Below are 57,535 nucleotides of genomic sequence, written 5' to 3'. Positions count from 1 at the left end.
TCTTTTTTCTTATCTGCGTGAAAAATAGACAGTAGAGATACAATTGTGTACAATCTAATTGTTCGATTGTTTTCGAAATGACAGGTAAATAAAGGAGAATGAATGATGGAAGTGCTCGATACGTATTTTCGTCGATATGATGAAGCGGGAAAAGGGCAAGAGCAAATGAACGAATTGCTGGAATTGTTTTCCGATGATGTCATGATTGTCTTAAATGGTGCTGAAAAGCCTGGCATCCAAGCATTCACACAGTTTTTGAACACATTTTTCCACGTGCATGAAGACATTAAGCATATGTGGGATGGCTGGGTGAAACGTGAAGATGGAAAGTATGAAACAAACTGGGCTGTTTGCGGAAAGTTAACAGACGGTCGTGTATATACAGCAGAAGGCATTGATATTGCGGAGCTGGATGATCAAGGAAAGATCGTTTATTTAGAAAACGTCCCGAAAAACCCAGAGTTATTCCAGCGATATTAAAAAGCCGGCAGAGCAGCCGGCTTTTTTTATTTGCCTAACGAATAAGCGTCAATCGCTTCTTTAGCAGATGTTTCTTGATCAAAAAGAAGATATCGGCTGTACACTTCGCTTAAATGCAGGGGACCTTCGTCTAAGTTTTCAACTAGCTCAAAGATATCTAGTACGGCTACTAGTTTTGTGGTTGTTTGTCCATGATCTCCATTTTCAAATGTCTCATCTGGAAAATGGTCTTTGACGATTTGTTTCACTTTTCGATTGTTTTTTGCTCTCACTAAAATGATTCGTTCCTCAAAGATTTTATCCGGTCTCACCTTTGGTGAGGAGCTAGATTCAAATAATAATTTTGCTGAGTACAATTTATGCATATGTTTCACTTCTTCCTTGTGGGGTGACTTTCCCAGTATGTGTTTAAAATGATAACATAGGAATAACAAGAGAATTGAAGTCTATGGGGGTAATAGGGTTGAAAAGAATCATTGATAACAGGGGAGAGGTTCATGAAATTCTGCTGATCATCATCACATGCTGTTCGTTGATCACGTTGAGGAAATGTGACAAGTTAGAAAGATATAAAGAGAGATTAAAAGGCCAATTTATCCCATATTGAGTGCAGTTTTGAAATAGCAAGAACACTGAAAAAGCCGGCAGAGCAGCCGGCTTTTTCTCATCAATCTGTATCCATATGCATACCTGTGTGTGCTTTTACTTGAATTTCTGTAAAGGTGTCTTCATCTGCTTTTTCAGAGGAGAAAATGGTGCCTAAGTAAGCCGCAAGGAATCCAAGCGGGATCGAGATAATCCCAGGGTTCGATAGTGGGATAAACGGCTCTCCTGTGAAAATGGCTGCCCCTGATGGGTCCCAGACGCTTGGGCTGAGTGACACGATCAGGAGTGCGCTCAGAAGACCTGTTAAGCTTCCTGCGATAGCCCCTGTTGAGTTAAATCGTTTCCAAAAGACAGTGAAGATAATCAACGGTAAATTCGCACTTGCTGCCACTGCGAAGGCAAGAGATACAAGAAAAGCAACGTTTAGGGATTGGGCAAATAATGCAAGAATGATGGAAAGGATGGCCACGCCGATAGAAGCAAAGCGTGCCGCCTTCACCTGTTCCCGTTCACTCGCTTTCCCTTTGCGGATAATCTGGCTATAAAAGTCATGAGCAAAGGCAGACGCGGCCGATAAAACAAGACCGGTCACCACTGCCAAAATGGTCGCAAAGGCAATAGCGGAAACAAAGGCAAATAATAAATCTCCCCCTAGGGCCTGTGCAAGCAGTGGTGCTGCCATGTTTCCTGCTGCATCGGCTGCCGTAATTGCATCTGTTCCGACAAAAGCAGCGGCACCGAAGCCGAGGAAAACCGTCATTAAATAAAAAATCCCGATGATCCACGTAGCGGATAGAACAGATTTACGCGCAGAAATGGCATCCTTTACCGTATAAAAACGGATCAAAATATGCGGCAAACCTGCTGTTCCAAGTACAAGTGCAAGGTTCAGAGACAGGGTCTCTAAAGGCACATCATATTTATTTCCCGGGTGAAGAAAAGCTTCACCAAGCGGGGTCGCTGTTTTCATCTGCTCAAACATCTTCAGCAGACTAAAATCAAACTTGGCAAACACAAGCAGCGAAATAATCAGCGTGCCCAGCATGAGAAGCACAGCTTTCGTGATCTGTACCCAGCTTGTTGCGATCATGCCGCCAAACACGACATAAATGGTCATCAAGACACCTACGATCAGCACCGCAATCCAGTAATCAATGCCAAGAAGCAGTTTGATTAATGCACCTGCCCCAACAAGCTGCGCAATCATATAAAAAGTGGAAACCGTGATGGTGTTAAAAGCAGCCACGCCTCGAATAGCAGGGCGTTTGAATCGTGCAGCAATCATATCAGCCATCGTATATTTTCCTAGATTTCGAAGCGGTTCAGCCACGACATAAAGGACGACAAGATACGCTACAAGAAAACCAATACTATAGAAAAAGCCGTCAAATCCATTTAAGGCGATCATGCCGGCGATCCCTAAAAATGAAGCAGCAGACATATAGTCCCCGGCAATGGCAAGGCCGTTCTGAAACCCAGTCAGACCGCCGCCTGCGGTGTAAAAATCACTCGCATTGCTTGTTTTTTTCGCAGCAAAATACGTGATGACCAATGTGAGCCCTACGATCGCTATGAATAAAATAAAAGCGGTCATGCTCATTCGTCATCACCTCTTGATTCAACTTTTAAAGCGCTTACATATTTGTCGAACTGAGCTGCTTTTTTTGCATAAAGTCCACATAAAACCCATGTCATCACAAATTGCGTGAGGGCAAATAACCAAGCCCACGTGATCGCTCCAATTGCTGGCGTGTTCAAAAAGGTGAAGTAGGATGTAGCAACCGGAAGTGAAAAGTAAAAGAGAAAAAAGAAAATCGTCATCGGTACGATAAATCTGCGTTTTTCCTCAAGAAGTTTTCGAAAATCCTTTGAAGCGGCAACCTTCTTATAATGAACGTTTTTGTCTGCCATTGTTTCCTCCTTTGTACGAATTAGGGACAAGGTACTCCAATGCATATGAGCCGATCTGGTTGTTTATGACAGTATATCATAAAAAAGGCACCCGAAAAGGGTGATTAGCCTGATCAATTGTGGATATAAATATTGGGAAAATGAAAATAAACGAAATCAAATATAAGATCAAAGAAAAAAACTCTGTGATATCCATTGTCACATAGTCTGTAGATTCGATTTAGCAAATGAAACATTTGAGGTCATAATGCGTTGGCATATTAACATCAAGAATTACATTACATAAACATGTAGAGAAGCAGGCTGATGGAACCTGCTTCTTTTTTAATATTTTTTCCCGAGACGTGTCGTATGTGTAACTGTTTTAACATGCTTTTTACGCTTTGAATCTTTGTAGACAGATAGGACAAATTTGTTGTTCCAGTAACCATTTTTCGGGCTGTAGTATGTTTTGAATGTGTAATGAAAGACTTTTTGACCTGTTGATCCTGAAGCTGTAGTTACTGTTGTAGCGAGTATGGCTATTGCTTTTAGTGTCAAGACTGCGCCAGCAACAGCACCGGTCCCTGTCGGTAATGCCAAAATTGTTGTTGTCACAAGAACGACAATAGCAAGAGTAACGTTGAATTTGTTTTTATAGGTTTTTACAAGTCTCCACTGATAATCTTTGTTTGATTTTGTGTTAAATTCGCCGTCTTCACTTAATAATTCTGATCCAGCTTCTTTAAATTCTTTAATGTCTACTAGTTCATTGTTAATACGGAGTTCTTCTTTTGCCCGGTCATAAGAGACGCTATCTATTTGTTCACCATTATCAATCGTTATTGTTTGAGTGCTGCCTTTCACTACAGAATTGAAAGTATGTAGTTTGCCTTCAATTTCAGTTTGATAAGATTCTTTAATTTCTTGAGGTTCTAGGGTTACTGCGGCTACGGTTTGTAATGGAACTGTTAAAAATAGCGTCAGGCCTAAAAGTCCGATTATGAACTTTTTCATTTTGGATATTTTCCCCTTGTTTTTTGTGCAATAATAAACATATGGATAAAAAATGCTTTTCTTTTAAAAAAATTTAATTGAGGAGTGATTGATGTGTTTTGGAATTGGGTAGTAGGCATGATCGGGATAATCATAGGGGCTTGTATCTTTGCAACGGAGTTCGAAGATGCTACTTTCTTCACTCGCTTTATTTTCAAGCTTATTGCGATTTTACTTCTTGTGTTTTCAGTGGCTTTTATTAAGTGGCGGCGTAAAAAAATACAACAGCATAATAATTCATAGTGCTCCCTCCTTTTTTGACATGTTTTCATCCTATCATTGATTGATTCGCATTTGGGAATTCGTTGGAAAATTTCTTTTTGTGTTGCGGTGACCGCAATTTAGGTTCTTTTATTTGGGAGGCGAATTTATGATGACGGTAATATCAGTATTGATGATGTTAAATGGTGCTTGTTATTTTGCTGTTTATATGAAAAAACGTAAGAATAATAAAGAAAAAGAGATGGGGTATAAAGTTATTTTTGCTGTTGTTTTCTTTTTACTAAGTGTCCCATTCATCAATATGGTCATCACTGGATAATAAAGAACAGGCTGAAGAGCCTGTTTTTTTGTTATTTAAAATACATGGCGCCTATTTCAAAAACACCAATGCGATTGCGTATAAAAACCGATATGTCTTGTGCCCTACTTGCTTAAAAAGTGCTTGCGCTATGCCGAAAATTTTTCATATAAATGGGTAAATAGGGTTTTATTAGGAGTTATTGTGCTAACATTTATTAAAAATTGGTTTTCTAGGGGGGATTGTAGATGGCGTCTATACCGTCTCCAGTTGTAGCGATCAAGATAAATGAATGGTATAAGCAAATAAAAAGATTCAATGTTAAAGAGGCTCAGAAGCTAAGAGAAGAGGTTAGAAAAAAATCGATGTCATGGAAGAAGATGAACAGGCGGTTCTTTATTTTCAGTTGATGGAGTTCCGTCATCAATTGATGACAGACTATGTGCAGCCTTCTAAAGAACCACTTGAAAAATCGGATTACTTGAAAGCTGTAGAAGGACAAGGCAAGAAGATGTCAGCCATTCTTGAATACTATTTTAATTTTTTTCAAGGAATGTATGAATTTAAAAAAGGTGAGTTTATTAGAGCTATTGTGTTCTATAAGCGCGCGGAAAAGCGCCTGGAGCAAGTAGGGGATGAGTTAGAAAGAGCTGAATTTTATTACAAATTATCAGAAGTGTTTTATCACATGAAACAGACACACGTATCTATGTATTACGTTGGTCTTTCTTATGATACTTATAAGGCACATAAGAGCAATTCCCTTTATATGATTCGAGAAATTAATTGTCTAACAGTTATGGCAGGTAATTTCATTGATTTTGAATGCAGAGAAAAGGCGCTTCCTCATTTATTGTCAGCTTTAGAAAAATCTAAGGCAATGTCTAATAAGCCAATGATTGTGAAGTCATTATTTAATATTGGGTGTTGTTTTAAAGGAGTAGGTGATTTTAATAGGGCACTAGCTTATTTTAATCAGGTTATTCTAGAAGGAGAGCCTATTAATGCTACAGAGTTGCTTTTGGTTTATTATGAATTATCGTTATTTCATTTGAGTCAAAAGGAATTTATTGAGGGTGAAAGATTTTTCAAAAGAGGCTGGGAAGAAGCGAAGAATAGAAAAAATGATCTATTTTTATCGTTACTGATGGTATTGGAAATTTTATTTTTAAAAACAGCAAACTTAAGTGAAGTCATGAGCTCATTGGAAAAATTAGAGAATGAGAGGGGTTATCCATACATGGAAGACCTAGCGCTCGAAGCGGCTCGGTACTATAATGAGAATGGGCGTATGGATGAATCTGTAAAAATGTATGAAAAAGTGATGTACGCCCGAAAACAAATCCAAAGGGGCGACTGTTCATATGAATTTTAAAACGGTTCTTACTGGTTTTTTGAGTGCTTCAACATTGCTAGGTGTGATCTCATTATCATCTGTCGATTTTGATGTGAATTCAAGAAATGCTACTTCTCCAGAATCCACTGATCTGACTGTAAGAAATGCTACAGGCAGTAGCGTTACTACTGAGGATTTTCCTCTTATAACTTTATCTCAACAAGATAACGATTTTACTGTGAGGAATGGAACTCGTTCTAGTGAAAATCCTGATGTTCGTTTTGGAACCCGTGATTCTAGATTATCTACTTGATGAATCAAACAGACCTTTAGGGCTGTCAGGCTGTCGAGAAAATCTCGACAGCTTTATTGTCCCCATTAAAACTTACATCTCCCCATTTTATAATAGAGAAAAGCATATACAATAACGGATCGGAAAGGTTATTGGTTCTACAAATCAGATCCGAAAGCATGAGCTCCGTTTCCTTTTCTTGAAAGCTGCACAAGATCTCAAAAGCACCAAAAGGCCATTTCAAAACATGTGAGGGAGGCCTTTTCATTCATTCTCACCTAACATCATGACGTGGAAAATAAAAAAGAATGTAGCAAAACATGAGTTTCTCTACATTCTGGGCACCCGAAAAGGGTGCTTTCTACCGATAATGCGCAAGAAATGTTTGTCTTGCTTTTTCATATGCTTCTGCATCAAAATGATCTCCGCATTTGTGAATACACCAGGGCTCCACTTGCCTTGCAATCCCAACCTCATATCCCTGCTGTGTAAACTCAAAAGATTGTGACACATCATAAAAATGAAAGCCGTCTAAAAGATCCTCACGCCACTTGATATCATATTGTGTTGCCATAAAAAGACCGTCAATAGCAGAAGCTTTGATATAACCTTGGGGCTCTGTCTGTGGATGACCAGTTTCAAACGTCAGCAGCTGATACGTGTCATGCCGATATTCAATGACTTTCCCTCTGCAATCATGGCTCTCCCACCAGATTCCATTGTCTGGCACACTTTCTGCACCTATTACCCCAAGCATGCCAAGTGACGGATTCTGCAAGAAAAGTGGAATCAGCTCGAGAAGCATATGCTGTTTGACGATGAGTGTATCTTGATGAAGATAAATTTTAAACTGTGCAGGATGAGTGAGAGCTTCATTGTATGCAGAGGCCATACTTGATGCATGTCTAATGGGCAAAACCTCTACATGATACCCGTGCGGAGCAGGAAGTGAAGCGAGCTGCCGGAAGCAAGCTTGAAACATCGACTCATCATTTACACATAAAACAAATAAGATGGTGGGGCTACTCATTGAGTTGAACCGCCTCAACCACGTATTGATAGGCTGTCGCTGCCTCGTTAAAATCAAAACGGATGCCATGTTTTACGAGTAATTCATGTAGATCATTCATGACGCCCGTATAGGAAGGGTGTTGTACACGAATGGTTTCAAGCTCACGGACATGAAACCCGGCTGACTGAAAGAGGGCATGAATTTCGTGAAGGGTAAAGAAGCGTAAATGTGTTTGATCCATTAACCCTGCATCTGTATAAGTAAATCTCCCGGCTAGTAATTCTAAAACCGTTGAAATATGACCAATATTCGGAATGGAAGACAAGATGGCCCCTTCCCTTTTTAGAAAAGGTTTGACCTTTCTTAAAACGGCCCAAGGGTCCAATAAATGTTCAAGGACGTCTCCGAAAATGATGCAGTCAAATTGTTCATGCTGATAAGGCAGCGCCATCTGTTCAATATTGCCGCATAAAACATGATCCAGCGCTTTCTCAGCCTGCTTTGCCGCATCTTCAAAAGATTCAATTCCATATATGGTACGGTCTTGTTGTTTTAGGACTTTGCCAAGCTGGCCTGTGCCGCATCCGATATCCAAGATAGACGTCCATTCCTTGCGAATACGATGGACAATCACAGGGTTCACACCGTGATAATATTGATCCTTCTTTTGATGATAATAAGATAGGGAATCTGAACTCACGCGCCACCCACCTTTCTTCTTTCTTGTGTCTTATGCTTAATATATGGGTGGGGAGCTTGGTTTTATAACGAAAATGGGCAATTTTCATGAATGACAGCTAAAAAGGGGTCATATAAAGAACAGGGAACGGACTGTCCTCCTAAAAATAGAAAGACAGAACCCCATTGAGTGGAAGGGATTGGTATGATGAGGTGTTCAATTATTGTAGCGTATCGTCATGAAAGGATGTTTAAAAGGTCAATTGACAGGTTAGAACTTTAGCCAAAGCAATCTGAAAGACAAAGGATAACGGCGTTGATTACGGTTTGTTTATCATCTTCTGATCACCGTTGGATGTTAAAAAAGCTTGTATTTCCTCGATGCCTAGTCCAATTTTTTTCGCTTCTTGAATCAAATAAACCCACTCTTCGTCAACTCTTCTTTTCACTTGCGTATCCATAATATCCTCCAGTTCAATAAGACATATTCATCTGCAACCAATGACTTGAACAAACCGTCTAGTAACTGTACGTGTATGTGAATGGAGTACAAAAATAGATTTTTGTCGAAAAATGATGACATTCAACCTATTTTGTAAAATCTATCACCTACCACGTCCCTAAAAAAATGACTAAAAAACCCATAAATATTGAATTCTTACTTCTCATAATAAACAATTGTAAAGTCAGTTAAAAGATTATAAATTAAAATAATGATAAAGACCTAAATCATTTGACTCATATAAACCAATAAGGTTCACATATGCCATCAGCGTGAACAAATTTCATCTTTACAGGACGCACATATTGTTCGTTTGGGAAGTTCTTCTTAAGATGGTATTCTAAAAGAAACAGAATTCACCAAGAAGGAATGAAGAAAGACATGTATAGCCTTTTTCAAAAGTATCAAGAAGTTGTCATGTATCTGATCATGGGTGTGTGTACAACCATTGTCAACATAGTCAGCTTCTATTTATTCGTTGAGATGTTTTCTATGGATTACAAAACAGCAACGGTTGTTTCATGGGTATTTGCTGTGCTCTTTGCTTATATCACCAATAAGAAGTATGTCTTCAAGCAAAAGGCTCGTGACACAAAAAGCCTGATGCGTGAGCTTTCTTCATTTTTTAGTGTCCGTCTCATGTCTCTAGGTGTAGATCTGGGGCTGATGATTTTATTTGTGAGCCAAATGGCGCTCAACGAAACCGTCGCAAAAATTCTTGTTAACTTTGTGATTGTCGTGGTCAATTATGTCGCCAGTAAATGGTTCGTCTTCAAGAAAACAAAAGAAGATGCGATTTAACACATGAAAAAGATAGGTGATGTGAAATGAGCAGCAGGCCAGACGAATTATATGATGCCATATATCAACAAACAGAAAAGCAGCATGAACAAGTGTTGAGGCTAGTCAAGGAAATGACCGCACATCCAGAAGCATTTTCTGAACAAGAAAAGGAAAAGATCAACCGGATGGACATTGCGCTTCAAACAGCAACGGACATTTTAGAAAATTTAATGACCCCTGATACGCAAATGACCATTGTTTTAAGACAAGGGAGAATTCGTGTTGACCTAACGAAAGCGTAAAAGAAGCAGCCAATTGAAAAGCGGCTGCTTTTTATTATGCATCGCTTGTTTCCCGGAGTTGCTTTGGAGACATGCCGATTTTCTTTCGAAAGACTTTATTCAAGTAATTCGCATTTCGGTAGCCGCACTGTGTGGCGATTTCTTCAATCGAGTATTTCGTTGTTTTCAGTAACGTTTCCGCCTTTTCTAAACGAATATTGGTTAAATAATGAATCGGTGTGAAGCCAGTTGCCTTTTTGAATTCCCTCGTAAAATGACTTTTGGATAAACGTGCCGCAGCTGCCATATCGTCAGGCCCAATCTCCTCGTGAAAATGGTGGCTTGCAAATAAGGCCGCTTGGACGATGGGCTCAGGCCATTTCTCCATTTGTCCCTCAAGCTTTGGCAAATATGAATACAGTTCCATGACAAATTGATAAGCAAGGCTAGACCCCTCAAATGGATTGGTAATCCGTCTTTCACTGGCTTCATCATAAATCTTCTTTAGCAGGCGGATCGGTTTGGAATTCGGATGAAAACGCATGACCTGCTTTCCTTGATCGATAAATTGATCAAAGCAAAGGTCACAGGCTTCCCCATAAAGTGTTAAATAGAGAAATTCCCAATGTTCACTGTCTTCTGGAAAATAGTATTGATAAGCACTGGGGCTTTTCACCAGAAAGGCCTGTCCAGGCAATACTTTGAATCGTTTCTGTCCGATTTCAATCATGCCGTGTCCAGACAGTGTGAGCTGAAAGATGCACTTGCCCTGATCCTTCCGCTCTACGCCATTCCAGCTGTATAACGAAGATGATTGAACTTCCCAGCCAACAGACCAGATTTGGGCCGGTAATGTCACATCAGAATGGTGAAAACGAAATGCAAATGCTTCTTTCTTCAAATTGGAAACCCTCCTTCACAGCAAAAAACAACCTTTTTCTATTTTGAATCATGGTACACCTCATATCACATCGTACCATTCACAGCAAAAAAAGGGTATTTTTTAACGATTTTTTTACCATTGAACTTCAGCTGACGGGGCAACTAAAATAAGATTATCAGAAGAGAAAAGGGGAATGGATATGATCGACACATTACGAGCAGCATTTCACCAGCAATTTGGAGATCAGGAAGAACTCCGCTATTTTTTCGCCCCAGGCAGAGTCAATCTGATTGGTGAACACACAGATTATAATGGGGGCCATGTCTTTCCATGTGCACTCACCCTTGGTACATATGCTGCGGGAGCAAGACGATCAGATGGACGCGTCAGAATGTATTCCTTGAATTTTGAAGAAGAAGGTGTTAAAGAGTTCGACCTTTTTGAAATCGCTTTCTCAGAATCGGACGGCTGGGCGAACTATCCGAAGGGAGTATTCCAACAGTTTATCGAAGCAGGCATGGATGTGAAAGAAGGCTTTGATATTGTGTATGCCGGCAATATCCCAAATGGCGCAGGCCTGTCATCCTCTGCCTCTATTGAGCTCGTCACGGCTGTCTTGATCAATGAATGGTCGTCATTCGATGTAACGCAAATCGACCTAGCCCTTCTTGCGCAGCGTGCTGAAAATGAGTTTATTGGCGTGAACTGCGGCATTATGGATCAATTTTCAATTAGTCTTGGAAAAGAAGGTCACGCTATTTTGCTCAATTGTGACACGCTTTCCTTTGAATACAGCCCATTTCGGCAAGAGGGTCTGGCACTTGTCATTGCCAATACAAATAAAAAACGAACACTTGCAGATTCCAAATACAATGAACGCCGTTCAGAATGTCAATCTGCTTTAAACGATCTTAGAAAAGAACGAGATATTGCGCATTTATGTGAGCTCACGGTCGATGAATTCGCTAAGCATGAACATTTGATACAAGATGAAACGTGTAGAAGACGTGCAAGACATGCCATTACGGAAAACGAAAGGACCATGAAAGCAGTAAATTTTCTGAAAGATGATAAAATGGAAGAACTAGGTGCACTCATGAAGGCATCTCACCTTTCTTTAAAGAATGATTATGAAGTCACTGGGCTTGAGCTAGATGCACTGGCCGAAGCCGCATGGCAACATCCAGGGGCGATTGGTTCTCGTATGACAGGTGCTGGCTTTGGGGGCTGTACCGTCAGCATTGTGAAAGAAGAGCTGCTGGACTCATTTATAGAAGAAACAGGTGCGATTTATCAAGAAAAAACAGGCATTCAAGCCTCTTTTTACACAGCTGGAATTGGAGGCGGCGCTAGAGAATTAACGAAGGAGGACATTTGATGGCAATTTTAGTATGTGGAGGAGCAGGTTTTATTGGCAGTCATGCGGTAGCGGCTCTTTTGGCTAAAGGAGAACAAGTGGTGATTGTAGATAATTTGCAGACAGGTCATAAAGAGGCAGTCGTAAAGGGTGCCGTATTAGAAGAGGGAGATTTAAGGGATCACGCTTTTTTAAGACGTGTTTTTCAAACACATGACATTGAAGCGGTCATGCACTTTGCGGCAGATTCACTTGTTGGAGAAAGTGTAACAGACCCGCTGAAGTACTATGACAACAACGTCGGAGGGGCAACGGCTTTACTTCAGGTGATGAATGAATTTGATGTGAAACGCATTGTATTCTCTTCAACTGCTGCGACATATGGTGAACCAAAGCGTGTACCGATCGTTGAAACGGATGAGACGAACCCAACGAATCCTTATGGGGAAACAAAGCTCGCGATTGAAAAAATGCTGAAGTGGTCTGAGCAGGCATATGGTATCGAATACGTTGTGCTTCGCTATTTTAATGTAGCCGGTGCTCATACAGAAGGGATTGTCGGTGAAGATCATCAGCCGGAAACGCATTTAATCCCGATTATTCTGCAAGTGGCCTTAGGAAAACGTGATCAAATCATGATTTACGGTGAGGATTATGAAACAGAGGATGGCACATGCATTAGAGACTACATTCATGTCATGGATTTAGTAGAGGCGCACATTCTAGCGGTTGAGCGTCTGCGTGAAGGAAAAGGAAGCGCGACGTACAACTTAGGGAACGGCACAGGCTTCTCTGTGAAGCAGGTCGTAGAAGCCGCAAGAGAAGTGACGGGCCATGCCATTCCAGCACAGGTGGCAGAAAGACGTGCGGGTGATCCAGCTAAGCTGATTGCTTCATCAGAAAAAGCGCTGAAAGAACTAGGATGGAAGCCGCAATATGCAGATCTCCACACCATCATTCAAAGTGCATGGGATTGGTTTCAGAAACATCCAGATGGCTATCAAAGTGAGTAACGTGTAGCAGGCAAGGGAGGAGACAAAGGGAATGGCGATTGATATTTTTGAAAAGCTAGAACAGCTGATTCAATATGGGGTTAATAAAGAGCTGATCTCACCACTAGATATGGATTATACAAGGAACCGGCTGCTAGAGGTGCTTGGTCTCGATGATGCTGAGCCAAGAACAGTCTCAGGAGACAGCGACCTTGAAGACATCTTAATGCCAATGCTCGATTGGGCAGTTGAAACAGGTCTTATTCCTGACGGGACAGATACGTATCGTGATTTATTAGATGCCAAAATCATGGGCTGCTTGGTGGCGCCTCCGAGTGTCATCTATGCAAAGTTTGAAGAGAAACGCAAGCATTGCGGACCAAAGGCAGCGACAAGCTGGTTTTATGAAATGCAGCAGCATGCCCACTATATTCATACAGGCAGAATCGCCAAAAATGTGCAGTGGTTTACACCGACAGAAGATGGTGAGCTTGAGATCACGATTAATCTATCGAAACCGGAAAAGGACCCAAAAGCGATCGCTGAAGCCAAAAAGCTTAGTCAAAAGCAATATCCTCTTTGTCTCCTTTGTAAAGAAAACGTTGGGTTTGGGGGACGCATCAATCATCCAGCAAGACAGAATCACCGGATTATTCCGGTGACACTTACAAATGAGTCGTGGTTTATGCAATTCTCGCCGTATGTGTATTACAACGAACATTGTATTGTGTTCAAGGGCGAGCATGAACCAATGCAGATATCTAAAAAGACCTTCGAGCGTCTGCTTTCCTTCATATCTATATATCCGCACTATTTCATAGGATCAAATGCTGATCTTCCCATTGTTGGAGGCAGCATATTAATTCATGACCACTTTCAAGGTGGTGCTCATGAATTTCCGATGGCGAAAGCAAAGATGGAAGAAGTGTTTTCTCTCGAAAAGTTTCCGAGGGTAAAGGCGGGCATTGTGAAATGGCCGATGTCAGTGATCAGGCTTCAAAGTAGCGACCAGCAGACGCTTGCGGAGGCAGCGGATTTTATATTACATGAGTGGAAAATGTATTCAGATCCAGAAGCGGGGCTGTTCTCTCATACAGGAGAGACCCCGCACAATACCATTACACCAATTGCACGCCGTCAAGGGGATGAGTACGAATTAGATCTCGTGCTACGAAATAACCGTACAGACAAGCAGCACCCAGGCGGAATCTTCCACCCGCACAAAGAAGTTCATCATATTAAAAAAGAGAATATCGGATTAATTGAGGTTATGGGTCTCGCCGTCCTTCCTGGAAGATTAGCAGAGGAATTAAGCCTGCTAAAAGCGGCGTTGCTATCCAAACACCCTCTTGAAGAAATCAAAGCCTGCCCGTCTATCATGAAGCACGAGTCATGGGCAGAGCGTCTGATCGAAGAGAATACCTTTACGAAGGACAACGTAGAAGCCATTTTACAAAAAGAAATCGGCCTCATTTTTTCTCGTATACTCGCGCAGGCGGGTGTGTTTAAAAGAACAGAGCAAGGGAAAACAGCATTTAAACGTTTCATTCAAACACTCCATACAGGCAGGTGATGAGTTGATGATTGAACAGGTAAGAACTTTAATGGAAGAAAAGCAACTTGACGGTGTTCTGATTCAAAAGCGGAATAACTTTTCTTGGCTTACAGGAGGAAGAAGAAACCACATTGTGTTAAATACGCCAGAGGGCGTTTGTCAGCTACTTGTGTTGAAAGACGATATTGTCCTAGTTGTGAATCAAATGGAAGAAAAACGAATCATTGAAGAAGAAATGGCGTATTTTGACCATCCCTTTCAGGTCGTCACAATGGATTGGTTTGAGGATGAGACTCCTTACATTCAAACACTCATAAAAGACAAACGAATTGGTGCGGACATTCAAATGGAAGGAGTGGAATGGATCGAACCCGATTTGTCTCGTGTTCGATCGATCCTTTCAGCGCCACAGCTCAGCCAATACGAAACCCTTTGTCATGACACAGCGGTTATTGTAGAAAGTGTCTGTCAAGAAATCGTTCCAGGACAGACGGAGCATGAAATTGCTTCGCTTGTTGCTCAAAGAGCGATCGGGCAGGGAATGACGATAGAAGTGCTGCTTGTGGCGACAGATGACCGGATTCATCAATATCGCCACCCGATCCCAACAGAAAAAGCACTTCAAAAGCATGCACTGGTTGTCCTTTGTGCTGAACGGCATGGACTCGTGGCAAATGTCACAAGATCCGTTTACTTTGGACAGCTACCAAAGGAGCTTGAAGAAAACAAGGAAAGGCTTGCGCGAATTGACACGGTCATGAATGCGGCTACTCGTCCAGGGAACACCATTGGAGATGTATTGAAGGCCGGCATTGCTCAATATGAAAAAGAAGGATTTCCTGATAGCTGGAAAAAGCTTCACCAAGGAGGCAAGACTGGATTTGTGTCTAGAGAGATCATTGCAGTTCCTACATCGGTGGAAGAGATCCAGCTTCATCAAGTATTCACTTGGAATCCTTCCTTACCAGGATTGAAATCAGAAGATACGATGGTCGTCGAGAAAGAAGGAAATCGCTTTTTAACCTATACAGGCAAGTGGACGTATATAGACATAGAACATGAAGGAAGCATCTATAGACGACCAGACATTTTGGTGAGAGACGAATAATGAGAAGCCGGCGATGAGCCGGTTTTTTGCTGGAAGTCTTTAGTGAGTTTCCACTCATTTATCACCATTACCAATCATTACAGCGCATAGGTGGAGGATCGATACTTTCTTTTCTTGTCGACTTGCGTTAAAATGAGTAAGGTTTTTGTTAAATATGGGGATACCTATTTCAGAATTGTTTACCTAGATAAAATTTCATAAAGTTAAATTGAAATTTGACCAAACTTTTTTATTGTGGTAAACCTAAATTTGACAAAGTTCTTGATTGTATGTCCTTTGCCTTCAACTCTCAACTTTTCAAAATCCTAGAAATTTATTGTGTGTGCAATAATATAAATTTATGGCGAATTTATGACATTTCAATAGAAATCTGTTGAAAAATAAATGAACTTTTGAAAAAAGGGGAGCTAACTCCAACAGATTTTGATAGCATTACAAAGGGAAGAAAAGTTTTCGAAGGCAGATGGCTTTTCACAATTATTCAGCAATTTATACATTATTTAAGGAAGGATGGTGATCTTCTTGTTCAGAGCCATTAAACCTATGCTTTTATTAGCGATGCTCGTGAGTGTTTTTGTATTAGGAGGTTGCAGCAATATCGCTGTTTTAGATCCTAAAGGACCAGTCGCAGCACAACAAAAAGACTTAATCCTATTATCTATTGGATTCATGCTCTTTATCGTTGGTGCGGTATTTGTACTGTTTACCATCATTTTGGTTAAATACCGTGAGCGTAAGGACGTTGGAAACGCCTCTTATAACCCAGAACTACACGGGAATACGCTTCTAGAAGTTGTCTGGACAGTGATCCCAATATTAATCGTTGCTGCCCTTTCAGTTCCAACTGTAAAAACCATTTACTCTTTGGAAGAGGCGCCTCAAGCAACAAGTCATAAAGATCCACTTGTCGTTTATGCTACAGCAGTTGATTGGAAATGGATCTTCAGCTATCCAGAGGAAAATATTGAAACAGTGAACTACTTAAACATTCCAAAAGATCAGCCGGTTTTATTCAAAATCACTTCCGCTGATACAATGGCATCACTATGGATTCCTCAGCTAGGCGGGGAGAAGTATGCGATGGCTGGAATGGAAATGGAACAATATCTTCAAGCTGATGAAGTAGGCACATATGAAGGAAGAAACGCCAACTTCACAGGCGAAGGCTTTGCTCAGCAAAAATTCAAAGTCAATGCGATGACGCAGTCTGACTATGATAAATGGGTAAATAAAACGAAAAAAGAAGCACCGAAGTTAACGAAGAAAACGTATGACTACTTGATGCTTCCTGATGCTGCAGATGTGCAGACATTCTCATCAACACATTTATCTTTTGCGAAGCACGGAGAGGATTCTGAATATGCACTCCAAGCACGCAAACGTTTAGGTTACCAATCAGTTTCTCCGCATTCCAAGACAGATCCTTTCGAGAATGTGAAGAACTATAAAAGAAAACTAGAAAACGAATAAACTGACTAAGGAAAGGAGGAGGCCGTTATGCATTTAAAATGGGATGAGTTTTTTGTAACTGGAGACCCATTAATTCTTGGTGCGCAAATTTCTATCGCTCTTACTTCCATTGCTATTGTGTTTGTTTTAACCTACTTCAAAAAGTGGAAATGGCTCTGGAAAGAATGGCTGACATCAGTTGATCATAAAAAGCTTGGAATCATGTATATCCTTGCTGCTGTGATTATGTTCTTCCGCGGTGGGGTAGACGGACTGATGATGCGCGCGCAGCTGGCGCTTCCTAATAATACGTTTTTAGATTCAAACCACTATAATGAAATTTTCACAACGCATGGTACGATCATGATTTTATTCATGGCGATGCCATTCTTAATTGGTTTAATCAACGTCGTGGTTCCTCTTCAAATTGGTGCACGTGACGTTGCATTCCCGTATTTGAACAACTTGAGCTTCTGGACATTTATGGTCGGCGCAATGCTGTTCAACATTTCCTTCGTTATTGGAGGATCACCAAGTGCAGGCTGGACGAGTTACATGCCGCTCGCCGGAAATGATTTCTCACCAGGACCTGGACAGAACTACTACTTGCTCGGGCTCCAAATTGCAGGTATTGGTACACTAATGACAGGTATTAACTTCATGGTGACCATCTTAAAAATGCGTACAAAAGGTATGACGCTTATGCGTATGCCGATGTTTACATGGACAACATTGATCACGTCTGTCATTATCGTTTTCGCATTCCCTGTTTTAACAGTTGCTTTAGCACTTATGACATTCGATCGTTTATTCGGTTCAGCATTCTTTACACTCGAAGCGGGCGGTATGCCAATGCTTTGGGCGAACCTTTTCTGGATTTGGGGACATCCTGAGGTATATATCGTTATCCTGCCAGCTTTCGGTATTTTCTCAGAAATCTTTGCGACGTTCTCAAGAAAGCAGTTGTTTGGTTACAAAGCGATGGTTGTATCGATTGTGGCAATCTCTGTTCTTAGTTTCCTTGTGTGGGTTCACCACTTCTTTACAATGGGGAACAGTGCAGCGGTTAACTCATTCTTCTCGATCACAACAATGGCGATTTCTGTACCAACAGGTGTGAAAATCTTTAACTGGCTCTTTACAATGTATCGAGGCCGTATCAGTTTTACATCCCCAATGCTTTGGGCACTTGGTTTCATCCCGAACTTCGTAATCGGTGGTGTGACTGGGGTTATGCTTGCGATGGCAGCTGCGGATTACCAGTACCATAATACGTACTTCCTTGTATCCCACTTCCACTATGTATTAATCGCAGGTACTGTCTTTGCATGTTTTGCTGGTCTTGTTTTCTGGTATCCAAAAATGTTTGGTTACAAGTTAAACGAAAGAATCGGCAAATGGTTCTTCTGGGTATTCATGATCGGATTTAACATCTGTTTCTTCCCGCAGTACTTCTTAGGACTGCAAGGAATGCCAAGACGTATTTATACGTATGGACCAGAAGATGGCTGGACTGCACTAAACTTTATTTCAACAATTGGTGCATTCATGATGGGTATCGGATTCATCATCCTTTGCTATAACATTTACTACAGCTGGAGACACGCGAAACGTGAAGTGTCTGGAGACAGCTGGGGAGAAGGACGTACACTTGACTGGGCGACATCTTCTGCAATTCCGCCGCATTATAACTTTGCAGCACTTCCAGAAGTGACGACACCAGATGCATTCCATCATTGGAAGCAAAACAATGTAGACGTTCATCCTGAAAAAGAATTCAAGAAAATTCACATGCCGCACAATTCAGGCAGACCGCTGATCATGTCTGCATTCTTCGGACTTGGTGCATTCGGTCTTGTATTTGAATGGTACTGGATTGGCATTATCGGCTTAATCGGTGTATTCGCAACAATGATTTTACGTTCATTTGAATATGACGATGGCTACTATATTCCTGTTGAAGAAGTGATTGAAACAGAGAAAAAGAATAAGGAGGCGCAGAAGTAATGGGACATAATGATAGCAGCTATGCAAATGCACCGCTTGAATATCAGTCTGAAACAGGACGTTTAAACATCCTTGGTTTCTGGATATTCCTTGGCGCGGAAATCGTGTTATTCTCAACACTTTTTGCGACCTACTTTGTTCTTCATGGCAGAACAGCTGGCGGCGTTTTGCCAGCTGAGCTATTTGATATGAAGCTTGTATTGATCATGACATTCCTGCTATTGGTGAGTTCATTTACATGTGGGATTGCCGTTCATGAAATGCGCCGTGGAAGTACAAAAGGGGTTGTCATTTGGACGATTCTGACACTGCTTCTAGGTGCAGGTTTCGTTGGTTTTGAGATTTTCGAATTCTTCCATTATGTACATGAGGGTGCGAGCATCCATACAAGTGCATACTGGTCTGCATTCTTTGTTCTTTTAGGAACTCACGGATTACACGTATCCATCGGTATCTTCTGGATTACAGGTGTCTTGTTCCAAATTAAAAAACGTGGATTAACACCACAAACAGCAGCGAAGATCTTTATCTCAAGTCTATACTGGCATTTCCTTGATGTTGTATGGATTTTCATCTTCACAGCTGTGTACTTGATCGGATTAGGGGGGCTTTTGTGATATGGCTGGAAAAACACATTCCTCAGCAGAGCACGAACACTTCCCTTGGAAACACGTAGTTGGCTTCATCCTATCCATTGTGCTGACCATCTTAGCATTCTGGATTGCTATCGGAGCTGAAATTGGCAGTTCCGCAAAACTATGGATTATCTTTGGTTTTGCCTTCATTCAAGCATTCTTGCAGCTGTTCATGTTCATGCATATGACAGAGAGTGAGAACGGGACTGTTCAAGTCGGAAATACTTTGTTTGGTCTGTTCTGTGCGATCATTTTCGTCATCGGGTCTGTATGGATCTTCGCGGCTCACTACAGCCACGGAGAGAACAGCAAAGACGGTTATTCACCATCTGCGCCAAAGCAGTCTGAGCATTCAGAGAAATAATAAAAAACCACTCATCTTTCATAGGTGAGTGGTTTTTATGCTGATTGTGATAACGCTTCCAATTGATGATGCAATATCTACCTGCTGCTGAATCTTTTGCGAATGAATGGAAGTCCATAGATGAGGAATGCTGCAATGTGAGCCAGAATCACGTTAATGGCAAAGAATGCGATCATGAAGGTATGTCCTGCTGGAGATAAACTGCTTGTCATGTAAAGACCGAAGAAAATCCACATAATCATGATGGGTGGAATAGATGCTAATGCAATCTTTCTGTTTTCCAACCATAAAAACAGGGGTGTAGCTGTTGCAATACATAGGTACGCAAAGAACATATCCATCGTATCCAACTCCTTTGTAAGTTGATGTTCAATTCAAATGAGAGGTCAGGATGCAATTGTGTCTATTTTTAGGAGATATTGTGAACATTTTGTTACAAATATTATACCACAATTGACTTTGAAGTAAACTCAATAATTGGAAAATGGGCCTTATTCCGCAGAAATTGTTTTTTTCTTATACCTCAGTTAAGCTTATGCTGGCAAGATGTTAACCTTTCATATCGCCACATAAGTCATTGAATTTTCCCCTTAAAATCTGTAAAATAATCTTTTTAAAGGACTTATGATCGGTTGTCATGATAGAGTAGAAAGGGATTTTTTCCTATTATTAGGATGAAAAGTATTTCATTTTTTGAAATTAGAATGGAACCTTTCAGGTGTCACTTCCGTCATATTTAAGGTGAGTTGCTTTTGTGAAAATTTCAATCTAATATAAATAAGGGCTTTTATGTTTTGTAATAAGGGTGGTTAGTTCATGAACAAGCAGAATACATCTCCTTACTATCAAGGAGATTTGATTTTTATATTTTTAGCCTTCTTTGCCATCAGTGTCATCGCTATTTATGCTGCGGGACAGTTTGGGCAATATGGATCTAATGCATGGACCAGACAGATCATTTACTACATGGTCGGGGTCATCTGTATTGTGGCTATTAATTACTTCGATCTGGAACAATTAGAAAAGTTAAGCTTATATATTTTTATAGGCGGCATTATGCTCTTAATTCTTTTAAAAATTGCTCCTGCACAAATAGCAGGTCATGATTTTGCACCAATTAAAAATGGTGCAAAAAGTTGGTTTGTGTTACCGGGAATTGGAACATTTCAGCCTTCAGAGTTCATGAAAATTGGTTTGATTATGATGCTCGCCTCTGTCATTGGGAAGGCAACCCCAAGAGGAAAACGAACATTAGAAGATGATATTTTCCTACTATTAAAAATTGCTGGCGTGGCTGCTGTACCAGTCGGACTCATCTTTTTGCAAGATGCAGGTACGGCTGCGGTATGTATGTTTATTGTCGTTGTCATGGTCTTTTTATCAGGGGTCAACTGGAAATTGATCTCTCTCATCGGTTCAGTGGTTGTGCTTTTAGTTGCCGCTGTGTTAGCCGTGATTATTCTATTCCCTGATTTCGCACAAAAGATCGGGATTCAGCAGTATCAGATCAACCGGATTACCGCTTGGCTGCCTGATAGTTCTTCGACAGCCAACCAAGCCCAGACACAGGATGCATCTGGATCGGATAAATATCAAGTCGAGCAAGCCATTATGGCAATTGGGGCAGGACAAATTTTCGGGAACGGTGTTAAGAACTTAAAAGTATATGTTCCAGAAGCTCAGACAGATATGATTTTCTCTATCATAGGGGAAGCTTTTGGTTTTGTAGGCTGCGCATTTGTGGTCATCATGTTCTTCTTCCTGATTTATCGGCTTGTTGTGCTGATTGACCGTATCCATCCTTATAGCCGGTTTGCGTCATTTTTCTGTGTAGGATATACAGCATTGATTGTCATCCATACATTCCAGAACATTGGTATGAACATAGGCGTCATGCCTGTAACGGGGATACCGCTCTTATTCATCAGCTTCGGGGGAAGCTCTGTTTTATCTGTTCTTATTGGATTTGGTATCGCCTATAATGCAAGTGTTCAATTAACGAAATATCAAAGTTATTTATTTAAATAAAACGGGTAAAGGGCAGTCTAAGCGTAGGCTGCCTTTTTGGCGTGAGTTCTAACTTTTGAAAAGTAATATTCAATTGACTTATGATAGTAGGAGTGAAGGAGGTCTTCGAATTGAATAAAACGATAGAAACCATTTTAAATCATCGGTCCATCCGTTCGTTTACAGATGAGCGTCTGACAGAGGAAGAAGTGCTGACACTTATCAAAAGTGCACAGGCTGCTTCGACATCAAGCTATGTACAGGCGTATAGTATCATTGGTGTAACAGATCAGGAGAAGAAGGCGAAGCTTGCTGAACTGGCTGGAAATCAGCCATACGTTGAGAAGAATGGTCATTTTTTTGTTTTCTGTGCAGACTTGAAACGCCACGACTATATCGCAAAAAAAGCAGGAAAGAACCATCAAGAAGCGCTTGAGAATACTGAAGCCTTTCTTATTAGTGTGATTGATGCGGCGCTCGCTGCGCAAAATGTCAGTGTCGCCGCAGAATCTATGGGACTTGGCATCTGCTATATCGGCGGACTGCGTAATCAGCTGAAGGAAGTATCCGAACTACTTGAAACACCTTCCTATGTGCTGCCGCTATTCGGATTGGCTGTAGGACATCCTGCCAATCCATCATCTCACAAGGAACGGCTGCCCGTTGAGCTAATCTACCATGAAAACACATATCAGCAAGACGAAGCTCATGTGGATCGTTATTTAAAAGAATACGATGATCGTATTTCATCATATTATGAAGAACGAACAAACGGTGAGAGAAAAGATACATGGTCTGAGCAAATGCTTCGAGGCTTTAGCCAGCCAAAACGTGCTTTCCTCGGAGATTTTGTGAAAGAGAAGGGCTTTAATCGAAAATAAATCAGGAAATCCCCCTTTCGAGTGAGAGAGGGGGATTTGTGTAAGAGGTGCGACATCATGAAATTAAGTATACTGGATCAATCTCCTTTGATTGGAGATGCGACGCCTGCTGAGGCACTGAAGCAAACAGTCGAGCTGGCGAAGCAGGCAGAGAAATGGGGCTATCATCGTTTTTGGGTGTCAGAGCATCACTTTTCAAACCGGCTCGCAGGATCGAGTCCAGAGGTGCTTCTCGGTCATTTATCAGCTGTGACGTCACATATCCGTATTGGTTCAGGCGGCGTCATGCTGCCCCACTACAGTGCCTATAAAGTAGCAGAGAACTTCAGAGTGCTCGAAGCCTTGGCTCCGGGCAGAATTGATCTTGGCATTGGACGTGCTCCTGGAGGTATGCCGATCTCCTCCATTGCCCTTCATCATGGAGAACGGATGCGACTTGGTGATCAATACCCTGAGCAGGTAGAAGAATTAAGGGTGTATTTACATGATTTAGCCGATGAATTTTATCCGCTGCCTCACCTGACTGCTTCTCCGAAAGTAGATACTGCCCCAGAGGTATGGATGTTAGGTTCTTCTGGAGGAAGTGCACGGCTTGCCGCAAAAGCTGGAGCAGGCTATACGTTTGCTCTTTTCATTAATGGAGAAGGCGGAGAAGACTCTGTGTCGCAGTATATCAGCCGATTTGAACCTTCAGAATTTGGTGATGAGCCGCGTGTCAGTCTTGCGGTCTTCGTTTTATGTGCAGAAACAGAGGAACAGGCAGAAAAATTGGCTGTTAGCTTAGATTTATCATTATTAGCTAACGAACAAGGACAGGACCTTGGCGGCTTTCCTTCATTTGAACAGGCAAAGGCCTATTCCTACAGTCCATATGAACAAAAACGAATAGCAGCCAATCGACAGAGAATGGTTGTTGGCACGCCGTCCTCTGTGAAGCAGCAGCTGACAGCACTCGCAAAGGCGTATCGTACAGATGAAGTGATTGCTGTGACCATCACACATCACATACAAGACCGTCTCACATCGTATCGTTTATTAAAAGAAGCTTTTGATGCATAACGTATGTCATTTTACCATTTGCGCAGCCAATAAAAGGGATAGAGGAGCATCATGGTGAGAATAAAGGCAGCTGTCACCGCCAAGCTAAGCGGATAAATGCAGGTGGTATAGACAGTCAGTTCACATGCTTGATGAAAAGGACGAGGCTGTTTTGCATGTAAAAAGGTAAAAAAATAAACCAAGGTGATCGTGAGAAAAAAAGCCGTCATAAAAGAAACGATCCATAGCCATATCAACATGAATTTCTCTTTCCTCCATACATGATAGAAAAGCCTTGTTGAGCTGATGGGCTCATACAAGGCTTTTTATGTGATTCTTGTTTATTCAGGATAAATATCGAATGGTTCTTTCGTTTGAACCGTATCTGATTTACCTTTCAGGCTCGCATACGCAAGCATTGTATACTCACCTGCTTCTAACTTCTGTCCTTTATTGATCGTGCCATTCCATTTCACACGATGCTCTCCTTTATCAACATGTTGATAAACTCCTGCTTCACCTAAATACTCTCCATCTGTCGAGTAGACGAGGAATGCAAGGTTCTCAGCACCGCCTGGGAGATAGCTGCTAATAACATAGCTTCCAGCACGGTTATCCGGCTCTACAGAAACCGAAGTGACGCGCGGGTAATCAGGCTCTTTTACAATCAATAAAGTAGGGATTTCAGTGACCTTTCTGCCATTTTCGCGAATGGTGATACTGCCTTGGTACGTTCCTTTTTTCGTTTTCCCATAATTCACTTGTACTGCGGAAGTAAAGGACCCTGTGGAATTCCCTTTCACTGTGATTTTTTTCGTGCCGTTTGTGCTAATGCCGTTGCCATCGAACTTGTAATCAATGGTATAGGTTTTCGGTGCTTTTGACAGGTTTTCTACCTTGAACTTCTTCGTTTTGATTTGAACGCCCTTTTCTTTTAAGAAAGTGCCGTACGAATAGCTTGCATCAGACACAATAGAAGACGCTTGAAGTGATTCGATGATTCGAACGCTGCCTGTGCCCTGCGTATTGTGAGGGAACGGGTTACCATTTGGGTCATACAATGTTTCTGCTGTATTCATCATTAACGCTTTAATTTGTTCTGTAGAATAGGATGGTTTTGCTTGTTTAATAATCGCTGCTACTCCGGCTACATGAGGAGATGCCATGCTTGTTCCTTGCTTCGATCCATAGCCGTATGGCTGAGAAGGATCGTGTGTCGGAATGGTGCTGACAATACTCACGCCAGGTGCTGAAAGATCTGGTTTGATCATCCACGTATCGACAACAGGTCCACGAGATGAGAAGTCAGCGACTTGTTCACTTAACTCTTTCACAAATTGAATCGAGAAAGTCGTTGTATTGTTACCAGCCTCAATGGCTTTAACAAGTGCTGTTCCTTCCGCTTTTGACAGCTTAATCGTCGGAAGGGCTAGACCTGGTACATCCACAGGGATTTCTCCATCGGTATTGTTGTACATGACAACGCCGATCGCACCAGCAGCTTTCGCATTGTCCACTTTATCAACAAAGGCAATGGCTCCACGTTCAATCACTGCCACCTTTCCTTTGACATCGATGTTTTCAAAAGCTTTTTCGTCACCGATGCCTGCTTGGACGAGTGTGACTTGTTTTTGGTCAAGTGCTTTTAAATCATTTTCTTGATAGTAGCCCATCGCTTTTGCTGTTGAATAGTTCGGGAATTTCACGTTGTATAGACTGTACGGAAGCTGAGTGGCTCCGACAGAAATAGCATCTCTTGATGTCCCAGGAGATCCAACGGTCCAGCTGTTTGGCCCGCTGTTTCCATTTGATGTCACAGCGACAACCCCTTCAGACATGGCCCAATCCAGTGCGATGCTTGTTGCATAATCAGGGTTATTCACACTGTTTCCAAGAGAGAGGTTCATGACATCGGCTCCGTCAGTGACAGCCCGATCGATGCCTGCAAGGACATTTTCAGTTGTTCCTGATCCACCTGGTCCAAGGACACGATAGGCGAGAAGGGTAGCATCTTTTGCGACACCTTTAATTTGTCCATTTGCCGCAATTGTTCCTGCGACGTGTGTACCATGATCTGTCGATTCGCCTCTAGGATCTCCTTTTGGTGTTTCTTGTGGAGAATAGTCATTATCAACAAAGTCATAGCCTTTGTATAATCCGAAGTTTCCTTTTAAATCAGGGTGGGTATAGTCTACGCCAGTATCAATGACAGCGACTTTTACTCCTTTTCCAGAGTAGCCGGCATCCCAAGCTTTTGGGGCACCGATAAATGGAGCACTTTTATCCATGAGTGGAGAGACATCCTCATGAGGAAGCTGGACGCTTTTCTTTTTCACTTCATCTGTTTGATATGTAACATCCGGATAAACGGCTTTTACTCCGTCAACTGCGAGCAGTTTCGGGATTTCGTTTGCAGGAAGTTTCATAGAGAAACCAGAGAAGACTTTTTCATATTCTTGACGAACACTCGCTTTATCTAACTTTTTGAGTGCTGCATTCTTTACTTTAGTTCGAGATTTTTTGAGGGAGGCCTTTGTTTGTGCTTCGCCTTCTTGTTTGGCTTCAACTAAGGATTTTTCCTTTAATTCAACAATGACAGTGGTGTGTTTTCTAGACTTAACATTGATTTCGCCGAAGATTTCTGCTTTTTCCAGTTCCACCTGTTTGTTCGATGGAGCGGCTGCAGCCTGACCTGAAAAGAATGTGGATAAGGTAAAAATAGTGGAGAACAATAGAACAGAAGAACGAGAGATTACTTTTTTCAATTAATTTTCCCCTTTCTAGCTGTGTATTTAGGGAGATAGCCTTTCTTTTTGTGGATAAATAGGAAAGATTCACTGCCCGTTATTAAGTATTCCATACGATGAAACCAATTCCTTTACTAAAATGGTCTTATTTTACATAGTCATAAAGAACTATTTTGTTTATAAAGTCACACTTATGCACAATAATCTGTTGATAACTCAATTATTCAGATATATATATGGAAAATAAAAAAATCCCATACACAAAATCTAGTAAGAGGGTGTTGATATGTGGATAAATCCTGTTGATAAGATGTGCTTATCTTTGGGATAGTGTGTGTATAAAATTTTCATAGAAACATTGTGGAACATGATCATCTTCTGCACTTTTCAACAAAACTTCTGAAAACTAGTTCGTTTTTTCACCCAGATTGTGACAAACCTCTCTTTTTTCTCGGGATATGATAGGAACAGTTAATTTGCTAGAACTGCTAGATTCTAAGGAAATCGGAGGGATGTTCAGTGAAGAAATGGAAGAACTGGTTGAGTGTATGGTTTGGTTTTGTGATGAATGTGCTTGTGAATCCTGGTGAGCTGCTGAAGAAGCAAGAGGTGAAAGTGGCAGCAGTGGATGGAGGATTCTTTCTTGCGGTGAATGAGAGAAAGCTAGAGAAACTGGCAGATGAAAAGAAGAAGAAGCGCAGGACAGAAAAGCCGTTTCAAGAAAGTCTGATGATGCTTTATGAAAAGACAACGAGAGAGGCGCGTGCCGGTCCGTTCTTATCTTTACAGAAAAGTTGAAACAGGGTAAAATCCCACATAAGACACGTTATCTGTGGGAGAGGATGCCCCTTGAAGATATATAAAATATTGAATAACAATGCAGTGGTTGTAAAGGAGGGTGATCAGGAGAAAATTGTGATGGGGCCCGGAATTGCTTTTCAGAAGGGGAAAAATGACGTCGTTCCCGTTCAAAAAATAGAGAAGATTTTTGTTGTGCGTGAAGAAAATGAGAAGTTTAAACAAATTCTTGCGACATTGCCAGAAGCGCATATTGAGGTGGCAGAGCATATTATTAGTTATGCAGAGGGTGAACTCATGATGCCGCTCAGTGATCATATCCACATTTCACTGACAGATCATTTATCCTTTGCCATTGAACGCGTTCAAAAAGGCATTGTGCTATATAATAAATTGCTTGGTGAGATCAAAGTCTTATATAAGCAGGAATATGATATTGGAAAGTATGCCATTCGTTATGTAAAGGAGCGGCTTGGGGTTGACCTGCCGGACGATGAGGCAGGGTATGTGGCACTTCATATTCATACGGCCAAAATGAATACGGAGTCCATGAAGAAGACGGTCAAATACACAACGATGATCAAAGAAATGATCGAGCATATCGAAAGCGTTTTTGAGCGCTCGATTGATGAGGATAGTATTTCATATCAGCGGCTTGTGACACATTTGAGGTATGCATTAGGCAGGTTGGAATCGAATGAAGCATTTCAAATCATGGACGATGACATGCTGACTTTTATCCAAACAAAGTATGATTCGGCTTACCGGTGTGCACTTGGACTGGCTGATTTGCTGAAAAAAGAATATGGACTTCATCTCCCTGAATCGGAGATCGGCTACATCACGCTGCATGTCCAGCGTCTGCAGGATGCCGAATTGGTGTAAAGGTTGTGCCTGTCCGCAGGCTTTTTTTTATGCACACTACTCTAATTAGTGTATATGGGTCATTTGATTCGAAAAAATAGGTTGACGCAGGTCGCGCTCTTATACTATGATGAAAGCGTAATCAAAAACCAATATCGTGGGATTGTGACTGTCAGGCAGGCAAGACCTAAAATTTGCGTAACGAGGGGACGTGTATGTCCTTTAATCGTTAGTGAATTTTAGGTCTTTTTTGTTTTAAAAAAAGGGGGAGACAACATGGATTATCAAAAAACAGCCAAAGAATTAACAACATTATTAGGCGGCAAAGAAAATGTCATCAGCGCAACGCATTGTGCCACACGACTCCGATTGGTGATGAAAGATGAGGCGTTGATTGACAAAGGTGCCATTGAAGAACTTGAGGGGGTGAAGGGTGCCTTCTCAAGCTCGGGTCAATTCCAGATCATATTTGGAACAGGTTCTGTCAACAAAGTATATGAGCCTTTTGCTCGTGAGACGGGTCTTGAGGCAGACGACGAGAATCAAAAACCTGCCAGCCATGATGAAGCCGTGAAGCAAAAAATGAATCCACTTGCACGTTTTGCTAAGACGCTATCGAATATTTTTGTACCAATCATTCCAGCGATTGTAGCAAGCGGTTTATTAATGGGCCTATTAGGTATGATGAAAGCCTTCAAATGGGCTGATCCAAGCTCTGCCATCTTCCAAATGCTAGATATGTTCTCAAGTGCTGCCTTTATCATTTTACCGATTTTAATTGGGGTTAGTGCAGCCAAAGAGTTTGGTGGAAATCCATATTTAGGAGCTGTCATTGGGGGCATTATGATTCACCCGAGCTTGCTGAATCCATGGGGACTGACAGACGCAAAACCAGAATATATGCATCTATTCAACTTTGATATTGCTCTTCTTGGTTACCAAGGAACGGTCATTCCCGTGTTATTGACTGTGTATATCATGTGCGTGATTGAAAAGAATTTAAGAAAAGTGGTGCCGAACAGTATTGATTTACTTGTGACGCCGTTTGTGACGGTGATTGTGACTGGATTTGTGACGTTTATTGCTGTAGGACCTCTAGGGAGAATGCTTGGTACAGGAATCTCAAATGCACTCACTTATGTTTATGACCATGCAGGATTCTTAGCTGGACTTATTTTTGGAGGCGCTTATTCTTTAATTGTACTGACAGGTGTTCATCACAGCTTCCATGCGATTGAGGCAGGACTTCTAAATGATATTGGACGGAATTATTTGCTGCCGATCTGGGCCATGTCTAACGTCGCTCAAGGCGGAGCAGGGCTAGCGGTCTTTTTCTTAGCAAAGCGTGCAAAAACGAAAGAAATTGCTTTACCAGCAGCATTTTCTGCTTTCTTAGGTATTACTGAGCCGGTCATATTCGGTGTGAATCTTCGTTATCGTAAGCCATTTATTGCTGCAATGATCGGAGGTGCATTAGGCGGGGCGTTTGTCGTCTTCATGAAGGTAGCCGCCAACGCTTATGGTTTAACAGGGATTCCGATGATTGCAATTGCAGCTCCATTTGGTTTACAAAATGTGGTAAATTATGTTATTGGTATGTTAATAGCTGTTGCTGTTTCATTTATTCTTACCATCATCTTTAAAATCAAAGAAGTCGAAAAATAATCAAGGAGTGGTCACAGTGATGACAACAACGGACGCAGCACTTCGTCAAAAGGTAACAGATCGTATTCGAAACTATGAGCATTTGGTGAAAAAAGATGTGTACCGTCAGAACTTCCATTTAATGCCGCCAGTCGGTCTTTTAAATGACCCGAATGGATTGATTCAGTGGAAGGGAGTCTACCATGTGTTTTATCAGTGGCAGCCATTTAAAACAGGACATGGGGCAAAATTTTGGGGTCACTACACATCAACCGATCTAGTGAATTGGCAGCATGAAGAGGCTGCCCTCACGCCAAGTGATTGGTTTGATCAAAATGGCTGTTATTCTGGCAGTGCAGTCATTGACGATGGTCGTATGTACGTGATGTATACCGGAAATGTCCGTGATGAGCAAGGGAACCGTGAGACATATCAATGTTTAGCTGTGTCAGAGGATGGGGTTCATTTTGAGAAAAAAGGTGTCGTGGCGACTTTGCCAGCGGGATTCACTGCACATTTTCGTGACCCGAAGGTGTGGAAGCGGAATGGAAAGTGGTACATGGTCCTTGGAGCACAAAGTGAAGATCTCAAAGGACATCTTGTCTTATTCACATCTGATACATTAGACAATTGGACGTTTCAAGGCATTATTGCAGGCAGTGGAAAGAATGGATTAGATCATTTCGGATACATGTGGGAATGTCCAGATCTGTTTGAGTTAGACGGTCAGGATGTATTGATCGTGTCACCACAGGGGCTGAAGCCTGATGGATTCAAATACAACAATACACATCAATCTGGTTATTTTGTTGGTACATTGGATGATCGTACCTACCAATATACGCATGGAGCGTTTGAAGAGCTGGATCGTGGCTTTGACTTTTATGCACAGCAGACTTTCCAAGATGAATCGGGCAGACGCATTTTAATGGGATGGATGGGTGTACCAGATCAAGGGGAAGAGCATCACCCAACTGTCTCTTATCAATGGATCCATTGTTTGACGATTCCGAGAGAGCTTCGTTTAGATGATGAAGGGCGTCTTATTCAACAGCCGGTAAGTGAACTTCGATCTATGCGGACAAATGAGCAGGAGCATGTTTTTCACGTTAAACGATCTGTTCACTCCATTCCTGTTGAAGATTTGACGAGCGCAGAGGTATTCATTGATCAAATTGAAACACAAAAAGGATTTGAATGCTGTATACGTGCTGCTGCTCGTATCATTTATGATAAAGATGAAGGCAAACTAACGTTAGAGCGAGATCGATTTGAAGATCGAACAAAGGAAGTTCGTGAAGTAGAAATTGAGGAATTACAGGATCTGCATATCTTTATTGATGCATCATCGATTGAGATTTTTGTCAATGGAGGCCGGGAAGTATTTACTGCACGTTACTTTCCTTCCCCGGGAAATAAATCAATCTCCATCAGTGGTAGAAATGAAACGAAGCTTAAATTGAAGACGTGGCATTTGCAAAAAGAAGCAGATCATTGATCTGCTTTTTCTAGTGAGATCAGCCTGTATCTTAAAGCCTATATCATGTATATACAAGGTTGGCCTGAAGCGGTTTGATGACGTTTTACATATATGATAACAGGTTCGATTATGGTATCATTTTAAAATATATACAGCTGAGGCTGACGTTTATCCAAATGCGGTAGGACAAAAAGGGGTTGTTTACTTGAATTCAAAACAGCAGCCGACAACTAGAAAACGCTTGGAGACAATGGCAGATCATGTTGAAGATAAACGTGAAGAATATAAAGAATTGCTGATTCAAGTCCAATCTATTCTCGGTGAACCTTCTCTAGAGCAGGAAGAATTAAAAGAGAAGCTGTCAGATACGTATAAACAAATGAAAGAATATGCCTTATTTGTTGAATCCATTGAAGCCTTTATTCGAAAAATGGCGAAAGAATCTGATCAGCAAAAGTAGGTAAAAAAAGTATGGTGAAAGAGTGTACCTGGGAGCGGGTATGCTTTTTTTATTTTAGTCAGATCATTCAGAAAAATTAAATGAAAGCGTTGACATTTCTTTTGTCATGATACAAAATAAATAAAAATTCATCTGAGCATATACAGGAGGAACGATATGAACCATGCAACCAAGAAATGTCTGCTCACCTTTATCATTGTGCTATTTTCTATGAGTTTTCTTCATCCCTCCGTTTCATCTGCCCGAACGCAACACACATCATTTTTTACACCTACTGCCTCCGTACCATCTGGTCAATATTATCGCTCACAAGAGGTGGCACTCCATTCTCAGGTGCCAAAAGCTTCTCTTTATTACACAACAGATGGCAGCCAGCCGACAACTCAAAGTCAGCGATATACAAAGCCTATTCAAATTGATACCGATACGACTTTAAAAGTAAGCGTTTACAAAAATAGGCATCGCCTTGCTACGTCTACGTATAATTATCGTTTTGTCACACGAGAGGACATTGCCTCATCTTTTTTATCTTTTGAATATCAAGGAATGCCTTATCGGTTATACATTCCGAAAAATCATAAGAGGGGTAAAGCTTATCCTCTCGTCCTGTTCTGTTCTTACATGGAGGAGGGGAGCGGGGGACTGATAATCAAAAGCAGTTACTTGCAAATGATGGTGCAGTTTTATGGGCTTCTCCTGAAGTTCAAAAGAAACATCCTGCATACGTACTAGCACCTCAGGCTCGAAATGCTGTGGATGGGGGTTTTGCTTTAACAAGAAATGCGCAAAATGAAATCGACCTGACAAATGTGTTTCAATTTTCACCAGATTTACACAAAGCGTATGATGTGCTTCAGCATGTGTTAACTTCTTATAAGATTGATCAGAAAAGGATTTATGCGACTGGTTTATCTCAAGGCGGATTTGGCTCGTATCAGTTGAACATCACATATCCTCGTTTGTTTGCAGCGATGATTCCTATTGCGGGGGGTGCAGATCCAAGTAAGGCAGGAATTTTAGCGAACAAGCCAATATGGGCATTTCATGCAGAGGATGATTCCATTATTCCTATCAGTTATGCGAGAAATACAATTCAAGCTATTCAAACAGCTGGTGGAAGACCGATTTATACCGAGTATGCAAGCAAGTATGGGTATGATCATGCATCATGGACGCCTGCTTATGAGACGCCAGGCTTAACAGATTGGTTATTTGCACAGAGACTCAGCTTACGATAAACAAAAAAACCGATTCACCCAAGCGGCGGATCGGTTTTTATTGTTTTATTTGTCCAAACGATGTGCGGAATGTTTCGTTGGTCCGATGTATTCGTTTAGTTGGAACGAGCCTTTAATGGCAGCTGTGATGAATTCTTTTGCTGCATAAATGGCTTCTTTCACGTCTGAGCCGTTGGCTAGTTCAGCTGTGACTGCGGCTGAGAATGTGCAGCCTGCGCCGTGTGTGTATTCTGTGTCGATCTTATCTGTTTCAAGGCGTTCGAAGGTTTGTCCATCAAAAAGCAAGTCAATCGCTTTATCTGGGCTTAGCTTACCGCCGCCAGTGATGACCACATACTTTGCACCAAGTTCATGGATGCGTTTTGCGGCTTCTTCCATTTGTTCCATCGTTTTGATCTCGCCAATGCCGCTTAATTGACCTGCTTCGAAAAGGTTAGGTGTGATCACTGTTGCCAGTGGTGTGAGCTTTTTGCGCAATGCTTCAGCGTGCTCTGGATAAAGGACTTCGTTCGCACCTTTACATACCATAACAGGATCAATGACGACATTTTTCAGCTCATATGTTTTGATCGTTTCAGCTGCGAGTTCAATGACGTCAACTGTTGGCAGCATACCTGTTTTTAACGCATCTACACCGATGCCTTCCACGATCGTCGAGAGCTGCGCGCGGATTGTTGATGTATCGATTGGAAACACTTGATGATCCCAGTTGTTATGAGGATCCATTGCAACGACAACGGTTAAAGCTGTCATCCCATAGACGTTTTTTTCTTGAAACGTTTTTAAATCTGCTTGGATACCTGCACCGCCGCTTGAATCCGAACCTGCGATGGTGAGTGCTTTATTCATAGACATAGTTGCTGAACCTCCAATGTGATGTGTAACAGTTACTGTTCTACCCCTTATTATAATCAGCTTTTCCATTTATCACAATGAAACGGCATAAAAAAGCGTTCCACTCTTCATGGAACGCCTCATTCTTTATCTTTTACAAATCACCAATTTTCCTTTTTTCAGCTCCTCTAAAAGCGTTAAGGCTAATTCTTGATCGGCGCCGGTCGACATCATTTTGGCCATCAGTTCATCATCCCTGGTGCGAATGACATTGGCGATCTGATCTAAAATCCCTTGATCGACAGCTGTCATGCTCTTTGCTTCCGTATACTCAGTAACGGTATCAGAGCGTTCGGGGTCATACGCAAAAACAAACACATCGTCCTTTGCTGACTGTATCTGTTCGATCGTCTGTTTGGCTTCTTTACTATTCTCAACTGTGAAAAATTCCATCATCATCACTCCTTTTCATCAAAAATTCCCATTTTCTCGATCAATCAAACCGTCTTTTATATCATGAGAAGAAAGCCGATTTATGTTTTAATGAAAAAGACGAATCTATTAAAGGAGTTAGGCCGATATGAAGATTTCTTTATTAATTGTGACACATAACCGGCTGAGCGCATTGTGTGAACTGCTTGAATCCATCTCGAGACAAAGCGTACAGCCTTTTGAAATTGTGGTCGTAAATGATGCAGGAGAGCGAGTGGACGTGATTCAGGAACTCTATCCAGAGCTGCCAATCCGCTTGATTCATTTAGATGAGAATGTCCAGCATGTGAACGCAAGAAATGTTGGGGTGCGGGAGCTGACAGGTGACGTCATTATGCTGAGTGATGACGATGATTATTTTACACCTTGTCATATTGAACGTATGAGCAAGGCGCTGGAAGACGCTGATTTTGTCTTTTCGGATGCGGAAATTGTTTCGTTTGAAGAACGAGGTGCGACTCGTTTTCCAGTATCAAGACGTTTGTTTGCTTATACAGCGGACATTGAGGACATGCGTGTTTTTTCTACATATGTTCCTTCTGGCAGTATGTACAAACGCCGCATTCACGATGAGATTGGCTATTTTGATCCAGCGATGCATCACTATTGGGACTGGGACTTTTTCCTGCGTGTTACGCAGCATGCACGAGCCAAACGAGTGCCAGCTGCCAGTGTGATCTATGCGTTCTTTGATGGTGGGGGCAATCAGTCGAGTGATCTTGGTGAAACAAGGAAGACCTACTTAGATGACCTGAGTGAAAAGCATGGGTTGGGTGATTTGCCGACAGCGAACTTTGCTGTCCTATTAGAAGAACCAGCGATGAAAAAACGAGAATCAGAGAGTGAGATTGTATGGGATGGAAAACCGATGATCTCAAGATTGGCACAGCAGACAGAAGGAGGACAACCGCAATGAAGCCATTTTTAAATGATAGCTGGTGGGCTGTGATGAAAAGTGAATTTGAACAGCCATATTATCAGGAATTACGTGAGTGGGTAAAGGAAGAATATCGTACGCAGATCGTGTTTCCAAAGCCAGATGACATTTATCGTGCCCTCCATTTGACGTCGTATGAAGATGTGAAAGTCGTGATTTTGGGACAAGACCCTTATCATGGCCTAGGACAGGCACACGGATTAAGCTTTTCTGTTCAGCCTGGTGTCAAACATCCGCCATCTTTGAGAAATATTTTTCAGGAGCTAAAGGATGACCTCGGTTGTCCGGTCCCTAACCATGGCTCGCTTGTCAGTTGGGCAGAGCAGGGTGTCTTGCTGTTAAACACCGTGCTCACTGTAAGAAAAGGGGAAGCGAACTCGCATAAAGGCAAAGGCTGGGAACGTGTGACAGACCGCGTCATCGACGTCCTGAATGACCGAGAACAGCCAGTCGTTTTTGTGCTTTGGGGCAGACATGCGCAAAATAAAAAAGAACGAATTGATCAAAGCAAGCATTACATCATTGAGTCACCTCATCCAAGTCCTTTTTCTGCAAGAAACGGCTTTTTTGGCAGCCGTCCGTTCTCAAAAGTAAACGCCTATTTAAAGCAAATGGGGATCGATGAAATCAACTGGTGTATCAAGGACATCGAATCAAAATAGGACGAGGGAAAATCCCTTCGTCCTGTTTATTTTAAAAATTTGCGGACAATGTCGAGTCCGTTTTTCGCATTTGGATAGCGGAAAGAAAAATCAAAGCGATTGGTCTGGCGCAGGACACTTTTTTCATGTGTAAAGGTGAAAAAGCTTTCTTTTCCATGATATCGTCCGATACCACTTTCACCAACGCCTCCAAATGGTAAGTATGGAGTGGCGACATGCATCAGCGTATCATTGATGCAGCCTCCGCCAAATGAGAGGTTGTCTAGAATATAGTCCTCTGTTTCTTTATTTGTTGTAAATAAGTAAAGAGCGAGCGGCTTCGGTCTTGCCTTAATCATGTCAGCTGCCTCTTGAAGAGAGTCAAATGTGATGACAGGTAAAATAGGTCCGAAAATTTCCTCCTGCATCACAGGATCTTCCCATGTAATGTGATCTAGAATGGTCGGTGCGATTTTGAGCTCTTGTTCATTACGCTGTCCACCTGTCACAATCGTACCATTTGAGAGAAATTGTGAAAGCCGATCAAAATGACGCTGGCTGACATTTTTTCCGAAATGCGGATTTGTTTCAGGCTGGTCCCCGTAAAAATCACGGATACAGGTCGTCATTTCACGCAATAGGTTCTCTTTGATCGATTCATGAACAAGTAAATAGTCTGGTGCAATGCATGTTTGACCAGCATTCGTGAATTTACCAAAAGTAATTCGTTTCGCAGCGAGCTTGATGTCTGCATCAGGCATGACAATGCATGGACTTTTTCCGCCGAGCTCAAGTGTGACAGGTGTGAGATGTTTTGCGGCCGCTTCCATGACGACTTTGCCGACGGCTACACTTCCAGTAAAGAAAATATAATCAAAAGGCAGTTTCAGAAGCTCTGTGCTGACATCCACACCGCCTTCAACGACCGCTGCAAGATCTTTTTGAAACACGCTTTCCACAATCGTACCAATCACGTTTGAGACGTGCGGCGTTAATTCTGACGGTTTTAAAGTAACGGCATTACCGGCAGAAATGGCTCCAACTAATGGCGAAAGGGCCAATTGGAAAGGATAGTTCCAAGGGGCAATAATCAGAACACTTCCGTACGGTTCCTTCATGATCATACTTTTCGATCCGATATGGGTCAGGGGTGTTTTCGCGCGAGATGGTTTGGCCCATTTGTGAAGATGTTTGACGGTATGATTGATCTCTTCATATACCATGCCAATTTCTGTTGTATAGGCTTCCTGTTCGGATTTATGTAAATCATGGGCTAAGGCTTGTAATATGTCCTTTTCATGATGTTTAATGGCTTTTTTCAAATCGTTAAGAAGACGGATTCGATCTTGAACAGCTGGTGTTTGCACGTTTTTTTGTTTGTGAATGAGTTCAGTGAGTTTGCTCATCTTTCAGTCCTTTCAAAGACGATATTGTTTCTTTTTTATTATGTGTGAATCTTGGGTAAGGGTCAAATAAGAGGATCAGAAGCACACAGCTTTGAAAAAATGAACCCATTCGGTTTGTTCATTTGGTAAAATAATGTTGGAAAACGAATTTTTTAGATTGGAGGGTCTACCCTTGAATATTCATATATCAAGTCTGCTTCAAAAAATGGAGGAAGCCATTCAAAAAGCAAAACAAAGTGGAAATGATGAAGAGGTGAAACGTCAAGCGGCGGTCATCTCTTCACTATGTGATGTCATTCTCGACACATCATCACAGGTGCAAATGCCGCAGTCTTCGGTCATTTCACCACCTCCATCTATACAGACACCATCTGCACCGGCTGTGTCTACGGATCAAGCCATGCTAGAGAAATTGATGGGCACTAGCGGTGCAAAGAAATTTCAGCATAAAGAAGAGGGTCAACAAGAGAAAGATGGCAACGGTGACTCTATTTTTGATTTTTAATGGTCTTGTCACGACAAAGGGAAGGTGATCGGGTTGAAACTATTTTTGGGCGCCATTCAGTGGATGGCATTTTTTATCGCAGCTTCTATTGCTGTGCCGATTGCGATTGCACAAGCATTTGAATTAAATCAAGTGCAGTCGGCGGAACTGATTCAGAGTACATTCTTTTCACTTGGACTTGTGGCGATGGTGCAGTGTTTATGTGGTCATATGCTGCCGATCAATGAAAGTCCAGCAGGGCTGTGGTGGGGGGTATATACCCTTTATGCAGGCATGACAGGGACGATTTTTGCTACATATCCTGAAACCTTGCAAGCATTACAAGGGGCTTTAATTTTTAGTGCTGCGTTCTTTTTTATTTTTAGTCTCTTTAAAATCATTAATTGGCTCGCGTCTTTATTTACGCCGGTTGTCACAGGTATTTATTTGCTGCTACTTGTTGTGCAGTTAAGTCAGCCAATCATGAAAGGGCTGATGGGGATCGGCTATCGGGGAAATCAGGTAGATGGGCTTGTCTTTTGTCTATCAATCTTGATTATTGTCATCACCTTCATGATCAGCCGCTCAAAATGGCATTATTTAAGACAGTTTTCTGTGTTATTCGCACTTGCAGGCGGCTGGCTGTTATTTGCTTTACTCGGACTAGCGAAGCCTGTTCGCATTCCTGAGCAGATCATTGAGTTTCCAAAACTGTTTCCGTTTGGCATGCCAGTCTTTGACAGTGGACTGCTTGTCACGTCCTTTTTTATTACGATCTTACTCATTGTGAATATGCTGGCAAGTATTCGAATTGTGGAAAGTTCCGTGAAGGCATTTGGTGAACTGCGTGAGCGGAAACGAGCCAGACCGGCTGGTTTTGTCGCCGCATTTGGTCATTTGCTAAGCGGACTGATTGGTGCGATTGCGCCTGTCCCTATTTCAGGGGCAGCGGGTTTTATACAAACAACCAAAATTCCATCGAGAAAGCCATTTTTTATTGGCAGTCTGCTCATTGTCCTCATTAGTTTATTTCCATTATTGATGAGCTTTTTCTCTGCATTGCCTTCTCCTGTGGGGCTGGCTGTGAACTTTGTGGTGTTCTCTTCTATGATTGGGATTGCTATGTCTGAATTCGATCAGTATGAAAAAGAAGACATCCCGCGCATTCGATTTGTGCTTGGCATCGCTGTTTTAGCAGGTGTGGGCGCAATGTTTGTGCCGCAGGGGGCATTGAAAGGCATGCATCCTGTGCTGATTTCTTTATTGAGCAATGGTCTTGTGCTTGGCACACTGATTGCGATTGTGGTCGATCAAGTGCTACTGCGAAAGAAGAAGAAATCCGACAATCTTGTGTCAGCATCATAGGAAAGTTGAATGTTGGATAAGACCCGAGCTATGATAAACATAATTGATGAGATAAGGAGAATGACGAATGAAACTATTTTTCATATTAGGTGCCATTAACGCCATGCTTGCGGTTGGTCTTGGAGCCTTCGGTGCACATGGACTGGAAGGGAAAATTCCTGAAAAGTATATTGAGATATGGAATAAAGGGGTTCAATATCAGATGTTCCATGCCATTGGCCTATTTATTGTCGCTTTTCTGGCAGATAAGCTGTCAGGTGTTTCCCTAGTGCCGACCGCTGGCTGGGTGATGCTGGCAGGCATTCTTTTCTTCTCAGGAAGCCTTTATGTGCTTGCCTTGACTCAGGTGAAGATTCTAGGTGCCATTACACCAATTGGCGGAGTGGCATTTATCGCTTCTTGGATCATGCTAGTGATTGCAGCAGCAAAAAATTTATAAGAGAAAAAACCGATGCTCTCATAGGGGCATCGGTTTTTTTTCTTAACTCCAATAAGGAGAATAGTTCGGAGGTGCTTGATAATAAGGTACATAGTGGGAAGGGGGGACAGGGTGCGTTTGTGTCTCTTCCTCCCGGTGGCAGAAAGGTCCGATAAACACACCAGGTTTCACAGGCTGCGTCGCCTGCTTCCACTGCGTTTCGTTCATGCAATAAGTATGTGCCATGATGTGTGAAGGCGTGAGGGTTAGAAGGTCTGAACCTAAGATGACTTCTGGCGTCGATGCGTTGAAAATGGCTAACAAATGGGTTTTGTCCTGCAAGGCGACTTCGTAATGCCACCAGCCTTGTGGCACATTGGCTACCTGCCCGGGGGTAATGGTGTAGGTGGACAGCTTTTTTGTAAAAGGGTTCAGCATGGATACAGCAGCAGAGCCGGCGATACAATAAACAAGCTCGGCAGCATTTTGATGATAATGAGGCTCTACTACTTTGCTTTTACTCAAATATATATCCAGCAGAGATACTTGATCGAGCGAATTTAATTGTTTTTTTCCTAAAACATTAATCAGGTTGTGTTGGTCATATTTCACAAGGGGGCTTTGGTTCAGGTCAAATGAATATTTGACATTCGGCGATGTATAATCCAGCTCAACAGTCATTGATGTCACCTCTAGGCGTTTAATAAAAACTACTAGGCATCTTATGAGCCTTCCCCCGAAGGTGTGTCAAAAAACTAGACAAAAGAAAAAAGCAAGGGCGTCTGCACCTTGCTGCTGATAGGACCTTGAGGTTATCTCGGAGAATACGTAGACATCGAGTATGGATAGTCATATTGAATTTCCCCATCAAACGTAATGTAATCAAGGTAGATTGTTAACAATAAGTATCGTGTCCCAGTTTTGTTATCACTAATGATAATGTGATCACGTCCTGCGGCCTCAATGACCCCTCTAAAAATCTTAGAGTTCCATTCTTTACTTGCCTCAAACGTCATATAGATCGTGGCTACTTTGCCGCGGTTTAATCGTAAAATATTTTCAATATAGGACTGCTCAAGCGGCAGCTGACCGGTGACGTTCTGCTGATAAATCGGTCCAGAAGGAATTTGATAGGGCTGCCCGCCACTTTGCCCACCTTGGCCTCCTTGTGAAGTACCAGTAGACGGTATTGGCGAATACCCCTGCTGCATTTGACCTTGCATTTGACCCTGCGTTTGGGGAGGGACTGAATAACCCATCTGCTGCGCAGGATACGGATTTGCTCCATATTGTTGCTGGCGAAAATCTTGACCTTCGAAACCCGAACCTTGCCCAAATTGATTTTTCAATTTCATAACGTTCCTCCTCTTTCCTCATGGTGTTCTAAACAGAAGGCAGAAAAGCGCCTGTTGTTTCCATAGCATTCTTTTTCTCTTTCACACTATGAGACAGGAAGAGAGAATATGTACATTGAACGAAAAAAAGGAACTGCTTTGTGCAGTTCCTCAGTATTCAGACAAGCCCCGTATTCGTACTGCCTAGACTGCAAAGGTTTCCAACAATCTAAGGAATGCCTGTTTACATCAACCAATTCATAGCCCGCTGGACGTCATAGAGAAGGGTCATGATGAGAAAAAATAAGGCGATCGGTGTGATGGCAATGATAAAGGCCTGCCATATTCTCAGCTTCATCACAGCAACAAGGCCTAAAACAGCCATCCCAAATATCCATGCTTTGGTATACGCATCAACCAGTGGTAAAACACTGAGATAATACCAAACTTCATAGTACTGGTCTAAATAGGGTGAGATTTTCACAAATGTATACGGACCAAGCAACCCCACAGTAAAAATCCAAGTAAGAGCAAATAAGGTGGAAGGAAAAATGACCGTCAGTGTGCAAGCTTTGAGCACATCTCGATACGGCGCTTTACTGCCAAAAAACAGTCGCCCTAACCACTGTAAAATGAATGAACCGAAAAATAGAAGAAAATTGCCTACTAAAATACCAAAACCTGCTCCGTGTAACAGAATAAAAGGATATGGAATATGATTGCCCATATACTCACTAAAATACCCTTCGTACATCCAGCTAGTACCAGCGATACTTGCAAGGAGTATCATCAGCCACATGGGAATAGAGGTATGTTCATATGAGCGAATAATCGTTTTTGTCGCGACAAAAATTTTAAAGAATCGAAAAAAACCTTTTGCTTCCTCTTCTTGGGAGAGATCACTCTTCATATACTCCAATGTTTTTTACTCCTTTAATACACATAAATGATTACTTATATTACCAAAATTTTTACGTTTTTCAAAGATAGATCATGAAAAAAATCCAATTATATAAAAAATAGGTCACTCTACAGTCTCTTTAAGAGGAGACACATATGATAACCATAGTTTAAAAGAGACCGAGGTGAAAACATTGACGAAAGTAACGGTCATTATGACGAGCTACAACAAAGCGGCCTACGTTGGCAGATCAATTGAAGCGGTGCTGCAGCAGACCTTGTCAGACTTTGAACTTTTTATCATGGATGATGGATCAAACGAACAAACCCTTGCTGCTATTGAGCCTTTCCGTAAAGATCCACGCATCCATTTTATCCAAAGCGGGGTGAAAACGCTGGAGGAAAGAACGGCGAAAACACGCTATGCCGTCCTCATTAATCAAGCATTAGAACAGGCAAAGGGCGAGTATATATCCTATGCCACAGATGACAATGTCTATGCACCAGACCGTTTAGAGAAGCTCACGAATTATTTAGATGCTCGTCCAAATGAACATATTGTCTATTCTAGTTCAAAAGTTATCTATTTAAATAGCGAAAAAGAGCCAGTAAAGGAAACGATTCGACCTGCGCAAACAGTGCAGTGGAATGCACCTTGTGCTATTGATCACTGTTCAGTTGTACATCGTGCATCCATTTTAACAAAGATTCAAGCTGAGTTTGGATCCTACTGGGACGAGAGTCCGCATTTTTATCGAATAGGGGATGCGCGGTTCTTTTTTAGATTAAATCACTTTTATCCGTTCTACCCTTTTGATGAGGTATTGGATACAAACTACATCACAGAACAGTCTATTCATTATCAGTTGGCAGAAGATGAGAAAAGCGATTTTATTCAAGCACTTCCTCCGCAGTCTACCTGCAGGGAGCTCCGCCATATATTAAAACAAAGACATGGGAGGTGACCTTAAGTGTCGCATTATATTCATCATTATTGGCAGGTGTACTTTGAGTATGTGAATCTGATGAAAGACTTATCCTATCGCCACATACCCCTTGGATTAATCAGTAATTTTTATAAATACATCAGCCCTGAAGTAAGAGAACGTATGGAAGATGAGGCGTTTGGTGAAGAGCTGACAACGACTTGTCCAAAGCCACAAGACATTCAGCCCTTTTTTGATCAGCATAAACAGCAGATCAAGCGTACCCCTTATCGTCCGAGTCATGGAAAGGTGCTGCTTCACTTTGAACACCTGCGTTTTACTGAACAAAATTACATGCGGTTCCATCCGAACCAAACAGTGGTGCTCGCACGCTGGAAGAAGGCTGATTATTTCGGATTACCGGTGATCAGCAAGCCGGAATTAGCCGGAGAGGTTAATAAAGAAGCCCATGTTGAATATATTGAAAAAGCAAATGCTCTATTGAAACCTTACGCCCAGCATCCTGTCTTTGGCAATGTCTTTTTTAGAGAAAAGCTTCGGAAGGACATTGTGCAATTTATTGATGTGATTGACCAAATAGAAACGCTATTTGAGATGCAGCCAATCACAGCTGTCGTAGTTGGTACGACGGAGGATGCATATAGCCGTGTGCTCGCCTTGCAAACCGTGAAGCGCCATCTCACAAGTATTTGTCTTCAGCACGGTGCGCTCATGGGAGACGAAGCCTTTTTACCGATTTTCACCACCTGCCACGGAGTGTTTGGAAAATATGAAAAGGACTGGTATGTAGACAAAGGCTGTCAGCCTGAGCAGGTGGAGATCACAGGTCACCCGAGATTTGATTTGGTGCAGGAGCGAACACCGCTTCAACAGGAAATGGTCTTTCGTAAATTGAACTTCAATCCTGCCAAAAAGACTGTGCTCGTGGCAACACAGCCGTTTTCAGAAGCCTTTTACGGTGATGTTCTTAAAACAATTGCAAAACGGAAAGACATTCAGCTGATTATGAAGCCGCATCCGTGGGAAATCGCTCGAAATCGTTTAAATGACTACACAGCGATTGAACGTGCGGGGAACCATGTGAGATTAATTAAAAAAGAGATCGACTTGTATGACCTCCTGCCGTATATGGATATGGTCATAACGCTCACATCAACAGTTGGTCTGGAAGCAATGCTCTTTAAAAAGAGTGTACTGATTGGAAAAATGACAGAAGGCAGAAGATACCCTTATTACGAGTCGCTTGGCAGCTGCCACATGGAAAACCCTATTGAGTTGGCCGAGAAAGCGATCCGTATTTTATCGGATGAACAAGAAATGAAGCTGGCGAAACAGCAAGGTGCTCGTTTCATTCAAGAGCATTATCCGCATGCACAATCGACCGATGTTCTGCTTTCTCTGCTCAAAACAAAAACAGGCGTGGATTTTCAGAGATGAAGATAGGGGTGTGCAAGCGATATGGGACAAAAGAGAGCACAATTTCTTCCTTATGCACTGCCTTTTATTGAACAGGAAGAAATTGATGAAGTCATTGGAACATTAAAGTCCGGCTGGTTGTCCACCGGACCAAAAGTTAGACAGTTTGAAGAAGAGTTTAGGCAGCTGACTGGAGCGAAGCACGCAATAGCAGTCAATTCATGCACAGCTGCTCTATTTTTAGCGTTAAAGGCGAGAGGCATTGGAGCTGGTGATGAGGTCATCACAACGCCTCTGACGTTCTGCGCAACAGCCAATACGATCATCCATACGGGGGCAGCCCCTATTTTCGTGGATATTGATCCGGCGACACTCAATCTAGATGCGAAAAAATTAGAAGCGGCCATTACACCACATACGAAAGCGGTTGTCCCTGTACATTTTGCTGGTCAATCGTGTGATATGGACCAAATTTTAGCGATTGCCAAAAAATATGATTTGTTCGTGTTGGAGGATGCCGCTCATGCCCTCTATACGACCTATCATGATCAACCGATTGGATCAATTGGTGATGCGACCGCTTTTAGCTTCTATGCAACGAAAAACATAGCGACTGGTGAAGGCGGCATGCTGACGACAAATGATGATGCACTTGCGGCTAGAATCAGAAGGCTGGCGCTTCACGGGATGAGCAAGGGAGCGTGGAATCGTTATGGAGAAAAGGGAACATGGTATTACGAGGTCGAGGAACCGGGCTATAAAATGAACATGTTTGACGTGCAAGCATCGTTAGGGCTCGTTCAGCTAAGCCGGTTGAAGGAGATGCAGACACGTAGAGAACAGATTGCGAAGACATACAATCAGGCATTTCAACATGAAGCTGGTCTCATCTTGCCGCCTGTACATGATGAGGGAAGACATGCGTGGCATTTATATGTGCTGCAAGTTGATCCAAAAGAAGCACTGATCACACGCGATGACATGATTGATCAGCTGCAAAAGGAATATAAAATCGGCACGAGTGTTCATTTTATTCCCGTTCACTTGCATCCATATTATCAAGAGACCTACAACCATTCACCAGAGGATTTCCCTGAGGCACTCACTTATTACAAACGAACGCTTTCGCTCCCGCTCTATCCAAGTATGACAGATGAAGATGTGCAGGATGTCATCACCGCAGTCGTGTCAATTTTAAAAGACAAGAAGGCCTCTTCATGAAAGTCGTTCATGCAATAGACGATCAGGTGCTGGCAGCTTGGCTGAAAACATATGGTCATGAAGCGGAACGCATGGCAGGATTCAAGCAGTTTGCTCTTGTCAGCGGCGCTAAGCTCAAAGCAGTGCTGCTATACGAATGGTCCAAATGGGAGAGCGGCATTTTTGACAAGCATATTTTTCATGTGAAGTTTGTGGAAGCTGAATCAGCGTTGCTCTTTAAAGAATTGATGGAGAGATTCATCAATTGGATGAGAACAGAAAAATGTGATTTTTTCTTTTTACGTCTTGAGGCGGCTGATCTTGAAAAAAACCGCATTGTTCAAAAACTATCCCATGTGTATTATGTCGGTGGTCTCACTAGGCTTGAGGCACCGCCTGCCCTCATGGAGATGCCATCATCAGATCAAGATGTGGTGATGGGTGTGCCAGATGAAAAGGATTACGATGAGGCGGTCTTACTAGGTGATCGGGCTTTTGTGAAAAGCCGTTATGCCCTTGATCCATATTTAGACCAGCGTGTTGTTCAGCATTTTTATCAGGAGTGGATGAGAAACAACCTACTCGGACGCGCAGATATCAACCTCGTTGCCAAGGTAAATGATGAAGTGGTTGGCTTGATTCAAGGTATGACAAAGGGGCATGAGATGGGGCTTGAGCTTTTTGCGATTAGACCTGATGTTCAAGGAAAAGGGATCGGAAAAAAGCTGTTTATTGAGATGATGAAAGTGTCTCATCACAGAGGGCATCACTTCATTTCTGCGGGGACACAGCTTCATAATACGACAGCCATCCAGCTGTACGAAAAGATGGGGTTTAGGACAACAAATGCCTTTTTGTATTACCATGTGTGGCCGAAAAAAGGAGAGAGGTAAGATGGCGCATTTCTATATCGGAGATCGCAAAGTGGGAGATGATGCGCCTGTCTTTATCATTGCAGAGGCAGGCATTAACCATGATGGAAAGCTGGATCAGGCACTTGCTTTAATTGATGTGGCAAAAGAAGCAGGGGCTGATGCGGTGAAGTTTCAAATGTTTCAAGCGGATCGGATGTATCAAAAGGAACCGGGGTTATACGAAACGGCCAAAGGAGAAGAAGTGTCTATTTTTTCTTTAGTGGAACAAATGGAGCTGCCGCCGGAATGGCTGCCTGTCTTATTGAGGCGTTGTAAGGAAAAAGGATTGATGTTTTTAAGCACCGTGTGTGATGAAGAATCGGCTGATTTATTGAATCAAACGAATCCACCTGCTTTTAAACTGGCATCCTATGAAATCAACCATTTGCCTCTTTTTCGTCATACGGCTTCTTTTCACAAGCCGATCATTTTTTCAACAGCTGGGGCCACCATTGCAGATGTTCATGAAGCATACGAAACGATTACGAGCCAGCAAAATAAGCAAGTCGCCATCATGCATTGTGTGGCAAAGTATCCAGCGCCTAGAGCATATACGAACCTGCGGGTGATTCAAACCTTAAGATCCGCTTTCCCTGAAGCAGTCATTGGCTTTTCAGATCATAGTGAACACCCGACGGAAGCGCCAGTAGCCGCTGTGAAGCTCGGTGCAGCAATGATTGAAAAACATTTTACAATAGATAAAACATTACCCGGAGCGGATCATTCATTTGCTCTTAATCCTGAAGAATTAAAGGAAATGGTTCAGCACATTCGAGCAGCAGAAAAGCAGCGGGAAATAGACGTTCATTCAATACCAGAGGAGCTTCTTGGCAGTTCTTATAAAACGACAACAGCCATTGAAGGGCAGATTCGAGAATTTGCGTATCGAGGAATTTTTACGACCAAAGGCATTGCAAAGGGAGAGACCCTCACGTCAGAAAATGTAGCTGTGCTGCGCCCTGGACAAAAAAATCAGGGGTTGCATCCGCGATATATGCCGATTTTACTTGGCACAAAGGCTGTGAGAGACATCCCAGCCCATACAGGCGTTTCGTGGAAAGACGTACTCATGCAGGAGTCTCGAGATGATGCATGATGTACTTTTTGTCATTCAGGCTAGGATGGGGTCAACAAGACTGCCTAAAAAAGTGATGAAACCGATCGGCGGCATGGCGCTGATTGATTTGATTGTGGAGCGGGTGAAGCAATCAGATGATTACCATCACAAAATGCAAAACCTTATGATTGCCACAACGGTCGAGCCAGAGGATGACTATTTGGCTCAATACTGTATGTCAAAGGGTTATAAGGTGTTTCGAGGCAGTGAGGCAGATGTGCTTGAGCGGTTTGCGCAGATTGTTCGCCAATTTGAACCTAAAACGGTTGTACGTTTAACGGGAGACAATCCATTTATAGATCCTTCGCTTTTGTCGAAAATGCTTGAAAAACATAGACAGGAAAAGGCTGATTACACATATACGAACAGAACACCACTCGGTATTTCCGGGGAAATGATTGAGGCATCTATTTTATGTGAAATCGACAAATTTCCCCTCACTTATTCAGAACGTGAGCATGTCACGCTGTATATCAGAAAGCATCCCGAGCAATTTCACCTTCAATTATTCACACCGCCCAAAGAACTTGCATATCCTGCTTATCGATTCACGATTGATACAGAAGAAGATTATGTGTTTGCTACCCGTTTATTAGAGAAAGCTGGTGGTTCTATTGCTGTGCCGACAGCTGAGCTCATTTCCATCTGTGAACAACATCCAGACATTGTTCGTTTGAATCAATCTGTGAGACAGAAGGATGCTGAATGAACAAAAAAATCATGATTGTTGTTTATGGGGGTTTTTTAAGAGGAATGGGTCATGTCGTCAGAATGAAACGTTTGGCAAAAGAACTGCTTCAGGAAGGGAACGACTTATATTTCTATACAAATGATCAGATTTGTGTAGAAATGCTTTCGCACCCAGAGTGGCACGTTCAGATGGTGCATGAGTCGAATGCGCTTCTACAAATCCAACAAGACATCAAAAAGCTAAAGCCTGACCTTTTAGTCATAGATGTCCTTGATTGTGATCTTCAGTTTCTTCAAACGATCAAAGACTCCTGTGGCAGTGCGAGGTTGGTCTTATTTGAGGAAAAAAGAGAGGAAGCCTGTCAGCTTGCAGACATGGTCATAAACGGCATTTATGGCGGTCTGGACGGGAAGCACGAGCAGGTTAATGGCACGGCTTATTATCATGGAACGCCCTATTTATTGTTAGATCACGAGTTTAAACGATTCAAAGACACATATGAGGTTCGGAAAGAATGTAAAAAGGTGGTCATCAGCCTTGGCGGCAGTGATCCGTGCGGCCTGTTATCAAAGGCTGTATCGGCGCTTCTTCAAACAAATCACCTAGACATTTTAGCGGTCGCAGGAAAAGCCTCTCACATCAAAGAGCAAGTAGAGGCGGAACATATCCAATTCATTCAACATACAGATCAACTACCGGTTCTTTTATCAGAAGCTGATGTGGCTATCGTAGCAGGCGGTATGACGTTATATGAGGTAATTTGTATCGGGGTGCCCAGCATTGTCCTATCGCAAGTAGACCACCAAGCAGTGACAGCGAGCATGTTTGCGCAAAAGGGCGCTTGTTTTCACCTTGGATTAGGAGACCTTGTGGAAGAAAAAGACCTGTTGCAAGCTGTTCAAAAACTGTCTGACAGCTATTTTCTCCGCAGAAGCATTCATCTTAATGGACGTTCACTCATTGATGGAAAAGGAATCGAACGAGTGAAAAACATTCTTATACACCTCATGAAATCACACCAAAAAGAACATAAGGATGTGTAGATGTGAAGGGAGTTATTTTAGCAGGAGGAAAAGGATCACGGCTGGCACCATTAACGAAGGTTTTCAACAAACACTTGCTGCCGGTTGGTCCATACCCGATGATTTATTGGTCATTATTCAAACTGAAAGAAGCAGGAATTGTAGATGTGATGCTGATTTCACAGGAAGAACAAATTCCGTTGTTTCAAAAGTTACTGGAAGATGATCGTGAACTTGGGATGAACATTGTGTATCAAGTACAGCCAGAAGCGTCTGGTATTTCCGATGGTTTATCCTATGCAAAGCCCTTTGTTAAAGGGGAAAAATTTGTGCTGATGCTTGGTGATAATGTATTTGAAGATTCATTACGCCCTTTTGTCGACGCCTTTAGGCAACAAGAAAGCGGAGCCAAGGTTTTATTGAAAGAGGTGGCAGATCCAAAACGGTTTGGCATTGCAGAAATTGATCCTGCTCATCACCGAATTTTATCAATAGAAGAAAAGCCAGAGCACCCGAGGTCATCTTACTGCGTCACGGGCATCTATTTTTATGATCAAGACGTCTTTCAATATATCGAGGAAATCTCGCCGTCAGATCGAGGTGAACTAGAGATTACTGATGTGAATAATCTCTACATCTCAAATAGCCAGCTGACCTATGATATGTTAAAAGGGTGGTGGATTGATGCAGGAACACATGAATCTCTCCACGAAGCATCTATAAAAATGTTTGAAACGATGAAGGAAAAAGAGGGATACGAATGACGAAGTCTTATTTAATTACAGGTGGAGCAGGGTTTATTGGACTGAATTTTGTGAAGCTGCTGCTTCAAGAGTCCGATGTCCGGCTTACCGTATTTGATAAATTAACATATGCCAGTCATCCAGAGGAAATGGAATATTTATCAAATCTGCCTCATTTCCGTTTTGTCCAAGGAGATATCACGCTGCAAGACGAACTGGATCAAGTATTTGATGAAGCTTATGATGCCATCATTCATTTCGCAGCAGAATCACATGTCGATCGAAGTATTGAGTCAGCAGAACCCTTTATCCAAACAAATGTCCTTGGTACCTATCGTATGCTTGAAGCTGTTTTAAAGGGAAAGGCGAAAAAACTCATTCATATTTCCACAGATGAAGTATATGGAGATTTGGAGCCGAATGATCCTGCTTTCACAGAACAAACACCACTCTCACCGAATAATCCTTATTCAGCAAGCAAGGCAAGTTCAGACCTGCTTGTGAAATCTTATATCCACACCCACCAACTACCCGCCATGATCACAAGATGCAGCAACAACTACGGACCTTATCAGCATGAAGAAAAATTAATCCCAACCATTATTAGAAAAGCGGTCAATGGTGAAAAGATTCCGATATACGGAGACGGCAAGCAGATCCGCGATTGGCTGTATGTAGAGGATCATGCGAGAGCCGTAAAACAAGTAGTAGAAAACGGAACAGCCGGTCAGGTGTACAATATTGGCGGCGGCAACGAGAAAACAAATCTTGATTTAACCAAAACCATTCTCACACATCTAGGCATCTCTCATGACCAAATCGCGTTTATTCAAGACCGGAAAGGGCATGACAGGCGGTATGCCATTGATGCTAGTAAGCTAAAAGAAGAGCTTGGCTGGGTGCAGGCAACTTCATTCGAAAAAGGTATCGAAAAAACGATCGATTGGTATCGTGCCAAATATGATCAAAGTGAAGAAGGGTGACCGATGAAAGTTTTAATCACCGGTGCAGGCGGCCAATTAGGGAAAGAATTGACGAAACAGCTGAAAGAAAAAGACATCACAGTCATTGCTTTAACAAGGAGTATGCTGAATATCACAGATCAACAGGCAGTCAGACATGCAATGAGACATTTCCGTCCGGATATTGTTGTCAGTGCGGCTGCTTATACGTCTGTGGATCAATGCGAAACAGAAACGGAAAAAGCCTATCTTGTAAATGGGATTGGCGCCTACTATACAGCGCTTGAAGCTAAAAACGTAGGGGCGGATGTATTACATGTCAGCACAGATTATGTATTTGACGGGCAAGCGGATACCCCTTATCAAGTCGATGCACAAGCAGATCCGCAAACCATTTATGGAAAGAGTAAAAAACTTGGAGAAGAATTGATTCATCTTGTATCAGATGAAGTGAAGATCATTCGGACATCGTGGCTTTATGGACATGAGGGACATAACTTTGTGAATACCATTCTTCGGCTGGCTGAAACGAAGGATCATTTGCGCATCGTCAATGATCAGTTAGGGTCTCCTACTTATACAAAGGATGCCGCAGAAGCTTTGATTCACTTGTTTGACCAGAAAGCAGGTATTTATCATGTCAGTAACCGAGCAAGCTGTTCATGGTTTGACTTTGCGGCAGAAATTGTGGCAGCAAGCGGTCTGTCTACGATAATTGAGCCCATTTCCACTGAAGAGTATGGTTTCCAAACACCTCGGCCCGCCTACTCTGTTTTAGACCTGCAAGCGATTGAAGCGACAGGTTGGAAGCCAAGACATTGGAAGGATGCACTTCACGAATACTTGCAGAAAGAAGGGAGATTCGAGCAGCATGATTGATGGTGTACAAACGAAAAAACTCATGAAACATTGTGATGATCGCGGCTTTTTCGCAGAGCTTATTCGAGATGACGAACCGATGCTGAAGCGATTTGGGCAGGCGTCGTGGTCGAAAAGTTTCCCAGGAGTGATCAAAGCCTTTCATTATCATGAAAAACAAGACGATGTTTGGTTTTTCCCAGCAGGTCATGCACAGGTCGTTTTATACGATTTGAGAGAAGATTCCCCGACAAAGGGTCAAACCGATGTGTATTATATGGGAGAAGACAATCCGATGCTGCTCCTCATCCCAAAGGGAGTTGCCCATGGCTACCGCGTATTAGGGGAGACGCCGCTGCAGATTGTGTATTTTACAACAGAATCGTACGACCCAAAAAACCCAGATGAGAAGAGAATTGCGTGGAATGATGAGGCGATCGGATTTAATTGGGAAACGACATTTAAATAGAGAAGAGAGGCCTTTCGCAGGAGAAAGGTCTTTTTTTGTTGAAATACATTCTGTATGTGTCATTTTATGTATATTGATGAAAAGGGATGTGGATGAGTTTGTCTAAAAGAATTGCATTTGTCACAGGGGCAAGTACAGGCATTGGAAAGGCAATCGCAATAAAACTTGCCGCCCAGAGTGATATGAAGGTGATCATCAACTCTAGAAATATGGCCTCACTTGAACAGACGAAACAGCACATTCAAGATATGACAGAAACAAAGGAACCGCTGTCTCTATTCTGTGGAGATATGTCGCTTGAAGCGGTGAGGTCGGAAGCCTTTGAAGAAATAGAAAAGGAGTTTGGCAGACTCGATGTGCTGATCAATAACATTCCAGGAGGAAAACCAGATACATTTGATTCATGTGAAACTGACCAGATGCTGGCTGCTTTCTCCCAAAAAGCCATCGCCTACGTAGATACAATGAAGCGTGCAGTAGCATTGATGAAAAGACATGAATATGGACGGATCATTCAAATTGTCGGGAACCTGTGGAAGGAACCTGGTGAACAAATGTTTACGAATAGTATGATGAATGCAGCGATTATTAATGCAAGTAAAAATGCAGCCACACAGCTTGCGTCGTCTAGTATTACGGTGAATTGTTTAAATCCTGGTTTTATTGCAACCGATCGGTATGAACAATTTATCGGCAATATGATGACGAAGCAGGGAGTGTCACGAGAGCAGGCTGTACAAGCTGTCGCATCAGGTATCCCAATGCAAAGAGTAGGCTCAGCGAGTGAGATGGCGTCATTGGCAGCTTTTATGGCATCAGAGGAAGCTTCTTATATCACAGGCCAACAAATCTCCGTAGACGGTGGAACGATGAAAAGTATATAAACTGAAAAAAACCCGCTATAGGCGGGTTTTTTGATGAAATCGAATGGGGAGGATGGACAGACGGTCGATAAAGAGAGCAAGCTCTTCAATCGGGGCAACCATTGAAATGCGTACATGACGGCTCCCATTGGCTCCAAATACTCCTCCAGGCGTGACGACAACATCGGCATGTTCGAGTAAATAGTCAGCAAAGGCATGAGAATGTTCAAAGTCATCAGGAATCGGAGCCCATAAATAAAAGGCGCCGGGTGGACGTTTGATTGTCCAGCCAAGCTTTCTCGCCGCTTGCCGGATGAAGAAATTGATTCGTTCAAGGTATATCGCTCTTAATGATTGAATATGACAGTCATCACTTTGCAAGGCAGCAGTCGCTGCATGTTGAAATCCGCCATACATACTGACAAACACGTGGTCTTGGAAGGTATTGATGGCATGAATGATCTCCTCATTTCCAACAGCAAAAGCGACTCTCCATCCTGCCATATTAAAAGTCTTTGATAGAGAATATAATTCGACTCCTACACTTTTCCCGAGAGGAGTATTCATGAAGCTCACGGGTGTTTGTTCATAATGAAATGACCCATAGGCGAAATCATGAATAACATACAGCTCGTGAGCGGCGGCAAAGGTAGCAGCCTCTTCAAAAAATGCCTCATTTGCGACAGCACCCGTGGGGTTATTCGGATAATTCAAGAACAGTACTTTTGCTTTTTTGACTACATCACGATCAATTGAGGAGAGATCTGGTAAATAGCCATTTTTCTCTTCAAGTTTGATACTGTATGGCTGGGCGTCCGCCATCAAAATGCCTGAATGATATTCAGGGTATCCTGGATCGGGAACGAGTGCGATATCTCCTGGATCAAGCAGACACTGACTCATGACATACAGTCCCGTTTTTCCGCCAGTGAAAAGAGCAATTTCCTTCTGCGGATCAATCTCAGCACCGAATTCCGATCTGTAAAAATCTGCAATGGCTTGTTTGAAAAAGTCAAAGCCTCTAAAAGGGGCATATTGTTGAAATGGCAAAACACCCGCTGACTCCTTTAGGGCACTCACGATATGGGGAGGAGTTGGTAGATCAGGGTTTCCCTGACCTAGATTCATGATGTTTGCTCCGTTTTTTGTCTTTTGAGCAATTTTTTCAAAGACGGTGCCGAATTTTTGTTCAGGCAGCCGTTCAATCATTTTAGATGCTAACATTTTCACCACAGCAGCCTCTCTTTCTATCCCTTCACTAATTCATCCATTAACTGAATCGTTGCCTGTTTCTGAATGTTGCGGATGGACGCGGCAACGTCTTGTGAGGATGATCCTTTTAATTCAAGAGATACGATTCCATTAAAAGCTTCAAATAAGGCAAGATCCACCATAGTCCCTTTGGTAGGGAATGATTGATTGACAATTGCAGTATCTCCAACGAATGCCTCCTCTGGAATAGACACATGATCAATGGTGATATGTGTGGCTTCAGGTGGGATAAGCCCACTCTCTTTAAAATGCTGAGGGTACAGGTGGCAGTCCGCTACATAAAATGTATGTCCAGAAAGCAGCTGTTTTGGCAGTACAGCCTTTTTACCATCAACTAATACATCAATCAATAGCTTGGCCATATCGACGCCAAAGACCTTTTTAATATTCGGGATCATATTCCAGCCAGCGAATCGAGCCGCTGATTCGATCAGTCCAGTTTCTCGATTTTTCATGAGTTTGATTTCTGTATGGGTTGCACAATGTTCAAGACCTAGTCCTTCATTTGCCTTTCTTGCTGCTTCAATGATGATTTGCTTTGCTTCATTGTCTAAGATCGTCGGAGTGATATGAGCCGTTTCTGTAAAACCGATTTGAGGGGTTTTATCATGTATGACAAAAGGGAGATATTCGCCCTCTACGACCAGCCCTTCTACACTGACATAATCAGCATATCCTTCATCTTCATACCAATCTTCGTAAGCACCCTCTAAATACGTTTCAGCGACAAACGGTGCTTCATACGTGACAGCGTCTGGGACTGGTATGGTTTCCAAATACGATTGTACTTGTAAAAACAGATCATCACTTCCAGCCTTGTCATGAAACAAGGTGACGCCAATAGAACTGGCTAAATATGTAGGCTTTAAAATGAGCGGTGTTCCGATAGACTCAATGGCTTTTTGGAAATCAGATAAAGTCGTGACAGGCTGAGTTTTCACCGCTTTGACGCCAGAGGCGTTGAATGCAGCCCTCATTTGGCTTTTATCACGCGCCATTTCGGCTGCCTTGACACCGGCACCTCGCAGCCCAAGACGTTCAGCGGCCTTTGCCATCGGTGCAATGAATAATTCATTATTGGTGGTGATTGCATCTGCTTTGAAAAAGGAAGCCACTCGAATGAAGTCTTCCACAACTTCTTCTTCTGATTTTGGATAATCATCATGTGCCCAGTAAATAGAATCAGGGTGTTCAAAAGAAGGGTGTGTATCAAAATAATCACGGTCTTTGATGACCGCAATGGAGTATTTTTCGATTAGCTCGGCATGTCCCTTTGTAATCGCAAAGGGTCTCGGGATATAAGAAACGATATGATACGATGCCGCCACGCTTTCATAAAACATATGGGGCGGGCATCCACCTAGATCAGCAATGACAAGTACAGTTTTTTTACTCAATGAAAGCACTCCTTTTTATCTAGCGGTGTAACCTCCGTCTGCTGTGACGACACTTCCAGTCATATAGCTGGATAGATCAGAGGCGAGAAAGAGCATCACGCCAGCAATTTCTTCAGGTTTTCCAAGCCGCAGCATAGGATTCACCTTTGCTTTTTCCTTTTTGACGATCTCGAGACTTTCTGTGTGGTTGTCTAAAAAGGACTTCTCGTTTAATGGTGTATCAATGATGCCAGGGGCAATACAATTCACCCTGATTTGATGAGCGGCATAGTCAATGGCCATTGATTTGGTGAGCTGAATGACACCGCCTTTTGTTGCGTTGTATGCAGGAATGTCAGGCCAGCCCACAAGACCTCCGACAGATCCGGTATTGATAATACTTCCACTTTTCTTTTCAAGCATATGCGGCAAAGTATGCTTACTCATGAGAAAGACGCCGGTCAGGTTGACCTGAAGAATACGATGCCAATCCTCCAGTGCCATCTCATGAATAAGTGAGACAATTTCGATGCCTGCATTGTTAATGAGGACATCAATGGCACCGAATCGGCTCAGCACGCTCTGAACGGTTTGGTGACAGTCAGACTCCTTCGTAATATCTGTTTTAAAAAATGCAAGGTGCTCATGCGGCAATGATTCAATTAGTTGGTTGCCGCTGCTTTCATTGATGTCAGCGACAGCTACTTTTGCTCCATGCTCGAGGAAGAGCTTGACAGCAGCAAGCCCAATCCCCGACGCACCCCCTGTAATGAGGACAATTTTTCCATCCAGCTTCATTTCTTCACCTTAGATGCCTTTGGTTTTAAGCGATTATAGCGAGGAGGGAAGAAGAGATTAATAGACTTTGATGCTTCTGGCTTTGGATTGATGGCCCCATGATCTTCCCTTGGATCACAGAAATAGGTGGTGCCAAATTCCATCTTTTCTGTAAAGCCTTCGATTGTCATATCATACCCTCCGCTGATGCAAATGCCGATTTGTTCATTTCTATGTTTATGAAAAGGCATTTCTCCACCGTTTCCAGGGATATTGGCAATCATCAGCTCCATCCAATCCTCCACAAAAAAAGTCACTTCCATGCCAGGGAGTAAATCCCGTGTTTTGAAAATGTCTAAGAAATAAGTGGGGGGAGCTGTATATTCTTCGTCATCCTTTAATCTCTTAATATCAATGGCGATCACTTCTTCATCTGTCAGATTTGAAGCGCCGTGAGGGACAAACGGTGGTGCGATATAGGCTGATTCTAATGGGGTGAGCAGTTGAGTCGATTGGCCGACAGTCATTTGAAGCTCGCCCTTTAACACAATGCCGATTTGTGCTTCGGGATGTTCGTGAGGTTCAATGATCGTGCGGGGAGGGACGTATGAAATTAACACTTCCGTACCGCCTCTTACAGTGGAATATTGGATAACGCCATTATCCCATTCTAATTTTTTCGCTTGAGGAAAATATCGTTCTTGCGTCTTTTGTTCAGTTTGCATCTTACATCTCTCCTTTTCCGAATATGGACCAGCTCATGGGTATACTTTTAAACGTTCGAATGAAGATGAGGCCATATGTGGCTCTTGCCACCTCATTCGTTAAAGCAAAATCAAATTCGCCGTCCCTTACTTTCTGCGCGGCAGTACTTGTAGAATTAACAAGTTCAAATTCAGCATTTTGGTGAATGAAATATTGAATTAAATTGACAGGTGCAGGATGTGAGACAATTTTTAAATGGTGGAGCATTTGTTCATTGAATGGGAAATCAGGTCTGACAGCCAAACCATACATGGGCGTGTCACATCTGAAAATTTGTAAAAGCTGTAGATCTGGTCTCATGTAGAAGTGTTTGATGCCTTCATATGCGTGTGGGACGAGAGTAAATTGAAGTGGTTGAGAGAGAGTATGTTCAATGCAAGTTTCGAATG

The 57,535-nt window shown here is 42.3% G+C and carries 61 protein-coding genes and 2 pseudogenes (1 of these 63 cut by a window edge); 41 read left to right on the top strand and 22 right to left on the bottom strand.

Annotated elements, in window-relative coordinates:
• Window positions 1-105: 105 nt before the first annotated feature.
• Entirely contained in the window at window positions 106-480 is a 375-nt protein-coding gene (locus tag M2353_RS18220; protein ID WP_173408397.1) for a nuclear transport factor 2 family protein, read from the top strand.
• Between the two features lie 26 nt (window positions 481-506).
• Here the strand turns inward: M2353_RS18220 and M2353_RS18215 are convergent, their stop codons facing one another.
• From M2353_RS18215 to M2353_RS18200, 4 genes are all read right to left on the bottom strand, one after another.
• Entirely contained in the window at window positions 507-845 is a 339-nt protein-coding gene (locus M2353_RS18215; RefSeq protein WP_284725851.1) for a DUF4288 domain-containing protein, read from the bottom strand.
• Between the two features lie 302 nt (window positions 846-1,147).
• Window positions 1,148-2,686, bottom strand: coding sequence for a solute symporter family protein (locus M2353_RS18210; RefSeq protein WP_284725850.1), 1,539 nt, complete (start codon window positions 2,684-2,686; stop codon window positions 1,148-1,150).
• On the bottom strand, window positions 2,683-2,997 hold the full coding sequence (locus M2353_RS18205) for a DUF485 domain-containing protein (RefSeq protein ID WP_024719499.1): 315 nt from the start codon (window positions 2,995-2,997) through the stop codon (window positions 2,683-2,685). The genes M2353_RS18210 and M2353_RS18205 overlap by 4 nt, the downstream gene beginning before the upstream one ends.
• A 324-nt stretch (window positions 2,998-3,321) precedes the next feature.
• Window positions 3,322-3,993 (bottom strand): hypothetical protein, encoded by a 672-nt coding sequence (locus tag M2353_RS18200; RefSeq protein WP_041091529.1) that lies wholly within the window; start codon window positions 3,991-3,993, stop codon window positions 3,322-3,324.
• Between the two features lie 412 nt (window positions 3,994-4,405).
• On the opposite strand from M2353_RS18200, the gene M2353_RS18195 reads away from it, so the two are divergent.
• The 3 genes and pseudogenes from M2353_RS18195 (at window position 4,406) to M2353_RS18185 (ending at window position 6,201) form a co-directional block, all read left to right on the top strand.
• Window positions 4,406-4,573, top strand: a complete 168-nt coding sequence (locus M2353_RS18195) for a hypothetical protein (protein ID WP_155403686.1) — start codon at window positions 4,406-4,408, stop codon at window positions 4,571-4,573.
• A gap of 227 nt (window positions 4,574-4,800) precedes the next feature.
• A pseudogene (locus M2353_RS18190) lies at window positions 4,801-5,927 on the top strand (response regulator aspartate phosphatase).
• Window positions 5,917-6,201, top strand: coding sequence for a hypothetical protein (locus M2353_RS18185; protein ID WP_041091528.1), 285 nt, complete (start codon window positions 5,917-5,919; stop codon window positions 6,199-6,201). Before M2353_RS18190 ends, M2353_RS18185 begins: the two are co-directional and overlap by 11 nt.
• A gap of 340 nt (window positions 6,202-6,541) precedes the next feature.
• Here the strand turns inward: M2353_RS18185 and M2353_RS18180 are convergent, their stop codons facing one another.
• The 3 genes from M2353_RS18180 to M2353_RS18170 form a co-directional block, all read right to left on the bottom strand.
• Complete coding sequence (locus tag M2353_RS18180; protein ID WP_284725848.1) at window positions 6,542-7,210, bottom strand: glycosyltransferase family protein; 669 nt, start codon at window positions 7,208-7,210, stop codon at window positions 6,542-6,544.
• Complete coding sequence (locus M2353_RS18175; RefSeq protein WP_268381977.1) at window positions 7,203-7,892, bottom strand: class I SAM-dependent methyltransferase; 690 nt, start codon at window positions 7,890-7,892, stop codon at window positions 7,203-7,205. The genes M2353_RS18180 and M2353_RS18175 overlap by 8 nt, the downstream gene beginning before the upstream one ends.
• A gap of 298 nt (window positions 7,893-8,190) precedes the next feature.
• The gene (locus tag M2353_RS18170) at window positions 8,191-8,331 is read right to left on the bottom strand and encodes an anti-repressor SinI family protein (protein WP_008345506.1); all 141 of its coding nucleotides are present in this window, start codon (window positions 8,329-8,331) and stop codon (window positions 8,191-8,193) included.
• A gap of 458 nt (window positions 8,332-8,789) precedes the next feature.
• Here M2353_RS18170 and M2353_RS18165 point away from each other — a divergent pair, with 458 nt between their 5' ends.
• Both M2353_RS18165 and M2353_RS18160 read left to right on the top strand, forming a co-directional pair.
• Entirely contained in the window at window positions 8,790-9,173 is a 384-nt protein-coding gene (locus tag M2353_RS18165; protein ID WP_024719496.1) for a GtrA family protein, read from the top strand.
• 26 nt (window positions 9,174-9,199) lie between these two features.
• The gene (locus M2353_RS18160; RefSeq protein ID WP_008345502.1) at window positions 9,200-9,457 is read left to right on the top strand and encodes a hypothetical protein; all 258 of its coding nucleotides are present in this window, start codon (window positions 9,200-9,202) and stop codon (window positions 9,455-9,457) included.
• A gap of 34 nt (window positions 9,458-9,491) precedes the next feature.
• Here the strand turns inward: M2353_RS18160 and M2353_RS18155 are convergent, their stop codons facing one another.
• Window positions 9,492-10,337 carry an AraC family transcriptional regulator gene (locus M2353_RS18155; protein WP_008345501.1) on the bottom strand — a complete coding sequence of 282 codons (846 nt, stop codon included), beginning with the start codon at window positions 10,335-10,337 and terminating at the stop codon, window positions 9,492-9,494.
• Window positions 10,338-10,518: 181 nt separating this feature from the next.
• On the opposite strand from M2353_RS18155, the gene M2353_RS18150 reads away from it, so the two are divergent.
• The 8 genes from M2353_RS18150 (at window position 10,519) to qoxD (ending at window position 19,786) form a co-directional block, all read left to right on the top strand.
• Complete coding sequence (locus M2353_RS18150; RefSeq protein WP_425332879.1) at window positions 10,519-11,697, top strand: galactokinase; 1,179 nt, start codon at window positions 10,519-10,521, stop codon at window positions 11,695-11,697.
• Complete coding sequence (galE, locus tag M2353_RS18145) at window positions 11,697-12,689, top strand: UDP-glucose 4-epimerase GalE (RefSeq protein ID WP_017368288.1); 993 nt, start codon at window positions 11,697-11,699, stop codon at window positions 12,687-12,689. Before M2353_RS18150 ends, galE begins: the two co-directional genes overlap by 1 nt.
• Window positions 12,690-12,720: 31 nt before the next feature.
• On the top strand, window positions 12,721-14,241 hold the full coding sequence (gene galT, locus M2353_RS18140) for a UDP-glucose--hexose-1-phosphate uridylyltransferase (RefSeq protein ID WP_284725846.1): 1,521 nt from the start codon (window positions 12,721-12,723) through the stop codon (window positions 14,239-14,241).
• A 7-nt stretch (window positions 14,242-14,248) separates the two neighbouring features.
• Entirely contained in the window at window positions 14,249-15,331 is a 1,083-nt protein-coding gene (locus M2353_RS18135) for a M24 family metallopeptidase (RefSeq protein ID WP_035389879.1), read from the top strand.
• A gap of 513 nt (window positions 15,332-15,844) precedes the next feature.
• Window positions 15,845-16,801, top strand: coding sequence for a cytochrome aa3 quinol oxidase subunit II (qoxA, locus tag M2353_RS18130; RefSeq protein WP_089374137.1), 957 nt, complete (start codon window positions 15,845-15,847; stop codon window positions 16,799-16,801).
• A gap of 27 nt (window positions 16,802-16,828) precedes the next feature.
• The gene (gene qoxB, locus M2353_RS18125) at window positions 16,829-18,787 is read left to right on the top strand and encodes a cytochrome aa3 quinol oxidase subunit I (protein WP_284725845.1); all 1,959 of its coding nucleotides are present in this window, start codon (window positions 16,829-16,831) and stop codon (window positions 18,785-18,787) included.
• Window positions 18,787-19,404 (top strand): cytochrome aa3 quinol oxidase subunit III, encoded by a 618-nt coding sequence (gene qoxC / locus M2353_RS18120; protein ID WP_007497820.1) that lies wholly within the window; start codon window positions 18,787-18,789, stop codon window positions 19,402-19,404. Before qoxB ends, qoxC begins: the two co-directional genes overlap by 1 nt.
• A gap of 1 nt (window position 19,405) precedes the next feature.
• Window positions 19,406-19,786: a cytochrome aa3 quinol oxidase subunit IV gene (qoxD, locus tag M2353_RS18115; protein ID WP_007497818.1), complete on the top strand. Its 381-nt coding sequence runs from the start codon at window positions 19,406-19,408 to the stop codon at window positions 19,784-19,786.
• Between the two features lie 77 nt (window positions 19,787-19,863).
• On the opposite strand, the gene M2353_RS18110 is transcribed toward qoxD, so the two are convergent.
• Entirely contained in the window at window positions 19,864-20,127 is a 264-nt protein-coding gene (locus M2353_RS18110) for a spore morphogenesis/germination protein YwcE (RefSeq protein ID WP_008345491.1), read from the bottom strand.
• Between the two features lie 475 nt (window positions 20,128-20,602).
• Here M2353_RS18110 and M2353_RS18105 point away from each other — a divergent pair, with 475 nt between their 5' ends.
• The 3 genes from M2353_RS18105 (at window position 20,603) to M2353_RS18095 (ending at window position 23,733) form a co-directional block, all read left to right on the top strand.
• On the top strand, window positions 20,603-21,814 hold the full coding sequence (locus M2353_RS18105; protein WP_008345489.1) for an FtsW/RodA/SpoVE family cell cycle protein: 1,212 nt from the start codon (window positions 20,603-20,605) through the stop codon (window positions 21,812-21,814).
• A 110-nt stretch (window positions 21,815-21,924) separates the two neighbouring features.
• Window positions 21,925-22,674, top strand: coding sequence for an oxygen-insensitive NADPH nitroreductase (gene nfsA, locus M2353_RS18100; RefSeq protein ID WP_284725844.1), 750 nt, complete (start codon window positions 21,925-21,927; stop codon window positions 22,672-22,674).
• Window positions 22,675-22,728: 54 nt separating this feature from the next.
• Entirely contained in the window at window positions 22,729-23,733 is a 1,005-nt protein-coding gene (locus M2353_RS18095) for an LLM class flavin-dependent oxidoreductase (RefSeq protein WP_284726017.1), read from the top strand.
• Between the two features lie 11 nt (window positions 23,734-23,744).
• On the opposite strand, the gene M2353_RS18090 is transcribed toward M2353_RS18095, so the two are convergent.
• Together M2353_RS18090 and M2353_RS18085 are read right to left on the bottom strand one after the other, a co-directional pair.
• Complete coding sequence (locus tag M2353_RS18090) at window positions 23,745-23,972, bottom strand: hypothetical protein (RefSeq protein WP_024719490.1); 228 nt, start codon at window positions 23,970-23,972, stop codon at window positions 23,745-23,747.
• A gap of 81 nt (window positions 23,973-24,053) precedes the next feature.
• Window positions 24,054-26,477, bottom strand: a complete 2,424-nt coding sequence (locus tag M2353_RS18085; protein WP_284725843.1) for a S8 family serine peptidase — start codon at window positions 26,475-26,477, stop codon at window positions 24,054-24,056.
• Window positions 26,478-26,978: 501 nt separating this feature from the next.
• Here M2353_RS18085 and M2353_RS18080 point away from each other — a divergent pair.
• The 7 genes and pseudogenes from M2353_RS18080 (at window position 26,979) to M2353_RS18050 (ending at window position 32,943) form a co-directional block, all read left to right on the top strand.
• Window positions 26,979-27,257 (top strand): hypothetical protein, encoded by a 279-nt coding sequence (locus M2353_RS18080; protein ID WP_284725842.1) that lies wholly within the window; start codon window positions 26,979-26,981, stop codon window positions 27,255-27,257.
• Window positions 27,258-27,308: 51 nt separating this feature from the next.
• The gene (locus M2353_RS18075) at window positions 27,309-28,142 is read left to right on the top strand and encodes a PRD domain-containing protein (RefSeq protein ID WP_026050173.1); all 834 of its coding nucleotides are present in this window, start codon (window positions 27,309-27,311) and stop codon (window positions 28,140-28,142) included.
• A 255-nt stretch (window positions 28,143-28,397) separates the two neighbouring features.
• Window positions 28,398-29,786 (top strand): sucrose-specific PTS transporter subunit IIBC, encoded by a 1,389-nt coding sequence (locus tag M2353_RS18070; RefSeq protein ID WP_284725841.1) that lies wholly within the window; start codon window positions 28,398-28,400, stop codon window positions 29,784-29,786.
• Between the two features lie 19 nt (window positions 29,787-29,805).
• Window positions 29,806-31,263, top strand: a complete 1,458-nt coding sequence (locus tag M2353_RS18065) for a sucrose-6-phosphate hydrolase (protein ID WP_284725840.1) — start codon at window positions 29,806-29,808, stop codon at window positions 31,261-31,263.
• Between the two features lie 187 nt (window positions 31,264-31,450).
• Window positions 31,451-31,705: a hypothetical protein gene (locus M2353_RS18060; RefSeq protein WP_008359596.1), complete on the top strand. Its 255-nt coding sequence runs from the start codon at window positions 31,451-31,453 to the stop codon at window positions 31,703-31,705.
• 156 nt (window positions 31,706-31,861) lie between these two features.
• Window positions 31,862-32,104 (top strand): annotated as a pseudogene (locus M2353_RS18055) (chitobiase/beta-hexosaminidase C-terminal domain-containing protein); the annotation flags it as partial.
• A 212-nt stretch (window positions 32,105-32,316) separates the two neighbouring features.
• On the top strand, window positions 32,317-32,943 hold the full coding sequence (locus M2353_RS18050; RefSeq protein ID WP_284726016.1) for a carboxylesterase family protein: 627 nt from the start codon (window positions 32,317-32,319) through the stop codon (window positions 32,941-32,943).
• 45 nt (window positions 32,944-32,988) lie between these two features.
• On the opposite strand, the gene M2353_RS18045 is transcribed toward M2353_RS18050, so the two are convergent.
• Both M2353_RS18045 and M2353_RS18040 read right to left on the bottom strand, forming a co-directional pair.
• Window positions 32,989-33,798: a bifunctional hydroxymethylpyrimidine kinase/phosphomethylpyrimidine kinase gene (locus M2353_RS18045; RefSeq protein ID WP_284725839.1), complete on the bottom strand. Its 810-nt coding sequence runs from the start codon at window positions 33,796-33,798 to the stop codon at window positions 32,989-32,991.
• A 126-nt stretch (window positions 33,799-33,924) separates the two neighbouring features.
• A complete protein-coding gene (locus M2353_RS18040; RefSeq protein WP_008343646.1) occupies window positions 33,925-34,230 on the bottom strand; it encodes a general stress protein in 306 nt (101 codons plus the stop codon).
• Between the two features lie 127 nt (window positions 34,231-34,357).
• Between M2353_RS18040 and M2353_RS18035 the strand changes: the two genes are divergently transcribed.
• Together M2353_RS18035 and M2353_RS18030 are read left to right on the top strand one after the other, a co-directional pair.
• Entirely contained in the window at window positions 34,358-35,185 is an 828-nt protein-coding gene (locus tag M2353_RS18035; RefSeq protein WP_045033842.1) for a glycosyltransferase family 2 protein, read from the top strand.
• Window positions 35,182-35,868, top strand: coding sequence for a uracil-DNA glycosylase (locus tag M2353_RS18030; RefSeq protein ID WP_284725838.1), 687 nt, complete (start codon window positions 35,182-35,184; stop codon window positions 35,866-35,868). The genes M2353_RS18035 and M2353_RS18030 overlap by 4 nt, the downstream gene beginning before the upstream one ends.
• A 26-nt stretch (window positions 35,869-35,894) precedes the next feature.
• On the opposite strand, the gene M2353_RS18025 is transcribed toward M2353_RS18030, so the two are convergent.
• Window positions 35,895-37,253, bottom strand: coding sequence for an aldehyde dehydrogenase (locus M2353_RS18025; protein WP_284725837.1), 1,359 nt, complete (start codon window positions 37,251-37,253; stop codon window positions 35,895-35,897).
• A 172-nt stretch (window positions 37,254-37,425) separates the two neighbouring features.
• On the opposite strand from M2353_RS18025, the gene M2353_RS18020 reads away from it, so the two are divergent.
• From M2353_RS18020 to M2353_RS18010, 3 genes are all read left to right on the top strand, one after another.
• Entirely contained in the window at window positions 37,426-37,758 is a 333-nt protein-coding gene (locus M2353_RS18020) for a YwdI family protein (protein ID WP_008343634.1), read from the top strand.
• 33 nt (window positions 37,759-37,791) lie between these two features.
• Window positions 37,792-39,102: a purine/pyrimidine permease gene (locus M2353_RS18015; protein WP_041507947.1), complete on the top strand. Its 1,311-nt coding sequence runs from the start codon at window positions 37,792-37,794 to the stop codon at window positions 39,100-39,102.
• Between the two features lie 67 nt (window positions 39,103-39,169).
• Entirely contained in the window at window positions 39,170-39,541 is a 372-nt protein-coding gene (locus tag M2353_RS18010; RefSeq protein WP_003215282.1) for a DUF423 domain-containing protein, read from the top strand.
• A gap of 42 nt (window positions 39,542-39,583) precedes the next feature.
• Here M2353_RS18010 and M2353_RS18005 read toward each other — a convergent pair whose 3' ends face one another.
• The 3 genes from M2353_RS18005 to M2353_RS17995 all read right to left on the bottom strand — a co-directional run bounded on the left by M2353_RS18005 (window position 39,584) and on the right by M2353_RS17995 (window position 41,773).
• Window positions 39,584-40,201 carry a cupin domain-containing protein gene (locus M2353_RS18005; protein ID WP_019743221.1) on the bottom strand — a complete coding sequence of 206 codons (618 nt, stop codon included), beginning with the start codon at window positions 40,199-40,201 and terminating at the stop codon, window positions 39,584-39,586.
• Between the two features lie 131 nt (window positions 40,202-40,332).
• A complete protein-coding gene (gene gerQ, locus M2353_RS18000; RefSeq protein ID WP_284725836.1) occupies window positions 40,333-40,875 on the bottom strand; it encodes a spore coat protein GerQ in 543 nt (180 codons plus the stop codon).
• Window positions 40,876-41,098: 223 nt separating this feature from the next.
• On the bottom strand, window positions 41,099-41,773 hold the full coding sequence (locus M2353_RS17995; RefSeq protein WP_072367312.1) for a YIP1 family protein: 675 nt from the start codon (window positions 41,771-41,773) through the stop codon (window positions 41,099-41,101).
• 175 nt (window positions 41,774-41,948) lie between these two features.
• Between M2353_RS17995 and M2353_RS17990 the strand changes: the two genes are divergently transcribed.
• From M2353_RS17990 to M2353_RS17935, 12 genes are all read left to right on the top strand, one after another.
• Entirely contained in the window at window positions 41,949-42,719 is a 771-nt protein-coding gene (locus tag M2353_RS17990; RefSeq protein WP_039165390.1) for a glycosyltransferase family 2 protein, read from the top strand.
• 6 nt (window positions 42,720-42,725) lie between these two features.
• Complete coding sequence (locus M2353_RS17985; protein ID WP_284725835.1) at window positions 42,726-44,138, top strand: capsular polysaccharide export protein, LipB/KpsS family; 1,413 nt, start codon at window positions 42,726-42,728, stop codon at window positions 44,136-44,138.
• 21 nt (window positions 44,139-44,159) lie between these two features.
• On the top strand, window positions 44,160-45,338 hold the full coding sequence (locus tag M2353_RS17980) for a DegT/DnrJ/EryC1/StrS family aminotransferase (RefSeq protein ID WP_041091357.1): 1,179 nt from the start codon (window positions 44,160-44,162) through the stop codon (window positions 45,336-45,338).
• Window positions 45,335-46,210 (top strand): GNAT family N-acetyltransferase, encoded by an 876-nt coding sequence (locus tag M2353_RS17975; protein WP_284725834.1) that lies wholly within the window; start codon window positions 45,335-45,337, stop codon window positions 46,208-46,210. The genes M2353_RS17980 and M2353_RS17975 overlap by 4 nt, the downstream gene beginning before the upstream one ends.
• 1 nt (window position 46,211) lies before the next feature.
• Window positions 46,212-47,327 (top strand): N-acetylneuraminate synthase family protein, encoded by a 1,116-nt coding sequence (locus M2353_RS17970; RefSeq protein WP_284725833.1) that lies wholly within the window; start codon window positions 46,212-46,214, stop codon window positions 47,325-47,327.
• Window positions 47,317-48,057: a cytidylyltransferase domain-containing protein gene (locus M2353_RS17965; protein ID WP_284725832.1), complete on the top strand. Its 741-nt coding sequence runs from the start codon at window positions 47,317-47,319 to the stop codon at window positions 48,055-48,057. The genes M2353_RS17970 and M2353_RS17965 overlap by 11 nt, the downstream gene beginning before the upstream one ends.
• A complete protein-coding gene (locus M2353_RS17960) occupies window positions 48,054-49,082 on the top strand; it encodes a glycosyltransferase (RefSeq protein ID WP_284725831.1) in 1,029 nt (342 codons plus the stop codon). The genes M2353_RS17965 and M2353_RS17960 overlap by 4 nt, the downstream gene beginning before the upstream one ends.
• 2 nt (window positions 49,083-49,084) lie before the next feature.
• A complete protein-coding gene (locus M2353_RS17955; RefSeq protein WP_284725830.1) occupies window positions 49,085-49,825 on the top strand; it encodes a sugar phosphate nucleotidyltransferase in 741 nt (246 codons plus the stop codon).
• On the top strand, window positions 49,822-50,787 hold the full coding sequence (rfbB, locus tag M2353_RS17950; protein ID WP_284725829.1) for a dTDP-glucose 4,6-dehydratase: 966 nt from the start codon (window positions 49,822-49,824) through the stop codon (window positions 50,785-50,787). Before M2353_RS17955 ends, rfbB begins: the two co-directional genes overlap by 4 nt.
• A gap of 3 nt (window positions 50,788-50,790) precedes the next feature.
• Complete coding sequence (rfbD, locus tag M2353_RS17945) at window positions 50,791-51,645, top strand: dTDP-4-dehydrorhamnose reductase (RefSeq protein WP_047945790.1); 855 nt, start codon at window positions 50,791-50,793, stop codon at window positions 51,643-51,645.
• The gene (locus M2353_RS17940) at window positions 51,638-52,093 is read left to right on the top strand and encodes a dTDP-4-dehydrorhamnose 3,5-epimerase family protein (RefSeq protein ID WP_008343612.1); all 456 of its coding nucleotides are present in this window, start codon (window positions 51,638-51,640) and stop codon (window positions 52,091-52,093) included. Before rfbD ends, M2353_RS17940 begins: the two co-directional genes overlap by 8 nt.
• A gap of 92 nt (window positions 52,094-52,185) precedes the next feature.
• On the top strand, window positions 52,186-52,977 hold the full coding sequence (locus tag M2353_RS17935; protein ID WP_272914028.1) for an SDR family oxidoreductase: 792 nt from the start codon (window positions 52,186-52,188) through the stop codon (window positions 52,975-52,977).
• A gap of 15 nt (window positions 52,978-52,992) precedes the next feature.
• Here the strand turns inward: M2353_RS17935 and M2353_RS17930 are convergent, their stop codons facing one another.
• The 5 genes in view from M2353_RS17930 to M2353_RS17910 are tightly spaced (at most 17 nt apart) and all read right to left on the bottom strand, a layout consistent with a single transcriptional unit that may run on beyond the window.
• On the bottom strand, window positions 52,993-54,186 hold the full coding sequence (locus M2353_RS17930) for an aminotransferase class I/II-fold pyridoxal phosphate-dependent enzyme (RefSeq protein WP_268430658.1): 1,194 nt from the start codon (window positions 54,184-54,186) through the stop codon (window positions 52,993-52,995).
• Window positions 54,187-54,203: 17 nt separating this feature from the next.
• Complete coding sequence (bacD, locus tag M2353_RS17925; protein ID WP_284725827.1) at window positions 54,204-55,625, bottom strand: alanine--anticapsin ligase; 1,422 nt, start codon at window positions 55,623-55,625, stop codon at window positions 54,204-54,206.
• Between the two features lie 15 nt (window positions 55,626-55,640).
• Entirely contained in the window at window positions 55,641-56,402 is a 762-nt protein-coding gene (locus tag M2353_RS17920) for an SDR family NAD(P)-dependent oxidoreductase (RefSeq protein WP_217967727.1), read from the bottom strand.
• Complete coding sequence (bacB, locus tag M2353_RS17915; protein WP_017368257.1) at window positions 56,399-57,106, bottom strand: 3-((4R)-4-hydroxycyclohexa-1,5-dien-1-yl)-2-oxopropanoate isomerase; 708 nt, start codon at window positions 57,104-57,106, stop codon at window positions 56,399-56,401. Before bacB ends, M2353_RS17920 begins: the two co-directional genes overlap by 4 nt.
• A gap of 1 nt (window position 57,107) precedes the next feature.
• On the bottom strand, window positions 57,108-57,535 hold the 3' portion of the coding sequence (locus M2353_RS17910) for a bacilysin biosynthesis protein BacA (RefSeq protein ID WP_047945786.1). Its footprint extends 178 nt past the window's final position; the window shows 428 of its 606 coding nt (coding positions 179-606); its start codon lies off the right edge, out of view; it ends in the stop codon at window positions 57,108-57,110.

The sequence above is a fragment of the Bacillus aerius genome (assembly GCF_029894105.1).
GTDB classification, from domain to species: domain Bacteria; phylum Bacillota; class Bacilli; order Bacillales; family Bacillaceae; genus Bacillus; species Bacillus altitudinis.
Note: the sequence above shows the minus strand (reverse complement) of the source record. Positions and strands in the feature narration are given on the sequence as shown.

What these genes read in the sequence shown, in the direction of transcription:
- M2353_RS18105 (WP_008345489.1), top strand. Translation starts at nt 20,603, where the DNA reads ATGAACAAGCAGAATACATCTCCTTACTATCAAGGAGATTTGATTTTT.
- M2353_RS17975 (WP_284725834.1), top strand. Translation starts at nt 45,335, where the DNA reads ATGAAAGTCGTTCATGCAATAGACGATCAGGTGCTGGCAGCTTGGCTG.
- M2353_RS18195 (WP_155403686.1), top strand. Translation starts at nt 4,406, where the DNA reads ATGACGGTAATATCAGTATTGATGATGTTAAATGGTGCTTGTTATTTT.
- M2353_RS18010 (WP_003215282.1), top strand. Translation starts at nt 39,170, where the DNA reads ATGAAACTATTTTTCATATTAGGTGCCATTAACGCCATGCTTGCGGTT.
- M2353_RS18045 (WP_284725839.1), bottom strand. Translation starts at nt 33,798, where the DNA reads ATGTCTATGAATAAAGCACTCACCATCGCAGGTTCGGATTCAAGCGGC.
- M2353_RS17940 (WP_008343612.1), top strand. Translation starts at nt 51,638, where the DNA reads ATGATTGATGGTGTACAAACGAAAAAACTCATGAAACATTGTGATGAT.
- qoxD (WP_007497818.1), top strand. Translation starts at nt 19,406, where the DNA reads ATGGCTGGAAAAACACATTCCTCAGCAGAGCACGAACACTTCCCTTGG.
- qoxC (WP_007497820.1), top strand. Translation starts at nt 18,787, where the DNA reads ATGGGACATAATGATAGCAGCTATGCAAATGCACCGCTTGAATATCAG.
- M2353_RS18200 (WP_041091529.1), bottom strand. Translation starts at nt 3,993, where the DNA reads ATGAAAAAGTTCATAATCGGACTTTTAGGCCTGACGCTATTTTTAACA.
- M2353_RS18160 (WP_008345502.1), top strand. Translation starts at nt 9,200, where the DNA reads ATGAGCAGCAGGCCAGACGAATTATATGATGCCATATATCAACAAACA.
- M2353_RS18035 (WP_045033842.1), top strand. Translation starts at nt 34,358, where the DNA reads ATGAAGATTTCTTTATTAATTGTGACACATAACCGGCTGAGCGCATTG.
- M2353_RS18040 (WP_008343646.1), bottom strand. Translation starts at nt 34,230, where the DNA reads ATGGAATTTTTCACAGTTGAGAATAGTAAAGAAGCCAAACAGACGATC.
- M2353_RS17960 (WP_284725831.1), top strand. Translation starts at nt 48,054, where the DNA reads ATGAACAAAAAAATCATGATTGTTGTTTATGGGGGTTTTTTAAGAGGA.
- rfbD (WP_047945790.1), top strand. Translation starts at nt 50,791, where the DNA reads ATGAAAGTTTTAATCACCGGTGCAGGCGGCCAATTAGGGAAAGAATTG.
- M2353_RS18205 (WP_024719499.1), bottom strand. Translation starts at nt 2,997, where the DNA reads ATGGCAGACAAAAACGTTCATTATAAGAAGGTTGCCGCTTCAAAGGAT.
- M2353_RS18150 (WP_425332879.1), top strand. Translation starts at nt 10,519, where the DNA reads ATGATCGACACATTACGAGCAGCATTTCACCAGCAATTTGGAGATCAG.
- M2353_RS18030 (WP_284725838.1), top strand. Translation starts at nt 35,182, where the DNA reads ATGAAGCCATTTTTAAATGATAGCTGGTGGGCTGTGATGAAAAGTGAA.
- galE (WP_017368288.1), top strand. Translation starts at nt 11,697, where the DNA reads ATGGCAATTTTAGTATGTGGAGGAGCAGGTTTTATTGGCAGTCATGCG.
- M2353_RS18065 (WP_284725840.1), top strand. Translation starts at nt 29,806, where the DNA reads ATGACAACAACGGACGCAGCACTTCGTCAAAAGGTAACAGATCGTATT.
- M2353_RS17920 (WP_217967727.1), bottom strand. Translation starts at nt 56,402, where the DNA reads ATGAAGCTGGATGGAAAAATTGTCCTCATTACAGGGGGTGCGTCGGGG.
- M2353_RS17935 (WP_272914028.1), top strand. Translation starts at nt 52,186, where the DNA reads ATGAGTTTGTCTAAAAGAATTGCATTTGTCACAGGGGCAAGTACAGGC.
- M2353_RS18220 (WP_173408397.1), top strand. Translation starts at nt 106, where the DNA reads ATGGAAGTGCTCGATACGTATTTTCGTCGATATGATGAAGCGGGAAAA.
- M2353_RS18110 (WP_008345491.1), bottom strand. Translation starts at nt 20,127, where the DNA reads ATGGATATGTTCTTTGCGTACCTATGTATTGCAACAGCTACACCCCTG.
- qoxB (WP_284725845.1), top strand. Translation starts at nt 16,829, where the DNA reads ATGCATTTAAAATGGGATGAGTTTTTTGTAACTGGAGACCCATTAATT.
- M2353_RS18210 (WP_284725850.1), bottom strand. Translation starts at nt 2,686, where the DNA reads ATGAGCATGACCGCTTTTATTTTATTCATAGCGATCGTAGGGCTCACA.
- M2353_RS18165 (WP_024719496.1), top strand. Translation starts at nt 8,790, where the DNA reads ATGTATCTGATCATGGGTGTGTGTACAACCATTGTCAACATAGTCAGC.
- M2353_RS18215 (WP_284725851.1), bottom strand. Translation starts at nt 845, where the DNA reads ATGCATAAATTGTACTCAGCAAAATTATTATTTGAATCTAGCTCCTCA.
- M2353_RS18090 (WP_024719490.1), bottom strand. Translation starts at nt 23,972, where the DNA reads ATGTTGATATGGCTATGGATCGTTTCTTTTATGACGGCTTTTTTTCTC.
- bacB (WP_017368257.1), bottom strand. Translation starts at nt 57,106, where the DNA reads ATGCAAACTGAACAAAAGACGCAAGAACGATATTTTCCTCAAGCGAAA.
- M2353_RS17965 (WP_284725832.1), top strand. Translation starts at nt 47,317, where the DNA reads ATGATGCATGATGTACTTTTTGTCATTCAGGCTAGGATGGGGTCAACA.
- gerQ (WP_284725836.1), bottom strand. Translation starts at nt 40,875, where the DNA reads ATGAAATTGAAAAATCAATTTGGGCAAGGTTCGGGTTTCGAAGGTCAA.
- M2353_RS17980 (WP_041091357.1), top strand. Translation starts at nt 44,160, where the DNA reads ATGGGACAAAAGAGAGCACAATTTCTTCCTTATGCACTGCCTTTTATT.
- rfbB (WP_284725829.1), top strand. Translation starts at nt 49,822, where the DNA reads ATGACGAAGTCTTATTTAATTACAGGTGGAGCAGGGTTTATTGGACTG.
- M2353_RS18180 (WP_284725848.1), bottom strand. Translation starts at nt 7,210, where the DNA reads ATGAGTAGCCCCACCATCTTATTTGTTTTATGTGTAAATGATGAGTCG.
- M2353_RS18185 (WP_041091528.1), top strand. Translation starts at nt 5,917, where the DNA reads ATGAATTTTAAAACGGTTCTTACTGGTTTTTTGAGTGCTTCAACATTG.
- M2353_RS17970 (WP_284725833.1), top strand. Translation starts at nt 46,212, where the DNA reads ATGGCGCATTTCTATATCGGAGATCGCAAAGTGGGAGATGATGCGCCT.
- M2353_RS18025 (WP_284725837.1), bottom strand. Translation starts at nt 37,253, where the DNA reads ATGAGCAAACTCACTGAACTCATTCACAAACAAAAAAACGTGCAAACA.
- M2353_RS18135 (WP_035389879.1), top strand. Translation starts at nt 14,249, where the DNA reads ATGATTGAACAGGTAAGAACTTTAATGGAAGAAAAGCAACTTGACGGT.
- M2353_RS18070 (WP_284725841.1), top strand. Translation starts at nt 28,398, where the DNA reads ATGGATTATCAAAAAACAGCCAAAGAATTAACAACATTATTAGGCGGC.
- M2353_RS18005 (WP_019743221.1), bottom strand. Translation starts at nt 40,201, where the DNA reads ATGACTGTTGAGCTGGATTATACATCGCCGAATGTCAAATATTCATTT.
- M2353_RS18170 (WP_008345506.1), bottom strand. Translation starts at nt 8,331, where the DNA reads ATGGATACGCAAGTGAAAAGAAGAGTTGACGAAGAGTGGGTTTATTTG.
- galT (WP_284725846.1), top strand. Translation starts at nt 12,721, where the DNA reads ATGGCGATTGATATTTTTGAAAAGCTAGAACAGCTGATTCAATATGGG.